Below are 57,407 nucleotides of genomic sequence, written 5' to 3' on the forward strand. Positions count from 1 at the left end.
GCAAGAAGCAGTTCGGCTCCGAGCCTGCCGATTTCATCCGAGCTCTTGGCTGAGGTCCCCGCACAGCCCGTCAGCACCCCAATATGCGGCGAGGACGTATAGCCGATCATCGGATAGCGGCTCTTCGTATAGGAGACGACGCAGGATGCGGAGGAAATGGACTGCGCCTCAAGCTCCGGCACAATACGATCAACGATATCAGTCAGATGCTCGCGCGCAACCTCGCGTCCCTCCGTGCGGAACCAGGCGCGCATGTCCGTATCGTTGCTCAGCACCAGATTGTCGGGATCCCCGCCGATCTTCAGATAGAGCTTGCCGTCGGGATAGCGGATCGGCGGCAATAGATAGATGTCGATGCCGGGCGCTTCGAGGATGAGCGACGGCATGCCGGCAAGGCGCGGAGCATCCTCGTCCGTCACCTCGAACAGGGTCACGGTGCGTCCGTAAACCGTCATGTCAACGGATTGCGGCAAGAGATTCTGCGAAATGGAAAAACCACCGGCCGCCAGCAGCACCTTCTCGGCGCGATAAACCTTGCCGCTCGCCGTGGTGACGACGGCCACCCCACCCTCCTCGCGGATGGAGGCGGCACGATCGCGGATCACGGTCGCACCCGCCTTTTCGGCAAGCAGCGACTGCGCCTTCACGAGCTTTCGCGGGCTGATATGCCCTGCTCCCTTCGCTTCGAAGATGCCGGCACTGCGGGCGGGAAAAGCGAAATAGGGAAACCGTCGTTTCAGCCCAGCCTCATCGAAAGATGTCGTTTCGACGCCGAGCGAAACCGCGGCCTGCCTTGTGCCGGCAAGGTAGGCACTCTCGGGAGGCGCGACAACGACGCAGCCCGCTTCCGTATAGAAGTCGATGCCGCTTTCGCTTGCGATCTCGCCATAGCGTGCGATCGAGCGATTGGCGAGCAAGGCCCAGTCGCAATCGGGATCGATGGTCCGCGTGATGCGGCCTTCGTCGTAATGGCTGGCGAAAACGCCCTCATGCGCCCTGCGATCAGCCGGCTCGTCCGGACCGATGACGGCAACGCCGTCCGTCTGGCGTGCCAGGTATTTAGCGGCCGCGGCACCCATCATGCCGCGACCGATGACGATGAACCTGAAATCGACTGCCATATCGCACCTCGCTAAAGGCTAGCGATAACACGGCAATTGCGCTGAATCATCCGACGTTTGTCAGAGAAAAGCGCTTCCGGTTCAGAGCATTGCAAGAACCTTGCCGCAATAGGACTTGGAGACCGGGTTCATGCGCTTCGCGCCATGGCCGGCATTGTATTTGAGGATGGTATTGCAGGTCTGCCCGCCACCGAGATCGTGGGCAGTTGCCAGGTACTTCATGCCATACTTGATATTGGTTTCCGGATCGAACAGGCCCTTGGCACTGCCGGAATAGCCCATCATGCGGGCTGTGGCCGGCTTGATCTGCATCAGGCCGATTTCGCCATGGCTGCCGCGCGCCATCGGATTGAAATTGCTTTCGATGCGGATGACAGCAGTCGCAAGAGCCACCGGCACATCATATTGATTGGCATATTTGCTGATCAGTGCGGAATAGGAATTGCCGGAAACATCGGCGACGGGATAGCCACTCTGGCGCTCGACCGTCTTCAGCGGACGCTCCGTTTTCTTCTGCACACGCTGCGCCGTCCTCTGCGGGCGTTCTTTTTGATGCGCGCGCTCCGCAGTCTTCTGCCGACGCTCCACTTTCTTCACGGGCGCATCGGCCCGCACACCCCAGTCATTCGCAAAGGCAAAGCTATTTCCTGCCAGCATCATGCCAACGCATGCTGCAGCAACAACAATCATTTTTCTCATGTAGTCTTGATCACTCCGACCCAAAGAATTACCGGACCGCGCGCCTCGCCGTCACGATGTATTCCCGACCAAGAACCGATCAGGTTACGCAGCAATTCTTATCGTTTCACATGACGCCTTCGATTTAGCTTGGGAACAACCATCGGCGCCGCTTAGCGGAAGTTCTTAGACCATCGCAATGAGGAGATAATAGGGAAATGATGTGGCAGTCCGAATTTCGCATTCAGACATGGAAAATCGGTAATGCCAGAAACCATTAGAGATCAGGAATATCGCGGCAGCGCCGAAAGCAGGCGGTGCAGCGTGTCGATCGTCGAGAAATCGGCGATCCCGTCCACTCGCTCGGTACGAAAATGCCGCTGGAAGGCTTCGACGTCACCGGCCGTTTTATCGGTGAATTCGCCTGTGATCTCAGTGCTGTATCCATAAAGCGACAGCATGGATTGCAGCGCCTCTATCGGCTGTCCACGGTCACCGCGCTGGAAGAAGCGCCCGCCCGTGATAGCGGCCGGTTCCACCCAGTGGCCGACGCCGGCCCGATACAGCGCGCCCCAGGGGAATTTTTCGCCCGGATCGACCTTGCGCACAGGGGCCACATCAGAGTGGCCGAGCACCCTTTCAGGCGCGATTGACCAGCGATTGCCGCAATCGCGACATAATTCGATCACCGCCGCGATCTGCTCTTTCGGATAGTCCGGAAGCCCGCCCGGATGGCCAGCATTGGCGATCTCGATGCCGATTGACAGCGAGTTGATATCCGTCTCGCCGTGCCAGTAGCTCTTGCCCGCATGCCATGCGCGGCGGCTCTCCGGCACGAGCTGCACGACTTCGCCGTCTGGATGCACGAAATAATGGCTGGAGACCTGGCTTTCGTCCCGACAGAGCCAGTCGAGAGCCCCTTCCGGGCTCGGCATGCCGGTATAATGCAGCAGGATAATATCAGGCTTGCGTCCGTCAGCGCGTTCGCCATGGTTCGGCGAGGGCTGGACGCGCGCCTTGCTGTAGTCGGCCTCGAATGAGGTCATGCGGCGCGGCGTTCCTTTTCAATCGCCGCATAGGCGTCGTTCAGGGCTGCCATGCGTTCATTGGCGATCACATAGAACTCTTTCGGCACGCCGCGCGAGATCAGCCTATCCGGATGATGCTCGCTGACGAGCACATGATAATGGCGGCGGATCGTCGGGAAGTCATCTGCCGGCGAAACCCCGAGAACCTTGTAAGGGTCGCGTCCATCGGAGACGTGGCGTGCAGCGATCTGATCGAAGCGGACCTCGCTCATCTGGAAAATCTCGGCGATATGGTGCAGGAAATTCATTTCCTTCTCGTGGATCAGCCCATCTGCCTTGGCAATATGGAACAGGCCGTCGAGCACATCTTCCAGGATCGGGCAATTGGCAGCACAAGTCGAGCAGAGCGTGGAGAGCTTCGCGGCATAGGCTTCGTAACCGGCAACGTCCTGGCGAGCGAGATTATAGAGACGCGCGACATTCTTCGCCTCGCTCGGAGGAAAGTCGAATATATCGCGGAAGGCCTGCACTTCCTTCTCGCTGACGATGCCGTCAGCCTTCGCCATCTTGGCAGACAGCGCAATGACGGCCACCGAGAAAGCAACCTTGCGGCGCGTCTCCGGATCGCCTTCGAAAACCGTGCGAATAGCCTCGACCACCGCGGAGAGCGCATTGCCCGCGGTATTGCCAATGGCATTCACCAGTTTTTCCCAGAAAGACATCGTCATCTTCTCGCAATGCAGCAAGTTTTGGAAGAAACACCTTGACCAAATAATCGCCCGCATTGCAAGGCGGCTATTGGTCGTAGGTTTGAAAACAGTTTTCACAATTCGGTAATGGTCGCAGGCGCCGCTACCATCCGCTGTGTCCGCCATTTCGTGCATTATTCGCACAACGGCCGGCGATTTCCACAACACTTATGGATAGGTGGACCGGCATTGAACCGATTATATCGCCACTTCCGGCACCTGCTCTGCAGAAAGGGGCGTTTTTCGTAAATTCTTTACTTTACAGGCCACTTTCCCTGCCGCATCCATGCGTTACCTGAAGCATGTCGCGCAAAAGTACGCAGCGGTTTTGCGATAACGACAGCGTAAAACAAAGACTTGAGCTGCACGCAGTCGCGCATCGGGCGCCAAAGGAGGGACTATGGCCAAACAGAAAGTCGCAATGCTGACCGCCGGAGGCCTGGCGCCCTGCCTCTCATCCGCCGTCGGCGGCCTCATCGAGCGCTATAGCGATGTTGCACCCGATATCGAACTCATCGCTTACAAGTCCGGCTATCAGGGCGTGCTGCTCGGCGACAGCGTCCAGATCAATGCGCAAATGCGCGAGAAGGCGCCGCTCTTGCACCGTTATGGCGGCTCGCCGATCGGCAACAGCCGCGTGAAGCTTACCAATGCCGCCGACTGCGTGAAGCGCGGCCTCGTCAAGGAAGGCGAAAATCCGCTGCGGGCTGCCGCCGAACGTCTTGCCAATGACGGCGTCACCATCCTCCACACGATCGGCGGCGACGACACGAATACGACGGCCGCGGATCTCGCCGCCTATCTCGCGGCAAACGGCTATGATCTGACCGTCGTCGGCCTGCCGAAGACTGTTGATAACGACGTCGTGCCGATCCGCCAGTCGCTCGGCGCCTGGACGGCTGCCGAGGTCGGCGCGCATTTCTTCGACAATGTCAGCAACGAACAGACCGCCGCCCCGCGCACGCTCGTCATCCATGAGGTCATGGGTCGCCACTGCGGCTGGCTGACGGCTGCCACCGCCCACGCCTATCTCCAGCGCACCAAAGGCAATGAATATGTCGATGGCCTGATGATGAACGCGCATATGAAGAGCATCGACGCCGTATACCTGCCGGAAATGGCTTTTGACCTCGATGCCGAAGCCGCGCGCCTGAAGGAGATCATGGACCGCACCGGCCATGCCACGGTCTTCGTGTCGGAAGGTGCCTGCCTCGACGCCATCGTCGCCGAGCGCGAAGCCGCGGGCGAGACGGTCAAGCGCGACGCCTTCGGCCATGTGAAGATCGACACGATCAATGTCGGCGCCTGGTTCCAGAAGCAGTTCGCAAGCCTGCTCGATGCAGAGCGCTCGCTCGTCCAGAAATCCGGCTATTTTGCCCGCTCTGCACCGGCAAACGGCGAAGATCTGCGCCTGATCCAAAGCATGGTCGATCTCGCCGTCGAGAGCGCCCTCAACAAGGTTTCGGGCGTAACCGGCCATGACGAAGCGCAGAATGGCAAATTGCGCACAATAGAATTTCCCCGCATCAAGGGTGGCAAGCCGTTTGATCTATCAACCGGATGGTTTGGCGAAGTAATGAACCAGATCGGGCAAAAATACAGGGCGGCATGATTGACGGATGGCTAATATGGTGTCTTTGCTTGTTCTCTGGGAATAGGAGGAGATTCCATGTCGCTTGAAGCTTGGCTCGCTTTTGCGGCCGCATCCGCCATCATGCTCGCCATACCGGGACCGACCATTCTTCTGGTTGTCTCCTATGCGCTTGGGCATGGCCGGAAGACGGCGCTTGCGACCGTTTCGGGCGTGGCACTCGGCGATTTCACTGCCATGACCGCCTCGCTTTTCGGCCTTGGCGCCCTGCTCGCCACATCGGCAACGCTGTTCACCGTGCTGAAGTGGATCGGCGGCGCCTATCTGATCTGGCTTGGAATCAAGCTCTGGCGAGCCCCGATCGTCGGCGAACACATCGCCGACAACGATAATCTGCCCGAAGAAAAGTCGCTGCGAATCTTCCTGCATGCCTATGTCGTGACGGCGCTGAACCCGAAGAGCATCGTCTTCTTCGTCGCCTTCGTGCCGCAGTTTTTGAACCCTGCCCTTCCCTTCTTCGATCAGATGCTGATCATGGAGGCGACCTTCCTCGTGCTCGCCACCATCAATGCCTCCTGCTACGCGCTCGCCGCCCACGCCGCCCGCGGCCTGATTCGCAAGGCGAGCGTGCAGCGCGCGGTCAACCGCACCGGGGGCACTCTGCTCATCGCAGCAGGCGCCGTAACAGCCGGGTATCGCCGTATTGCAGCTTAGTAATATTCCGTGGTTGCCGGAAAGCCACGAATAAGTTAATGGCTATCCTCGGGCTTAAGGTATTTGATAACTTTTAAGACGCTGCCGGGGCGGCGCGATTCACGAAAGTGAGAGAATGGTAGCGATCGGATTTTCCGGCCTGAAACGCAGTCTCGTGGCCTCTACCATGCTCTGCGGTGTCATTTCCGGATGCGCGAGCGTCGAATATACCTCTCAGGCAGAACTGACCGCCGTACAGACCGTGATTCCGATGCCGAAGCCGGGTGAAGACGCAACGCTGGCTGCTGTCCCGACCGCTGAAGGCGCAAACGGCCCGACCATCGCCACTCTCAATCCCCAGGCAGCAACCGCCGCACCTGTTCTCACCGCAGCCGCCATGCCGAATGTCGTCTCTCCCGTGCAGCAGCAGGCCGGCGATTTCGCCATGCAGGGCGGTGTCCAGCAGGTTGCCGTCAATGGCTATGCCCCCATTCCGCTGACGCCCGAGATGACGGCGATACAATCCGTCATTCCCACGCCGCGGCCGGGCTCGCCCGCTAGCCCCTCGACGCAGCTCGCCTTCGCAGCCACGACGCCGCAGAACGGGGCGCTCGCAGCGCTCGCCGCCGTCGATACCACGCCGCGCTTCACGATGGATTACGGCTTCGATGAATCCGGCCCGATCGATCCACCGGCAGCCCCGCCGATGTTCAGCGATAACGACAGCGACGATGCGCCGACCGTCGAAAAGAGCCTCGTCAGCAAGCTCATCAGCAAATATTCCAAGCTTTACGAAATCCCGGAATCGCTGCTCCACCGAGTCGTTCATCGCGAGAGCCGTTATAATTCCAAGGCCTACAACAAGCGCGGCTACTTCGGCCTCATGCAGATCAAGTACAACACTGCAAAATCGATGGGTTATGACGGCAGTGCCGCCGGCCTCTTCGACGCTGAAACCAATATCAAATATGCCGGAAAATACCTGCAGGGCGCCTGGCAGGTTGCCGACAAGAAGGAAGACGACGCCGTTCGTCTCTATGCCCGCGGCTACTATTACGACGCCAAGCGCAAGGGCATGACCGATATCGCCCAGGGCAACTACTGATACCAAGACATCGTCGCTGACGAACGTCAGCCGGCCTTTGCCGACTGAAGCGTATTGAGAATTTCCTTCAGCATTACCTGCGGCCTGTAGCGCAGCCAGCTCGGCGTCAGTCCCATGCGGACGAAGACGAGATTGGCCGAAGGAACGATCGCGATCGACTGTCCGTCATGGCCCTGCAGCCAGAACGTATCCTGCGGCAGCCCGAACTCCGCGCTCGCCCCGCCGCCCGGCCCTGCAAGCCAGGCCTGGCCTTGCGTATAGCTGCCGCCCGAACTCGCCGTTGGCGTGCGCATCATCGCAACAAAGCCTTCCGGCAAAAGTCTCTGCCCGTTCCATACCCCATCCTGCAACAGGAACTGTCCGAATCGCGCCCAGTCATGCGCCGTGGCATAGAGATAGGAACTGCCAACAAATGTGCCGCGCTCGTCCGCTTCGAAGACCGCACTTGTCATGCCAAGCGGACCAAAGAGCGCATCGCGGGGGTAATCGAAGGCGGTCCGCGGATCGCCGGCCTTGTTCATCCAGATGCGCGAGAGAAGCAGGGCGGTTCCGCTGGAATAATGGAAATCGCTGCCCGGCGCGGCCACGAGAGGCGCGCTCGCCGGCAGGGAAACCATGTCGGGGTCGAGATAGAGCATCCGCGTCACATCGGCGACAGCGCCATAGTCTTCGTTGAAAGCAAGCCCGCTTTCCATGCCCATCAGATCGGAGAGTTTGATGTCGCCGCGCGGATCGTTCCCCCATTGCGGCAAGAGATGTGTGTCATCATAGGAAATCTTGCCTGACAGCATCAGCCGGCCGATCAGCGCCGCATTGACCGTCTTCGTCATCGACCAGCCCACCAGCGGTGTGCTGGCGCTGAATCCCGGCCCATAGTTCTCGGCAATGATGCGGCCGTCCTGCACGACCACCATCGCCCGCATCGCCGGCCCGGCAAGCTTGGCGTCCGAAAGAAGGGCAGAGACCCTGCTATTGACCGCCGCCGGATCGATGCTCTCGCCGTCCGGCCAGACTGCGTCGTTTTCGCCCACCCGCGATGCCGGCAAGAGCGGCGTGGCCTTGGCACCGGCATCGAAATCGCCATCCGGTACGCTCGTGCACCCAAGCGCGCCGCGATAAAGCGCGTAGTTCGGCGCAAACAGACCCATGAAGCGCGAGGTCACCCGCCCGCTGTCATGATCGACCTCGACGCGCATCAGACGCAGCAGCGGGTTTCCAGGCGCCTGAACATCGTCGTAAAGCACGGCATCTGGATCGCGGCCGGCAATGAAGACGTTGGAGCAGACGATCTTGGCGGCATAGCCGTTGCCCACCTTCAGGAGCTCCGGCGGGCTTACGGAGAGCCACGCGCCTCCACTAATGACAACGAGAATGACGAGCAGGGCCAAACCCTTGACGATACGCAGGACAACTCGCATGCAATCCTCCATGGAGCGGAGACAAGCAGGAAACTTGGCTCACGAAAAGAGAGAAGCGAAAAGAAGCCCTTCAATCGGCTTCAATTTTCGCTGAAGTCCTCGCCTGCTTACGCGGAAGCTCTGGCCCACAGGGCTCGTCATCAAACTGTAGCAGAGGCGCGTTACACGCCCTGAACGCTAAAAAGGTGACAGACTCATGTCGGAATTTGCACCGGATACCGGCTTCCGCAAGAACCGGAAACTCAAGGCAGCGCTTCTCCGCCACAAGGCTTTTTCAAAGGACGGTTTCTCCGAACGCCTCTTCGGCCTTCTCTTTTCCGGCCTCGTCTATCCGCAGATCTGGGAAGACCCGGATCTAGATATGCAGGCGATGGAGCTGAAGCCCAATCACCGCATCGTCACGATCGGCTCCGGCGGCTGTAATATGCTCGCCTACCTTTCCAAGGCGCCGGCTTCGATTGATGTGGTCGACCTCAATCCGCACCACATCGCGCTGAACAGGCTGAAGCTTGCCGCTTTCAAGAACCTGCCAAGCCATTCCAATCTCGTACGTTTCCTGGCGATGCCGAACGAGAAGTCGAACAGCCGGGTTTTCGACAGTGTGCTGTCGTCCAACCTCGACGAGACCACTCGCGCCTACTGGAACACCCGCAAGTTCGGCCGTCGTCGCGTCACCGTCTTCAACCGCAATATCTATGAAACCGGCCTGCTCGGCCGCTTCATAGGTGCCGCCCACCTGCTCGCCCGCCTGCATGGCGTGAAGCTGCAGGAAATGACCAAGACCCGGTCGATCCGCGAACAGCGCCAGTTTTTCGACGATCAGATCGCTCCCCTGTTCGAAAAGCCCGTCGTTCGCTGGATCACCAACCGCAAGAGCTCGCTCTTCGGTCTCGGCATCCCGCCGCAGCAATATGACGAGCTGGCAAGCCTTGCCGCCGACAATTCCATCGCGCCGGTTCTGAAACACCGCCTGGAAAAGCTCGCATGTCATTTCCCGATGCGCGACAACTACTTCGCCTGGCAGGCTTTCGCACGCCGTTATGCCGATGGCGAGGAAGGCCCGCTGCCGACCTATCTGAAGCCGGAGCACTACGACGTGATCCGCGCCAATGTCGACCGCGTCAACGTCCACCATGCGAGCTTCACCGAGCTTCTGGCTGGCGAGCCCGCCGCCTCGCGCGATCGCTACATTCTGCTCGACGCACAGGACTGGATGACCGATCAGCAACTCAACGATGTCTGGCGCGAAATCACCCGCACTGCCCGCGAAGGCGCCCGCGTGATCTTCCGCACGGCGGCCGAAAAGAGCATCATCGAAGGCCGCCTCGCCCCTGAAATCCGCGATCAGTGGCACTATTTCGAAGAGCAGTCGCGTGAGATGACCACCCAGGACCGCTCGGCAATCTACGGCGGCTTCCACATCTACGGGAAGAAGGCGTGAGCAAAGTCGACGAGATGACCGTCAAGAGCGAGGAACATGCCGACCTGATGGACGGCATGTACCGCTACCAGCGCCATTTCTATGATCTCACCCGCAAATATTATCTTCTCGGCCGCGACAGCACGATCCGCAATCTCGACGTTCCCGAGGGCGGCACGCTGCTCGAAGTCGGCTGCGGCACGGGCCGTAACATGGCGCTCGCGCACAAGCACTTCCCGACCGCCAAGCTCTACGGCCTCGACATTTCCCAGGAAATGCTGATTTCCGCCCACAAGACCTTTGCCACCAAGGCGACGGTCCCGGATTTCCGGGTGGCGGACGCCACCGCCTATACGCCGCGCGAATTTGGCGTCACCGGATTCGACCGCATCCTCATTTCGTACGCACTGTCGATGATCCCGGATTGGGAACGCGCGGTGGATGCATCGATTGCCGCACTCAATCCCGACGGCCAGCTCCACATCGTCGATTTCGGCCAACAGGAAGGCCTGCCCGCCTGGTTCCGTAAACTTCTGCAGGCCTGGCTCGCCAAATTCCACGTCACGCCCCGCGCCAATCTGCGCGAGGTTCTGGAAGCGCAAGCCATTGAAAACAATGCGCGATTGTCGTTTGATCCGATCGGCGGCGGTTACGCCTGGCGGGCGGCGATCATCAGCAAGCGCTCATAATTCGCTTGAAAATAACGTTTTTTTTACGTTGATATCAGAAAAGAGGGGCATTCCCTCTGCAGGGCGCGTGTTTTCGAAGGTCAGGCTGTGGGGCAGATCCATCATCACGACGGAATATTTATGCGTCGGCTTCTGATTTGCGTCCTGCCGCTTGCCCTGATGCTGGCCGGTTGCAGCTCCACGGGTTACGATTATCTCGAAACGGCTTCCATAAAACCGAAGACCCGCTTCAAGGATACCGATCCCCAGGATTTCGGCCCCAAGCATCCGCAGCAAAACGCGGTCCATGGCATCGATATCTCCAAATGGCAGGGTGATATTGACTGGCAAACGGTGCGCAAATCCGGCGTCGCCTTCGCCTTCATCAAGGCGACCGAAGGCAAGGATAGGGTCGATTCGCGCTTTGACGAATATTGGCGCGAGGCAGCCGCGTCAGGCATTCCGCATGCGCCCTATCACTTCTATTATTTCTGCTCCTCCGCCGACGACCAGGCCGACTGGTTCATCCGCAACGTTCCCAGAGAATCCATGCGTCTGCCGCCGGTGCTGGATGTCGAGTGGAATGCCGAATCGAAGACCTGTCGCTTCCGCCCCGACCCGGCCACGGTGCGTTCTGAAATGCAGCGCTTCATGGATCGCCTGGAGACCTATTACGGCAAGCGGCCGATCATCTACACCTCTGTCGATTTCCACCGCGAGAACCTCGAGGGCTATTTCCAGGATTATCACTTCTGGGTCCGCTCGACTGCCAAACACCCCGAAGTGACATATGCCGACCGCCGCTGGGCCTTCTGGCAATATACGTCGACAGGCGTCATTCCGGGCATCAAGGGGCCGACCGACATCAATGTCTTCGCAGGTACCACGAAAAACTGGAACAACTGGGTAGCTGACGTTTCCAAGGACAGAAATTCTTAGTAACGTGCCCCAATCTTTCTTGCTTCCGTCACATTCATCTGTGAAATCGGCGGCATTCTATGTCATTTTACGAGGATCGTTTCATGCACCGCTCGCTCAAAAGCTGCTCTGCACTTGCCCTTCTGTTTGCCTGCGTCCTAGCAACAGGCGCTGCTGCGCAGCAGGCTCCGGATGCGGCAGCTTCGGCCCCGGCAGCACCCTGCGGCGGCGATCTCTTAACCTTCCTTGAGGGCGTCAAGAAGGACGCGATCGCAGCAGGCGCCAGCGCCGAAGCAGCAGACCAGGCCTTGGCCGGCGCTGAGATCGATCCCAAGGTCCTGAGCCGCGACCGCGCCCAGGGCGTCTTCCGCCAGACCTTTTTGGAATTCTCGCAGCGCACCGTCAGCCAGGCCCGCCTCGACATCGGCCGCCAGAAAATGAAACAATATGCCGATGTCTTCGCCCGCGCCGAGCAGGAATTCGGCGTTCCCGCCGGCGTCATCACCGCCTTCTGGGCGATGGAAACGGATTTCGGCGCCGTACAGGGCGATTTCAACACGCGCAACGCGCTGGTCACGCTGTCGCACGACTGCCGCCGCCCGGAACTCTTCCGCCCGCAGCTGATCGCCCTCATCGAGATGGTGCAGCATGGCGACCTCGACCCGCAGACCAATACCGGCGCATGGGCAGGCGAGATCGGCCAGGTGCAGATGCTGCCGCGCGATATCATCGCCTATGGCATGGACGGCGACGGCGACGGCCATGTGCGCCTCAAGCAGAGCAGTCCGGATGCGATCCTGACGGCCGCCAAGTTCATCCAGCATCTCGGCTTCGAGCGCGGCCAGCCCTGGCTGCAGGAAGTCACCGTGCCAGATAACCTGCCCTGGGAAAAGTCGGGTCTCGGCGGCACGATGACGGCAGGCGAATGGTTCAACCTCAGCGTCAAGCCGCGCGACGGCAACATGGCCTTCGCCAATCTCGAAGGCGATCTCGTCCTGCCGCAGGGCCGCCTGGGACCGGCCTTCATCGCCTATCCCAACTTCAAGATCTATCTGGAATGGAACAAGTCGTTCATCTACACGACCTCGGCGGCCTATTTCGCGACCCGCCTCTCCGGTGCCCCGACCTACCAGAAGGGCACGCCTGAACAGGGCCTTTCCAACGACCAGATGAAACAGCTGCAGACGAAGCTCGATTCGCTCGGCCACGATGTCGGCGAGATCGACGGCATCCTCGGCTCCGGCACCCGCGTCGCGATTCAGAAAGAACAGCTCCGCCTCGGCATACCGGCTGACGGCTGGGCAACGCCTGCGCTGCTGAACGCTCTCTGATCCCTCACAATTGCCCTTTCACCACCCGGCCGCATGAATCGGGTGGCGCCTCCCCGCCGATCGGTTAAGCCTGCCAGCAAATGGAGGATCGGCATGGAACAGAGAATAAGCGCATTGACCTGGGGGCTTCTAGCCCTCCTTGGTCTGATCTGGGGCGGCTCCTTCTTCTTCGCGCGTATCGCCGTTGCCGAGGTGCCGCCGCTTACCCTCGTCTTCCTGCGCCTCTCCATTGCGGCCCTTGCGCTGCATATCTACATCGGCGGGCGCTTCGGCATCTATCCGCTGCTGAAGAGCCGCTGGCGCGAATTCCTCATTCTCGGCATCCTCAACAATGCCCTGCCCCATGCGCTGATCTTCTTCGGCCAGACGCGCATCGGCGCCGGCCTTGCATCCATCCTCAACGCCACAACGCCGATCTGGACGGTGCTGATCGCCAATTCCCTGACATCGGACGAAAAACTCTCCTCGGCCAAGATCATCGGCTGTCTCACCGGCCTTCTCGGCACAGTCGTTCTCATCGGGCCGAGTCTCAATAGTAGTCGCGACCTGCCCCTCTGGGCGCTCCTCCTACCCGTCATCGCCGCAGGCTGCTACGGATTTGCGGCCACCTACGGCAAGCGCTTCAAGGGCGTGGCGCCGCCCGTTATCGCTGCCGGCCAAATGACGGCGTCCTCGCTCGTGGCCCTGCCGCTGTCGCTCGTCATGGATCACCCCTGGGCACTTGCCATGCCGTCAATCAACGCCATCGCGGCCGTTCTGGCGATTGCGTTGCTGTCCACCGCCGTCGGCTATATCATCTACTTCCGCATCATGGCCGCGGCGGGCGCGACCAACACCTCTCTGGTGACGCTGCTCGTGCCGCCGAGCGCGATCCTGCTTGGCTTCCTGTTCCTGGATGAGCGTCTGGAGATGACCGAGATGGCCGGCATGGCGCTGATCGGCGCGGGACTTGTCATACTGGATGGCCGCATCTACCGCCGCTCTGACGCCATAGCCTGAAATGATTATGCTGCAGTGCGCCATTCTTCCGCCAAAAGCATGAATCGTGACTACCGGATTGTAACGGATCGTTAAATTTTGAGAGCGGATTTTTCTGATTATATTTCAGTGGCTTATAGGATTTCTGTTAGACTTATCCACTATCCTCTTCGGCAGCGCAGCACAAGAAGCGCTTCCCAACCAACACATTTCCGACATATTATGAGCCGGTTAGCGCGAGGAGGCAGACATGGGACTTACGCAATCCTTGAATGTCCTGTTGGTCAGTGCAGCGTTCGCATTCGTCGTGTCCATGCTCTTCATTTGAGCCGATGCGAGGCGTCAAAAACTGAGATACCTACACTCCTGAATAACAAATAACCCCGAAAACTGAAAAGCGCATGCCCCGCCCGGCCATGCGCTTTTCCTTTGCCCGCAGCAACAGTGTGTATCGGTTTAAGCTGCCGCGCCGGCGCTTCTGGCCGTCTGGCGCGAGAGGCCGAGATTGTCGAGGACCGCAGAAACCAGCGGCGCACGGTTCATCGTATAAAGATGGAACTCGTGCAGGCCTCGGCGAATAAGATCCTCGATCTGCTCGGCTGCAACCTCGGCTGCGACCTTGGCGCGCTCTTCCGGCTTGTCGTCATATCCGGCAAAACGCGCGTCGAGGAAGGTCGGGATGACCGTGCCGCAGGCGCCGGCAAAGCGCTTCAGCTGCGTCAGGTTCTGGATCGGCATGATACCAGGCACGACAGGGATTTTGACGCCGGCCGCACGCACCTTCTCGAGATAACGCTCGAAATTGTCGTTATCGAAGAAGAACTGCGTCAGCGCGCGGTTGGCGCCGTTCTCGGCCTTCTGCTTCAGCATGTCGATATCAGCCGCCTGATCGCGGCTTTCCGGATGCTTTTCCGGATAGGCCGAGACGGAGATCTCGAAATCACCGATCTGCTTGAGGCCGGCCACCAGTTCCGCCGCATTGGCATAACCGCCCGGATGGGGCTGGTAGGCCGCACCGACGCCACCCGGCGCATCGCCGCGCAACGCCACGAAATGCGTAACACCCGCCTTGCGGAAACTGTCGACCACCTGATGCGTCTCTTCCTTCGTGGCGCTGACACAGGTGAGATGCGAGGCGGTCGCAAGCGGCGTGTCGGTGAGGAAGCGCGTGACCGTGGAGAGCGTCGGCGCCTTGGTGGTGCCACCGGCACCGTAGGTCACGGAGACGAATTCCGGGTTCCAATCCTGCAGGTCGCGGACGGTGTTCCAGAGCTGGCCCTCCATCTCCTCGGACTTCGGCGGGAAGAACTCGAAGGAGATCGCAATATCGCGGCGGCGGGCGTCGTTTTTCTGGGTCATTTATTCTCTCCCGGCAAATGTAAGTACCGCGCCTTCGCTCTCCAGCGAGGCCATAAGGCGCCTCGGGTCGCGCGCGAGCCAGATCGTGACCGTAAGGCCCTTCTCCCCCTGCTGACCCGGATGAAGATCGACGACCTGCTCGACATCCAGCCCCGCCTTGCGCACCCAGTCCGACATGGCCTGATGCGAGAAGCCGAGACGGACGTGGGCATGTTCGTCGCGAAGATATTCGAGGTTATGCGGCGCGAGATCGATGATGACGAGGCGCCCGCCCGGCCGCAGCATGCGCGCGGCTTCCGCGATTGCGATATCGGGCCGATCAAAGAAGTGCAGCACCTGATGGATCGTTACCAGATCGAAATCCTGCCCCTCGAACGGCAGGTTCAGGATATCGGCGTGGCGCACCGAAGCCGTCGTGATCCGCGACTTGTCGAGATTGGCGCGCGCCACGCTCAGCATGTCGCGGCTGGCGTCGACGCCGATTGCACGGCGATAGCGACCGGCCAGAAGCTCCAGCATGCGACCGGTGCCGGTGCCGAGGTCGAGCAGGGAATCGATCGGGTTGGCGCCGAGCAGCTTGATGACGGCTGCATCCACCTCTTCGTCAGCGGCGTGCAGACGGCGAAGTTCGTCCCATTCGGCGGCGTTGCGGCTGAAATAGGCCTGTGCCCGCTCGGCGCGCTGCCGCTTGACGGTGGCAAGGCGCTCACCGTCACGCTGGACGACGGGGTCGTTTTCGGAGACATGCTTCAGCAGCGCTCGCACCAGCGCGGCTGCCTTGCCTTCGTGCGCCAGGCGGAAGTAGGCCCAGGCACCTTCCTGATAGCGGTCGATCAGTTCCGCCTCGCCAAGCAGCTTCAGGTGCCGGGAGATGCGGGGTTGGGATTGACCGAGAATTTCCGTAAGATCTGTGACGGTAAGATCCCCCGCCGCCAGTAGCGCGAGGAGCCGCAGGCGCGTCGGTTCGCCGGCCGCCTTCAAGACGTCCACCAGCGCATCCAGTCCAAGCCTTAAGGGTTCGCTCATATCCTACCCAATCAAGATATAAAGATATCTTTATGTGATTTGGATAGCGGAGGCAAGCGGCATTTCACCGATTTGCGAAATTGCCTGTATCGATAACGACAGCAGACATTAAAAAAGCCCCGGACCAACCGGGGCTTCGAAATGCACGAAAAACCGATTAGCGGGTCAGACGCTTGTGAGCCTGGCTGCCGGGATTGAGGGCGTCGGGGCCAAGACGGCGGATCTTGTCCTGTTCATAATCCTCGAAGTTGCCTTCGAACCACTCGACATGGCCGTCGCCTTCAAACGCGAGAATATGCGTGGCCAGACGGTCGAGGAACATGCGATCGTGGCTGATGATAATGGCGCAGCCGGCAAATGCTTCCAGCGCGCTTTCCAGAGCACCAAGCGTTTCCGTATCGAGGTCGTTGGTCGGTTCGTCGAGCAGCAGAACGTTGCCGCCGGCCTTCAACATCTTGGCAAGGTGAACGCGGTTGCGCTGACCACCCGAAAGATTGCCGACCTTCTGCTGCTGATCGCCGCCCTTGAAGTTGAAGGCGCCGCAATAGGCGCGCGAGTTCATGTCGAACTTGCCAAGCTTGATGACTTCGGCGCCGCCGGAGATTTCTTCCCAGACGGTCTTGTTGCCATCAAGCGCATCGCGGCTCTGGTCGACATAACCGAGATGCACGGTCTCGCCGATGCGGATCGAACCACTGTCGGGCTTTTCCTGGCCGGTGATCATCTTGAACAGCGTCGTCTTGCCGGCGCCGTTCGGGCCGATAATGCCGACGATGCCGCCCGGCGGCAGCTTGATCGACAGATCGTTGATCAGCGTGCGGCCCTCGAAGCCCTTGGTGATACCGTCCATCTCGATGACCACCTGACCGAGGCGCTCGCTGACCGGGATAATGATCTGCGCGTCGCCCGGACGCTGTTTCTCGGCGGCCTCGACCAGTTGCTCGTAAGACTTGATACGCGCCTTGGACTTGGCCTGACGGGCCTTCGGGCTGGAGGCGATCCATTCCTGTTCGCGGCTGATGGCCTTCTGGCGACCCGCCTCTTCGCGGTTTTCCTGCAGCATGCGCTTGGCCTTCGCCTGCAGGTAGGCCGAGTAGTTGCCTTCGTAAGGAATGCCGCGGCCGCGGTCGAGTTCGAGGATCCAGCCGGTGACGTTATCCAGGAAGTAGCGATCGTGGGTGATCATCATTACGGCGCCCGGATAGTCGCGCAGATGCTTTTCGAGCCAGGCGATGGTTTCGGCGTCAAGATGGTTGGTCGGTTCGTCGAGCAGCAGCAGGTCCGGCTGCGACAGAAGCAGGCGGCAGAGCGCGATACGGCGGCGCTCACCGCCCGACAGCGTCGTGACATCCGCGTCGCGCGGCGGGCAGCGCAGGGCTTCCATCGCCATCTCGACCTGGCTTTCCAGATCCCAGAGGTTCTGGCTGTCAATGATATCCTGGAGCTTCGCACCCTCTTCCGCCGTCTCGTCGGAATAGTTCATCATCAATTCGTTGTAGCGATCGACGATCGCCGTCTTGGAGGCAACACCTTCCATGACGTTCTCGAACACCGTCTTGCTGGGGTCGAGTTTCGGTTCCTGCTCCAGATAGCCGACCGTCGCGCCTTCGGCGAGCCAGGCTTCCCCGGTGTATTCCTTGTCCTGGCCGGCAATGATGCGCAGCACGGTGGACTTACCGGCACCGTTCGGACCCAGGATACCGATCTTGGCATCGGGATAAAAGGAAAGATGGATATTCTCGAGGATCTTCTTATTGCCATAGGCCTTGTTGAGGCCGGACATATGATAGATGAACTGGCGTGCCATGCTGGGATGCTCCGGGCGGAAACTTGAAATCGTGGCCGCTATGTAGGCGAAACCACGCCCGCGGGCAACGCCGAAACCCTGTTTCGTCAGGATTTCGGCATGTTTCCATCAGAAGCCGGCGGCATCCACAAGGCCTTCATCGCAGCCGAAGGACGTCTGCCCTGCCCCTTGGATGAGGCCGCCGAGGCCCTTCTCCTTCGCTTGCGCCGAAACGGCATCCTGCGAAAGCCCGATCGTCAGCTCGCTGATCACTCTGATATTGCCGACGCGGCGGCAGCTCATTTTCACGCGGTCGCTGGCACCGGCCCCAAAGCTCTTGTCGAAAGCCGCCTTGATCGCATCGGATTTCAGCGTCTTGCCGACGTTGGCGGCGAAGAGATCGCGCACGGCCGAAGCATTGAGATCGCCCATCAGGTGAATGGCGGTGGCGAAATATTCGTCGGCGCTCATCTTCGTGCAAGTGCCGTGCTTGATCCACTCATGCCGCTCGAGCCCCGATTGCGTGCCGGGCATCGCCTTGTCGAGCGCGCTCTTCGTCTCGGCCGAAAGGCTCACTGTCGGCAGGTTCGTCCACTGGCCGTCCTTGTCGGCGGCTTTCTGGTCGGCGGGTACGCCGCAATAGTCCTTCCGCATCGGCCACAGACCGTGGAGAGAAAAGTTGGTGGCGTCATAACGCTCGCCGCCCTGGCTGGCGCATTCGGCCTTCTTCTGGTTGGTCTGGCAGAATGCCGGTTGCCAGCTTGCCGCAAGGATGAAACGCGTGCGCCCGCTTTCTTGCGCGGATACGGGTCCGACTGACGACAGCGAAAGGAAGAGAATGGAAACCGAAAGGAAAAACTTACCCATTGATAGCCCCGACAAAGAACAATACAGGAACAAACAAGCATGAAGCCGAAAATTGCGCAACCCTGAATCGCAGCAAAATCGCGCTTTCTCATGTATGAGGAGAACCGCAATATTGCATTTGTCCTGCGATCTGGTCTTTTGGGCGCGGGAGGAATGCATGTTTTCCGAGACATTGCCGGCTTCAGAATGCCGGGGCTTCGCTTGCGTGCCATCACCAGCCTGCAGAGGGCCAGGCGCACGCTATCCTGATGATTTCACACGGGCTTGCCGAACATTCCCGCCGTTACCGGCGCCTTGCCGAGGCCATGGCGGCAAGAGGTTATCATGTCTATGCGCATGACCATCGCGGCCACGGCGAGACAAGCGCGCCCGATGCACCGCTCGGCCGCTTCGCGAGACGGGGCGGCATAGAGCGCGTCATCAACGATATCGCCGCCGTGCATGACTTTGCCACGCCCCGCCACCCCGGCCTGCCCGTCATCCTCCTCGGCCATTCGATGGGCGGCCTGATCGCCCTCAATGCCGCCGCCGATCTCCCCGGCCGTTTCGCAGCCCTTGCCGTCTGGAATTCGAATTTTGCGGTTGGACTTTCCGGCCGCGTTGCGCAGGCGATCCTGCTTGCCGAACGCATGCTCAAAGGCTCGGATGTGCCAAGCGACATGCTGCCGAGGCTGACATTTTCCGCCTGGGGCAAATCCATTCCCAACCACCGAACGGAATTCGACTGGCTGTCGCACGATCCGGCCGAGGTCAATGCCTATATCGCCGATCCGCTCTGCGGCTTCGGCCCCTCGGTATCGCTCTGGCTCGATATCTTCGCCCTCACCTTCCGCGGCATCGAGAAGGAGCGGCTCGAGAGGCTGCCGAAAGACCTGCCGATCCATCTGGTCGGCGGCGGTCAGGACCCGGCAACCATCAATGGAAAAGCCGTCCTCTCGCTGTCAAAGCGTTTAAGAAGTCAGGGCTTTTCCCGTATCAGGACGGAGATATATCAGGACATGCGACATGAAACGCTGAACGAGATCGGCGCGCAAACGGCAATTGCGGATTTCGCCGGCTGGTGCGACGCGGCGATCCGCGCGGTCCCGAGCGAAAGGATCTGAGATGACGAGCACGAGTTCCATACGCCATCCCGCCGCCTCCGAGGTGACGTTTGGCCTGCTTTTTATGTTCTTGTCGGTGATGATCTCGCCGCTGATCGACATCTTCTCGAAGCTCGCGACCGCGACGATCTCGTCCACCGAAGTCGCTGGCTTCCGCTTCGTCATCCAGTCGCTCACCATGCTGCCTTTCGTCTTCCTGCGCGGCGCGAAAATCCAGTTTTCGCTGAAGCAGAGCTGGTATCATGCCATCCGTGGCGCCATGGTCACTATTTCGATGATCTGCTTCGTCACGACGCTGAAGGTCATGGCAGTTGCCGATGCCATCGCCATCTTCTTCGTCGAGCCGATCATTCTGACGATCCTCGGCAGCATTTTCCTGAAGGAAACGATCGGCTGGCGGCGCTACAGCGCCTGCGCCGTCGGCTTCCTGGGCGCCCTGCTGATCATCCAGCCGAGCTTCGAACAGGTCGGCTATATCGCTCTGCTGCCCGTCGTCAGCGCCTTCTGCATCGCCGTCTTCGCGCTGATGACACGGGTACTATCGCACCGCGAAGATCCCTGGGCCATGCAGTTCCAGACCGGCCTCTTGGGCATTTTCTTCTGCGCCGTTATCCTCTTCATCGGCTATGGCAGCGGCTCTGACATCATCGATACGGCCATACCCGATCTTCCCGCTTTCGGCTACCTGCTGGGTACGGGCATTGCCGCGGCGATAACCGGCATTCTCGCGGCTTACGCCTATCGGGCCGCACCGGCCTCCACGCTGGCGCCGCTGCAATATCTGGAAATCGTCTCGGCCACCGTCTTTGCCTGGCTGGTCTTCGCCGATTTCCCTGACGCGTTGAAATGGCTCGGCATCCTCATCGTCATCGCGTCCGGCCTCTACATCATCTGGCGCGAGCAGCGCTTTGCTTCCAAACCCGTATCCGATACATCTGAGGTGACGCGGGCGCCCTGAAATCCGCCGCTCATGAGAGGAGTTTGGGAGGAATTTGGGGAGGAACATGACGCAAGACGTGAAGAAGAAACCGCCGCTTGCGGGCATCAGGGTCATCGAGCTTGCGCGCGTGCTGGCCGGACCCTGGGCGGGGCAGATGCTGGCCGATCTCGGCGCCGATGTCATCAAGGTGGAAAATCCCGATGGCGGCGACGACACGAGGCATTGGGGGCCGCCCTTCATTGAAGGCGCGGACGGAGAAAACCTCTCGGCTGCCTATTACCATTCCGCCAATCGCGGCAAGCGCTCCATCACCGCAGACCTGAAGAGCGAGGAAGGCCAGTCGCTGGTGCGCCGCCTCGTTGCGACAGCCGATGTGCTGATCGAGAATTTCAAACTTGGAGGTCTCGTCAAATACGGGCTCGATTACGAGAGCCTGAAGGCGATCAATCCGCGCCTCGTCTATTGCTCCATCACCGGCTTCGGCCAGACCCGGCCCCTATGCCAATCTTCCCGGCTACGATTACATCGTCCAGGGCATGTCTGGCTTCATGTCGATCACAGGCGAGCCGGATGGTCAGCCGATGAAGGCAGGTGTGGCGATCGCCGATGTCTTCACCGGCATCTACGCGGTCTCGGCCATCGAGGCCGCCCTCATCCATGCGCTGAAATCAGGCGAAGGCCAGTTCATCGACATGGCGCTGCTCGATGTGCAATCGGCCGTGCTCGCCAACCAGAATATGAACTATCTGGTCTCCGGCCGCGCCCCGGTTCGCCTTGGCAATGCCCATCCCAACATCTCGCCCTATGAAGTCGTGCCGACGGCTGACGGTTATCTCATCCTTGCCATTGGCAACGACGGCCAGTTTCGCCGTCTTTGCACGATCCTCGCCCTTTCTATCGCCGATGACGAGCGTTTTGCGACCAACAAGGCGCGCGTCGCCATCCGCGGCGAGGTGCGCCGGCTTGTCTCGACTGAAACGCTGAAATGGCGGAAGGCCGATCTCCTGAAAGCCTGCGAGGACAATGCCGTGCCGGCGGGCGCCATCAATACGATCGAGGAAATGTTTGCCGATCCGCAGATCAAGGCGCGTGGCCTGCGCGTCGACCTGCCGGATGCCGCGGGCACGATGATACCGGGCGTGCGCACGCCGGTGGTTCTGTCGGAAACGCCGCTGCGCTACGAACGGCCGAGCCCGCGCCTGGGCGAACACAATGCCGAAGTTCTGGCCGAACTTGAGGAATGGGAGAGGAAAACGTCACCATGAGAAGGAAGGGGCCATGAAAAGGACAGGCGGACAGTTGATCGTCGAAGCGCTGAAGGCGAACGGGGTGAAGCGCCTCTCCTGCGTGCCGGGAGAGAGCTTCCTTGCGGTGCTCGACGCCCTGTATGACAGCGATATCGACGTCATCGTCTGCCGTCAGGAAGGTGGCGCGGCGATGATGGCAGATTGCTGGGGCCGGCTGACCGGCGAGCCCGGTATCTGCATGGTCACCCGCGGCCCCGGCGCCACCAATGCCTCCGCCGGCCTGCACATCGCCAGGCAGGATTCGATCCCGATGATCCTCTTCATCGGCCAGGTGCAGCGGGAGGCGCGGCGAGCGCGAAGCTTTCCAGGAGGTCGAATTCCGCCGCGCCTTCACCGAATTCGCCAAATGGGTCGGCGAGATCGATGATGCCGCCCGCATCCCGGAATTCGTCACCCGCGCCTTCGCGATCGCCACATCGGGCCGTCCGGGTCCGGTCGTGCTGACGCTTCCTGAAGATATGTTGCGCGACGAGGTCGAGGCCCCGAAAGCAAGGCGCTACGCGCGCGTCGAAGCCCATCCCGGCCGCAGCCAGATCGACGATCTCTATCTGCGCCTGCTGAAGGCCGAGCGGCCGATAGTCATCCTTGGCGGCACCCGCTGGGATGCTGATGCGGTCGCCGATTTCCAGACCTTTGCCGAGCGCTTCCGCCTGCCGGTCGGCTGTTCCTTCCGCCGGCAGATGCTGTTCGACCATCTTCATCCGTGCTACGCCGGCGATGTCGGCATCGGCATCAATCCTGCGCTGGCGAAAGAGATCAAGGAAAGCGACCTGGTGATCCTGCTCGGCAGCCGCATGTCGGAAATGCCCTCCTCGGGCTATACACTGCTCGATATTCCCTACCCGGCCCAGTCGCTCATCCACATCCATTCCGGACCCGTCGGAACTCGGCCGCGTCTATCGTCCCGATCTCGCCATCTGCGCCAGCCCCGACGATTTCGTCGAAGCGCTCGCCGATCTGGAAGCGCCGGCCGAGCCGCGCTGGGCGAAGCGGACCGAACGCATGCATCAGTCCTATCTCGCCTGGTCGAAGCCGTCGGCCACGGGTCCAGGCGCCGTCCATATGGGGCCGATCATGGAATGGCTGGAGGCCAATACCAGGCCGGACACGATCTTCACCAATGGCGCCGGCAACTACGCCACCTGGGTCCATCGCTTCCACCGCTTCCGCCGCTTCAACACACAGGCCGCCCCAACCTCAGGTTCCATGGGCTATGGCCTGCCGGCTGCTGTCGCTGCCAAGCAGCTCTTTCCAGACAGGGACATCATCTGCTTTGCCGGCGACGGCTGCTTCCTGATGCACGGACAGGAATTTGTCACTGCCGTGCGCTACGGCCTGCCGATCATCGCGGTCGTCGTCAACAACGGCATCTACGGAACGATCCGCATGGCATCAGGAACGCGAATATCCGGGCCGCGTCAGCGCCACGGATCTCACCAATCCGGATTTTGCAGCCCTTGCCCGTGCCTATGGCGGCCATGGCGAGACGGTGGAAAAAACCGAGGATTTCGCGCCGGCATTCGAACGCGCGCGCGACAGCGGCAAGCCGGCGATCATTGAAATCAAGCTCGATCCTGAAGCGATTACGCCGACAAGGACGCTCTCGGAAATCGCGCAACAAAAAGCCGGTGAGTCCGTGAACTAATCCAGTTCAACCTCGCCGGCTTTGATTGGTCTCTGTAGGACGCTCTTAGTCGAGAGCGGCCGTAACGATGAACTCGACCTTGTACTTCGGCGCAGCGAGCTTGGCTTCGCTGGTGGCACGGGCCGGCGGGTTCTTCGGGTCGATCCAGCCTTCCCAGACGGCGTTCATCTCTGCGAAATAGGCGATGTCAGAGAGATAGATGATCGTCTGCAGGATCTTCGATTTGTTGCTGCCGGCGGCAGCCAGCAGACGGTCGACTTCGCCAAGCGCGGACTTGCACTGATCGGTGACGCTCTCGCCTTCGCCGACCTGGCCTGCGAGATAAACGGTGTTGCCGTGGATGACGGCGCCGCTCATGCGGGCGCCGATATCGATACGCTTGATGCTCATCGTGTTCTCCTGTTCATTAAATGAAAGACGCCGCGTTCAGGCGGCGTCGGATTGTGTCCGGATGGGACCGGATCAGGTGCGGATATGATGCGTCTTCTGATAGATCGCCGTGGAGCGTGCGCCGGAGCGGCAGTAGCCGAGCATCGGGCGTTCGAATTCGTCGAGCGCATCGACCATGCCCTGCACGGCTTCCTCGGTCACCCCCATCGGGCCGACAGGCACATGGGTAATCTCGAGGCCGATCTCCTTGGCACGGGCTTCGATGACCGCAAAGGGCGGCTGGTCCGGGCTTTCGTCGTCCGGACGATGGCAGACGATGGACTTGAAGCCGAGGGCCTTGATCTTGTCGAGATCCTCAACTGTGATCTGGCCGGAAACGGAGTATTCATCGTCGATCTGGCGGATATCCATCGTCTCAATCTCCTCGAAAATGGTGGGCTGAAGGTCTACGACGCGTGCTGTCAAGCGTCAACACGTCTTCAGCCAATCATCCTGCATTAGACGACGGCGAAACGCAGGCCATAGCTGCGGCTTTCACCAGGCTTCAGCCAGTTGAACTCCCCGGCCGCTTCCAGTTCATCGCGCAGCACCCAGCGGTGCGAAACTGGCTCGATACCGATGATATGCGCCGGCGCCTTCTGGTTCCGCCAGATCTGCAGATGCGGCAGCGTATCGGCGCGAAACCGCACTCTGAGCGTCCTGCCGCCAATCGCCGCGATCGGCCCGAGCCGGACTTCGGCAAAGCTCTCCTCGGTCGCCGGAGCCTCGACGCAGAAGATTCCGCCTGGCTCCTCGCCGAAAGTCCAGGGAAAACCGCCGCCCTCCAGCATCCGGCCTTCGAGCCGCGTTCCCGCGTCCAGCCATTTGCCACCGATGTTCATATGATACATCAGGAAGGTCGGCACGGTCTCATTGCTCCTATTGACGATGCGATCCTCCAGCGAAACCTCGCCGGTGGCCCCGTCGATCCGCCACAGCCGCTCGATGCGCTGCGGCAGCCCCTCCACCGTGATGATATCGATATCGGCGCGGCATTCGGCATTGCCATTCTCGAACGTCGTCCAGAGCACCTTGGCCTGATGGCCGGAGGCCGAACCGTGCAGCGGATAGATCTTGCCGTCCGTGCCGGGAATTGGCTGGCGGTGACGGATATGATCGGGACCGCAGGTAAAAAGGAAGCCTTCCAGCGAATGATCGATTCGCGGATCGCCATCATCAGGGATGGCCCGCTTGGGCGCGATGTCGACGCCCTCGACGATGCAGCCGCCGATATCCAGCACCGATGTTTCGTCCAGCATCAGGCGCGGCCCGCTTGCGGCGGTAAATTCTATCATCGGCTGTCCTCCCGGGGAATCTTGGTTGCGGTAGGGTTAGGTCGTGCGGCCACCCTCGTCAATCGGGACCGATGAGATGGCCAGGGAGTACCGTAACCGACGACTTCACAGGAACGTCATCTTCGCGCAAGCGTTTATGAGTAAACGCAAAACACCGTTGTTTTTATGTTTTGTTCAGCACGGCTTAAGAAATTCCACACTAGCGTCAAAATTCGCAGGTGTGTGTCTGCCGAGCCACTGATCGAGGTGTGAGACGTGAATCGCTTTATGAAATCGGCCCTTTCCCTTTCGGCCATGCTTTTGGCGCTCGCCGCCTTCACACCGCAGCAGGCCGGTGCGCAGCAATATGGGCGCAACAGAAGCGACATCGTGCTGGTGACGCCGAGCGGCGAAATCCTCGATTACGTCCCGCCCGGCCGCGGCTTCGTCTATGCCCACGATTATCGTGGCAATCGCGTGCTGATCGACCGCTACGGCAATATCGTCGCTACGGAAATGCGCGCCCGTGGCTACTACTCGCCAAGCACCAATCGAGAAGTCTATAACGACGTCTACAACAACGATCCCTATTATCCCGACGGTAACCGCCATGGCGATACGCGCTATTCCGAGCGCGGCCCGGTCACCGGTTCCATTCCGCAGGACGCTGCCATCGAGCGCGGCCCGCTCGAGGATCAGCTCTACCCCGGCGACCAGCAGGGTCAGGATGACTATGCAGCAATTGAGCCCGATCAGCAGGTTCCGCCGGCCGACGAGCCGCGCCCGGCGCCGCAGGAACCTGTGATCACGCTCAAGGGCAAGTCCAAGCCCGAAATCGTCGCCCTTCAGGTCTTTCTGGATCGCTCCGGCGTTTCCCCCGGTGTCATCGACGGCCACATGGGCTCCAATGTCACCAAGGCGATCTACGCCTATGAACAGATGACTGGCACCAAGCTCGATCCAAACAATACGGATGCGATCCTCGAAGAGCTGCGCATGAATGGTGGCCTGCCGGTCGTCAGCTACACGATCACGGATGCGGATGCGGCCGGTCCCTATGTCGCGCAGATCCCCGAAGACTATTCGCAGAAAGCCCTCCTGCCGTCCCTCGCCTACACCTCGGTCACCGAAGCGCTTGCCGAACGTTTCCACATGGACGAAAATTTCCTGAAGGAAATGAACCCCGGCGCGGATTTCACGATTCCAGGTACCGTCATCAAGGTCGTCAATCCCGGCCAGAACAAGAAGGGCGCTGTTGCAAAGATCCTCGCCGACAAGGGTCGCAAGCAGGTCTTCGCCTATGACGACGCAGGCAACCTCGTTGCCGCCTACCCCGCCTCGATCGGCTCCACGGACACGCCCTCGCCTTCTGGCATTGTCACGGTCGAGCGCGTCGCCTTCAATCCTGGCTACACCTACAATCCGAAGATCAATTTCCAGCAGGGCACAAACGACAAGATCCTCGACATCCCGCCAGGCCCGAACGGCCCGGTTGGTACGGTCTGGATGGCGCTTTCCAAGCCGACCTACGGCATCCACGGCACGCCAGACCCCTCCAGGATCGGCCGCACCCAGAGCCACGGCTGCATCCGGCTGACGAACTGGGATGCGACGGAGCTTGCCAAGATGGTCAAGCCCGGCGTGACTGTCGAATTCGTCGACTGAGGAAATCTACTCGCCCGGTGTCTGTGCGGGACGCTCGCCAAACTGGATGAGACGCAGGAGCTCCACCTGCTTTCTGGCACCGGTCTTCATGTAGACGGACCGCACCTGCGAGCGGATCGTCTCCCGCGAACGGCTGGTTTCGGCAGCCAGGCCCGAAACCGAGCCTCCCGAAACAAGCGCCCTCACGACCTTGATTTCAGCCTGCGTGAGACCGAAATCACTGCGCAGTTTCTCATCGCTCAGCCCTATGGAGCCTTGTTTCGGCTCGATAAGGATGGCGACGACAGGCCGTTCGAAGAAGCGTGGATGGTGGCTCTTCTCAAGCTTGAGCAAGGTGATCTTCCGGCCATCGGCCAGAGCCGTATGCTGACGCTCTGCCTCCTCCTCATGCCTGAGCATCAGTGTGAGACGGTCGTCGGCATCCTTGTCGGCAAGATGCAGCATTCCGAGCGGTGAAAGCCAGACACCCGCTCCCTGTTCAAGCACCGCCTCTCCAAAGACAGACGTGGAGATCAGCCGCCGCTCTGAATTTAACAGGAGCACGCCGACGCCGATGGCATCGAACAGCCGCCCATTGATCTCCGAAGCGTTCTTTTGACGGCCGCCGGATTCGACCGCGATGAAGGCGCGCCTCAGATGAGGCCCGATCCGCGTCAGAAGCGCAGCGCAGGCCCGACTCTGATCCGGACCGGTCCAACGGGTCGTGGTGATCGAAAGATTGAACGACCGGCCGCCCTCCCGCAGGATCGCCATGCCGACGGCGCCGTGACCTTCATGCCGATGCCAGAAGTCGTTGAAGAACTCGGTCCTGGAAAGCTCTGCATAGGATATGAAATCCTCGCCGATTGCTCCCTGCCCGGTGGGCGTTCTGTTCAGGCCCGATATCCAGGGGTTCAGCCGGCAGTAATAGCGTGTGTAGGTGTCGATCCACGCCTGATCCATATTGATGTGGAATTGCGACGAACCTTCCGCCCGCACAGCGTCATGATAGAAAAGGCTGGTTCCGGCCCCCGGCAGCAGCCCGTTCAACTCCGTCAGAAACGTATCCCATCGTGCTTCACCAAAAACGACCCCGTAGATGGAATCGATAAGCTTGTCGTCGACTTGCCGGGTGATGCTCATGCGTTGCTTCGCGCGTGAATATATTTTTACAGCCTGTCGATCATTACAGCAGTGAGCAAATGTAATTTCAAATAGAAAATGCCCCAGCCGAAGCCGAGGCATCCAATTTCTTGCTCCGATATTCTGATCAGGCGGCGCTTCGCATCGCGTTGGCCAGCCGAACAGCAACCGGCAGCCGTCCCGGTACCTTGCGTATGATTTCCTCTGCGAAACAGAGGGCATTTTCACGGGCCTTGTCGAGATTGCTGACGCGCGCCGGATCCATCGTATGCAGCGTGCCGCCGCAATCGAAAATGTCGCGAAAGGCCGAGCGTTCGATGATGGCCGTATCCAGAACCGACACATGGCGTTCGTTCAACAGGGCCTTGACGAGCTGCAGTGCGCGGGTGGTGACCATGGAGTTGACGCGGGTCAGCACGACCGAATGGTCGATCTTGATGCCTGCCTTCTCCTCCAGATACTGGAGCAGCTCGAGAACCTGGGCACCGCCGCGGGCATCCATGGCGCAGCCCTGGATCGGGATCAGCACGTGGTCGGAGAGACCGACGGCCGTTGCCAGCAGCGGATTGCGCGCACCCGGCAGATCGATGATGAAATAATCGGTATTGTGCTTGTTTTCGCTGATGTGCTGCGGCAGCGAGGCAGTCGTCACGAAATCGATGACGCTGATGTTGGGCACATGGCCGGAGATTTCGTGCCAGCGCGAAATCCAGTGCTGCGGGTCGGCATCGAGGATGGTGACACGGTAGCCCTGACGGGCCAGCTCGGTGGCAAGCAGCAACACGGCCGTGGTCTTGCCGGCGCCGCCCTTGGTATTTGCGAATGTGATGACTGGCATATTCTTAAGTCCTCGAAGGGAAATGGCGCGAGCCGGCATCGCTCGTTGTTAATCGCACAGTCGGAGCATCGTGCGGTTAACCCATCCTTTCCAATCGTGGTTAACAAACTCTAAACACGCCCGCCGAAATTGCGGTCCGCATTTTTCGCATCATCAAAAATCAGGATGGCCTGAAGCGCGAAAAACAACAAAAAAGCCCGGAAAACCAAGGTTCTCCGGGCCAGTTTAGAGGTCCGCCTTTATCTGTTCAGAAGCAATCCCTAAACAGGGTCTTCGTATTTTCGAGCGTCAATGCAACCGGATTACCGCCGGCGCTCGGATCTTCGATCGCCATTGCGGACAGTTCATCGATCCGGTCGGGGGTGATTCCCATCGCGGTGAGATTTTCGGGAACGCCGAGTTCGGAGCGCAGCTTCAGCACGTAGTCGTAGAAGCCGTCGAAACCGCCGGATATGCCGAGATAGGCAGCCGCGCGCGCAACCTTCTCTTCGATGGCCGAGCGGTTGAAGCGCAGCACCGCGGGCATCACGACGGCATTGGTCATGCCGTGATGGGTATTGTAGACCGCGCCGATCGGGTGCGAGAGCGCATGGATGGCGCCAAGCCCCTTCTGGAAGGCGACAGCGCCCATGGCGGCTGCCGACATCATGTTAGCGCGCGCTTCCAGATCCGTGCCTTCCTTATAGGCGCGCGGCAGGAATTCCTTGACGAGCCGCATGCCTTCCAGCGCGATGCCGGCCGACATCGGATGGTAGAACGGTGAAGAGTAAGCCTCCAGGCAATGGGCGAAGGCATCCATGCCGGTGCCGGCAGTGATGATCTTCGGCATGCCGACCGTCAGTTCCGGATCGGCGATCACGACGCCCGGCAGGAACTTCGGGTGGAAGATGATCTTCTTCACATGCGTCGCGGAGTTGGTGATGACGCTGGCGCGACCGACTTCCGAGCCGGTGCCGGCCGTCGTCGGCACGGCAACGATCGGGGCAATGCCTTCGATGCTCGCGCGTGTCCACCAGTCTCCGATATCCTCGAAATCCCAGACCGGGCGCGTCTGGCCGACCATGAAAGCCACGCACTTGCCGAGATCGAGGCCCGAACCGCCGCCGAAGGCGACGACACCATCATGGCCGCCATCGCGGAAGGCCTTGATTCCGGCTTCGAGGTTCTTTTCGTTCGGGTTCGGATCGACATCGGCGAAGATCGCTCGGCCGAGGCCGGCATCTTCGAGAATGTCGAGAGCGTTCTTGGTGATCGCCATCGCGGCGAGGCCGCGGTCGGTGATGAGCAGCGGCTTCTTCATGCCGAGGCTCTTGCAGGCGTCTGCCAGTTCCTTGATGCGGCCGCGGCCGAGCTTGACTGATGTCGGATAGCTCCAGTTGGCGGTGATGTTGGCGCTGCTCATGCTGTAACTTTCTTCAGGTGGTAGGATTTCGGGCGCGTCAGGTTGTGGAAGCCGATGATCGACAGCGAGCCGCCGCGGCCGGTTTCCTTGACACCGGTCCAGCACAGAGCCGGATCGAGATAATCGGCGCGGTTCATGAAGACGGTGCCGGTTTCGATGTCGCGGCCGAGCCGCCCTGCCCGCTCGGCGTCCTTTGTCCACAGAGAGGCGGTGAGCCCGTATTGGCTGTCGTTCATCAGCGCCAGGGCCTCATCGTCACTCTTGACCTTCATGATGCCGACGGCCGGGCCGAAGGTTTCTTCGCGCATGAAAGCCATGGAATGATCGACGTTGACGAGAATCTGCGGAGCGAGATAGGCACCCCCGTCATCGGCCGGAAAAAGCTTGGGATCGACGAGCGCCTTGGCGCCCTTGGCGACCGCGTCCGCGATCTGCTCGCGTACCACCCTGGCGAAGCGCTTGTGGGCCATCGGACCAAGCGTTGTCTCCGGATCGAGCGGATTGCCGAGCTTGTAGTTCGAAACCCAGGCGACCGACTTCTCGACGAAGGCGTCATAGAGCGATTCATGCACATAGATGCGCTCAATGCCGCAGCAGCACTGGCCGGAATTATAGGTGGCGCCATCCATCAACGTATCGACGGCGGCATCGAGATCGGCATCCTCCATCACATAGCCCGGATCCTTGCCGCCGAGCTCGAGGCCGAGCCCAGTGAAAGTGCCGGCCGCAGCCCGCTCCATCGAGCGGCCTCCTTCGACCGAGCCAGTGAAATTGATGAAGTTGAAGCTGCCGGCCGCAATCAGCGCCGAAGTCGTCTCGTGATCGAGAAAGACATTCTGGAACACATCCTCGGGCACACCGGCCTCGACAAAGGCCTGCACCAGCCGCTCGCCGACGAGCAGCGTCTGCGAGGCGTGCTTCAGCACGACGGTATTGCCCGCCATCAGCGCAGGCGCGATCGTGTTGATCGCCGTCATGTAAGGATAGTTCCAGGGAGCGATGACGAAGACGACGCCATGCGCTTCGCGCTCGATGCGGCGCTCGAACTTGTCGCTCTCTTCGACGACGAGCGGCGCGAGAGCGTCCGCAGCGATCGAGGCGACATAGTTGGAGCGTTCGTTGAAGCCGCGATATTCGCCGCCATACTTGATCGGCCGGCCCATCTGCCAGGCAAGTTCCGGCACGACGACATCGGACATCTCGTTGAGACGGGCGACACCCTTCAGCACAAGCTGGACGCGATCTTCGAGCGGGCGCCTGGCCCAGGCCTTCTGCGCCTTGCGGGCACGCGCGACGGCTTCCTTTGCCGCTTCGAGCGAAAGCGCCGGACGCTCCGCATAAACGGAGCCGTCAACCGGCGAAATGCATTGGATCATTGTCATGATCTGAATCCTGTTTTCTTCTGAGCCGCAGGGAAAGACGCCTCGATTGATCCTCCGCAGGAGAACCCGGTCGGGCGACTTTCCGCTTCGGATATGTTCTTAAGCTCTCTCGAAGCCGCGCGCCACTTCCCAATCCGTGATGCGGCGGTCGTATTCTTCCTGCTCCCATTCGGCAGCGCGGGTATAGTGGTCGATGACATCGTCGCCGAAGGCTGTGCGCAGCATCTCCGATTCCGTCATGGCCTTGGTGGCAGCCCGCAGCGTGCGCGGGATTTCGCGGATATCCTTGCCGAAATAGGCGTCACCCACATAGGGCGCCTCCAGCTCCAGCTTCTTTTCGATGCCGTCGATGCCTGCAGCAAGCAGCGCTGCGAAGGCAAGGTAAGGATTGAGATCGGAGCCGCCGACGCGGCATTCGATGCGGATCGCCTTGGTTTCCTCGCCGCAGAGGCGATAGCCGGCCGTGCGGTTATCCTTGCTCCAGACGGCCTTGGTCGGCGCGAAGGTGCCGGCCATGAAGCGCTTGTAGGAGTTAATATAAGGCGCCAGGAAATAAGTGATCTCGCTCGCGTGGCTGAGCAGCCCGGCAATATAGTTCTGCATCAGCGGCGTCATACCATGATGGCCGGCATGATCGAAGAAGAGCGGTTTTTCTTCCAGGCTCCAGAGCGACTGGTGGATATGCGAGGAACTGCCGGCGGCATTGTAATGCCACTTGGCGAGGAAGGTGATCGCCTTGCCCTTCGACCAGGCGATTTCCTTGCAGCCGTTCTTGATGATCGCATGCCGGTCGGCCATGGTGAGCGCATCGGCATAACGCACATTAATTTCTTCCTGACCGGCCGACGCCTCACCCTTGGAATTTTCGACCGGGATGCCGGCGCCCTGCAGGCCCTTGCGGATCGCCCGCATCACCTCTTCTTCCTTGGTTGTCTGGAAGATATGGTAATCCTCATTATAGACACTGGCGAGTTTCAGGTTGCGGTAGCCGGACGCCTGGGCCGCCTCGTAACTCTGGTCGAAGAGGAAGAATTCAAGCTCGGAGGCCATGTAGGCCTTCATGCCCATGTCCTCCAGCCGCTTGACCTGCTTCTTCAGGATCGCGCGCGGCGAATGCGCCACTTCCTCGTGCGTATGATGGTCCAGCACGTCGCAAAGTACGAGCGCCGTGCCTTCGAGCCAGGGGATGAGCCGCAGCGTCGAAAGGTCCGGCTTCATCGTATAGTCGCCGTAACCCTTTTCCCAGCTTGTTGCCTTGTAGCCGGAGACGGTTTCCATCTCCATGTCGGTCGCCTGCAGATAATTGCAGCTGTGCGTTTCCTTCCAGGCGCTTTCGAGGAAAAATTCCGCCTGGAAACGCTTGCCCATCAGGCGCCCCTGCATGTCCACCTGGCAGGCGAGCACCGTATCGATGCGCCCGTCGGCAACGTCCTGTCTGAGATCGTCGAGAGTATAGCTGCTCATGATTCATCCGCCTGAAATTGAAACCGGGAAATCGGGACAACGAAACGGCATGCGACCGCCGGGATCAACACGTTCGATGCCTTTTCGTTGAACCGTGATGGGGCCGCCGGAGCGGCCCCATCGTGTAAGGGGGAAGCTCCTTTTCAGACTTCGCCAACCGCCGCCTCCGCGGCCGCGATTTCAGCCTGGCGTTTAGCAATCGCCTCGCCGATCGGCGGCCCCTTGAAGCGGCGGTTCTCGAATGCGAACCAGACGATAGCGGTCAAGACGAGGAAGCCTACAGTGATTTCCAGCGCCCAGTCGTTCGGCGGCTGAATGCCGATGTAGAAAATCAAAGCCATCGACAGGATGGCGAGAACGGCAACCACTTTATACAGCCCGATTCCCATATTCCAGGGTCCCATCTTCGGCCATTTCGCTGTTCCTATCGAGATGAGGCCGAGAGCGATCGGCACAACGAAGGACAGGAACAGGAAGATGACCGTGCACGATACGACGATCGAATAAGCAGGGGTACCGGCAATGGTAATCGCCGAGGTAAACCAGACAAAGAGCACGGAAAGGATCGAGCCCGTCCAGATGGCTGCGACCGGCGTGCGGAAGCTCGGGCTGACCTTGGCGAGGACCGAGGACGCCGGAAGCCCCTTGTCACGCGAGAAGGCAAAGATCATTCGCGAAAGCGAGGTGACCGTCGCAAGTCCACACAGGAACTGCGAGACGAATATCAGCACGTAAAGAATGGTTTTGATCGTCGGGTTGACCTGCGCGTCCATCGCCCAGAAGAACACGTTCCAGCCCTGTTTTGCTGCATCGTCCATGTTCGGGATCATCAGCACGAAGGCACACAGCATGAGATAGCCGAAAAGCGCCGACCAGAGAACCGAGGAAACCATGCCACGCGGCACGGAGACGGCGGCCTTGACGGTCTCCTCCGAGGTATGCGCAGAGGCGTCATAGCCGGTGATGGTGTAGACCGGCAACAGCAGGCCGAGCAGGAACGCCATGCCGGTCGAGACGGTGGCCGGCCAGACGAGCGATGCACCTTCGGTGCCCGTATAGTTGGCGAAGGTGAAAAGCCGAGAAACATCCCAGCTCGAGGCAGCAGCCAAGCAGACGATCGTCAACAGAATAGCTGTTGCAAAGATCAGATATCCCGAAAAATCGGTCAGCTTGGCGGTCAAGCCGATGCCGAAATGGTTGATGCCGGCCTGCAGCGCAGTGATGATCGCCACGAAGACGACACGATGAAGGAGCGTGTCCTCTATGCCGAACTGCGGCCCGAAGGCCCCGAAGAAGAAGTAGAAAGTGCCGACATTGATGGCACCGAGCACGGTGACGAGCCCGAGAAGGTTGAGCCAGGCCGACAACCAGCCAGTGAAACGGTTGCCGAGGATCGAGCCCCAATGATAGAGACCGCCGGCTGTCGGATAGGCGGAGCCGATTTGCGCGAGGCCGAGGGCGAAGATGAACGATATCAGGCAGCCGAGCGGCCAGCCGAGGCCGATCGCCGCTCCTCCCGCACCCGCTGTCGCCTGCCCGAGCGAATTGATGCCGCCGGAGAGAATGCAGATGATCGAAAACGAGATTGCAAAGTTCGAAAACGAGCTCATCCGCCGTTCGAGTTCCTGGGCATAGCCCATGGAATGCAGGATATGTATATCCTGCTTCTTGTCACTTTCAGTATAGTCCGACATGACTTCCCCCTGTTGACAATCGCCCGCGGGATTGCGACCGATCCTATGCCAATAGTGCCCGTGGCTTTTCGCCTTGCGGGCTGTTCGCAGTTAAACTGCTCCCCGGGGTCTTCTTTTTATTCAGGCATCCAGACTCTGCTGGAGAAGCCTTGTGAGATAGTCGGCCACGACCCCTTGGCCGGTATCGTCTGCGATGAGGTCGTTGCGGACCTCGATCATGACATTGCGGAGCCCATTGGAAATGCCATGCAGGATCAGCGTGTGCGTCACGCCGTCCTCAGGCCCGTAGGGTTCGTTGCGTTCGGTACGGTAGAGCGGCGCCTCGGCCGCAAAATCCAGCATGCGGTCGGCAAGGCGGCTGTCCTCGTCGTGGAGGATGCCGAGTTCGACAGCGCGCTGCCGGCCATTATAGATCGGCGTAAAACTGTGGATCGTCACGATCACGCTGTCTTGCCCGCTTGCCTGACGGTCGCGGATCAGGGCGCGAACGGCATCGTGAAACGGCAGGTAGAGAGCTTCCGTGCGGGCGTTGCGCTCGCCCTCGGTCAAATCCTTGTTGCCGGGAATCGTATAGATCTCGCTGACCTCGGGCATGGCGCCGGGCGAACTCGGCGGCCGGTTGCAGTCATAAATCAGCCGCGAGAAGCGCTGGTAGATGAGTGTCGCATCCAGCGCTGCCGAAATGGCGCGGGCAACGGCAAGCGCACCCGGATCCCAGGCGATGTGGCTCGAAAGCGCTTCCTCGGAAAGGCCGAGATCGCCGAAATGTTCAGGAAGCGTGCGGGATGCGTGCTCGCAGATGACGAGCACCGGACTCTTGCCGTGAGCACGTTCGATTGCCACGCATTCGCCGTCGGCATCGCTGAGAATTTTGGCCCGAGCCAGCACCAAAGGCGCTTCCCCCATCGCTTAATAAATTCTTTATAAGAAAAGAATTCTTCAGGTTCGCAGCAGTGTCAAGCGCACTCTGAAAATTTCTTTTCATGACAGTCATTGACATGGATTGTGACAGCGTTGTTAACTTTCAGTGGGAAAGTGGCGCCAGACCATCCCGGGGAGCAAAATCACGTGAGTGTCGCGGCCAAGACCGTTTCGGACGTCATTCATTCGTATTTCGGCGTGCTTACGCGCGCCGAGAAGCAATTGGCTGAAAGCCTGCTCGACAACTACCCCGTCTCCGGTCTCGGCAGCATCACCACCATCGCCGAAAATGCCGGCGTCTCCACGCCGACGGTCGTGCGCATGGTCCAGAAGCTCGGCTACAAGGGCTATCCGGACTTCCAGCAGCATCTGCACCAGGAAGTCGAGGCAACGATTTCCAACCCGATCGCCAAACACGATCGCTGGGCTCAGAACGCGCCGGGCACCCATATATTGAACCGCTTCGCCGATGCCATCATGGGCAATCTGCGCCAGACGCTCTCCGATCTCGATACGGCAACCTTCGACAGCGTCGCCGCCCTGCTCTCGGATCGCAAGCGCACGCTCTATTTCGTCGGCGGACGTATCACCGGCGCGCTTGCCGAATACTTCTTTACCCATATGCAGGTCATTCGCCCGAACACGGCGCTGCTCTCCTCCAACTCGTCGAGCTGGCCGCAATATGTCCTCAATATGAATCCGGGCGATCTGCTCATCATCTTCGATATCCGCCGCTACGAGCAGGAAATGGTGAGCCTTGCCACTGCCGCCCGCAAGCGCGGAGCCGAAATCATCGTCTTCACCGACCAGTGGGCTTCGCCCGCCGCCAAGCTCGCCCGTCACGCCTTTCGTGTACAGATCGAGGCGCCATCGGCATGGGATTCCTCCGTCGTCACGCTCTTCATCGTCGAGGCACTCATCGAAGCGGTGCAGAACTCGACATGGGACGAGACGAAGGAGCGCATGAAAACGCTGGAAGGCCTGTTCGAACAGACTCGGCTTTTCCGCAAACCCGGTTAGGAGGGACAGCTAGAAAAAGGGCAAAACAAAGACGCATTTCGCGGAATCAGGATAGCCTGTCGCAAATGAAACATTGCCGCAAGCATCTGCTATTCATGACGAAATTTACGTCACGCAACTGTCATACAAGCTTCATCTAACGCCAGTAACAGCACATCGGACACTGAAAACCCGAAGGAGAACAACAGTGATCTCTAACATTTCTCGACTGCTCTCGCTTTCTACTGCGATGATCGTTGCTTCGACTGCGATCGCAGCAGCTGAGCCGAGCGCTGATCTTATCGCTGCCGCCAAGAAGGAAGGCACGCTGACCACGATCGCTCTCCCGCATAGCTGGTGCGGCTACGGCGACGTCATTGCCGGTTTCAAGGCCAAGTACGGCATTGAGGTCAACGAGCTGAACCCTGACGCAAGCTCGGGCGACGAAATCGAAGCCATCAAGGCCAACAAGGGCAACACCGGCCCACAGGCTCCCGATGTCATCGACGTCGGCCTCTCCTTCGGCCCGTCCGCCAAGAAGGACGGCCTGATCCAGCCTTACAAGGTCTCCACCTGGGATTCGATCCCAGATTCCGCCAAGGATGCAGAAGGTTACTGGTACGGCGACTATTACGGTGTTCTTTCGTTCCTCGTGAACAAGGATCTCGTGAAGGAATCGCCCGCCGATTGGGCCGATCTGAAGAAGAGCGACTACGCAAATAGCGTTGCTCTCGCAGGCGATCCGCGCAGCGCCAACCAGGCCGTCCAAGGCGTCTATGCCGCTGGTCTTTCGGCCGCTGGCGGTGACGCCGCCAAGGCAGGCGAAGAAGGCCTGAAGTTCTTCGCCGAACTGAACAAGGCCGGCAACTTCGTACCTGTTGTCGGCAAGGCTGCTCCCTTCGCGCAGGGCTCCACGCCGATCATCATCGCTTGGGACTACAACGCGCTTTCCTGGGGTGAAAGCCTGAAAGGCAATCCTCCGTTCGAAGTCGTTGTTCCGAAGACCGGCGTCGTTGCCGGCGTCTACGTTCAGGCCATCTCCGCCTTCGCTCCGCACCCGAACGCTGCCAAGCTCTGGATGGAATACCTCTATTCCGACGAAGGTCAGCTCGGCTGGCTGAAGGGCTATTGCCACCCGATCCGCTTCAACGATCTTGCCAAGAACAACAAGATCCCGAAGGAGCTGCTCGACAAGCTGCCGCCGGCAGCGGCCTATGAAAAGGCCGTCTTCCCGACACTCGAAGAACAGGCAGCAGGCAAGGAAACCATCACCAAGAACTGGGATTCCGTCGTCGGCGCTAACGTTCAGTAAACTTTGATCCTACCTCCCCGCCCCGAGGGCGGGGAGGTTTTCTCACTCCGACGCCCAGGATGAGCTTTTCATGAGTACCGTTTCAACGCCGATGGTGGGCAGCACCCCCTTGATCAATAAAGACCGTGTGATCGATTGGCTGGGTATCGCACCCTTCATTATTTTCTCGCTGCTGTTTCTGATCATCCCCACGCTTTATCTTGTGGCGGGCGCGTTTCTGACACCCGAGGGCGATTTCACGCTGAAGAATATCGGCGATCTCTTTACTCCATCGATCATGAGCGCTTACTGGATCAGTATCCGCGTCTCGCTGGCGTCCGCTCTCGGCGGCGCACTGGTCGGCTTCTTTCTCGCCTGGGCCGTCGTGCTCGGCGGTCTGCCCGCCTCGGTACGCTCGACGCTGCTGACCTTCTCCGGCGTCGCCTCGAATTTCGCCGGCGTGCCGCTTGCCTTCGCCTTCCTCGCTACGCTCGGCCGCACCGGCCTCGTGACCGTTTTCTTGCGGGAATGGTTCGGCTTCAATCTCTATGGCACCGGCTTCAACCTGCTCTCCTTTTTCGGGCTCACCATCACTTACATGTATTTTCAGATCCCCCTGATGGTGCTGATCCTGACGCCGGCGCTCGACGGCATGAAGAAGGAATGGCGCGAAGCCTCTGAGATTCTCGGCGCCACCAACCGCCAATATTGGACGATGGTTGCCCTGCCGATCCTCTGGCCGAGCCTGCTCGGTACCACGCTGCTGCTCTTTGCCAACGCTTTCGGCGCCATCGCCACCGCCTTCGCGCTGACCGGCAGTTCGCTGAACATCGTGCCGATCCTGCTCTATGCGCAGATCCGCGGCGACGTCCTGCACAATGCCAACCTCGGTTACGCGATCGCGCTCGGCATGATCGTCATAACCGGCGTATCCAACGTCCTTTATCTCATGCTGCGCATGCGCGCCGAACGGTGGCAGAAATGAAAGCTCAACGTCTCGGAGCCTGGATCGCCATCTTTCTGGGCGCATCCTATTTCATCATCCCGCTGATCGGAACCGTCGAATTTTCGCTGCGCATGCGCCGCGGCACCTATAGCTTCGATGCCTATCAGTCAGTCTTCTCGGACGCTCAGTTCCGCGAGACCTTCGGCTACTCCATGGGAATGGCGCTTCTGACCATAATCTTCGGCACGTTGCTCGTCGTACCGACAGCCTACTGGGTGCGGCTGAGGCTGCCGCAGATGCGTCCGGTTGTCGAATTCATCACGCTGCTGCCGCTCGTCATTCCGGCGATCGTCATCGTTTTCGGCTACCTGAGGATGTACAACTCGTCGTCCTATCTGCCGTTGACGAATTCGTCGATAGGCACCGACGCCCTGCTGGTCTTCTCTTACGTCACCCTGTCGCTGCCCTACATGTACCGCGCCGTCGATACAGCCATGCGCGCCATCGACGTCCGCACGCTGACGGAGGCGGCCGAAAGCCTCGGCGCGCGCTGGACGACCATAATGTTCAAATGCATTTTTCCGAATGTCATGAGCGGCGTGCTCTCGGGCGCCTTCATCACGCTCGCGATCGTCATGGGCGAATTCACCTTCGCAGCACTTCTGAACCGTCCAGCCTTCGGTCCCTACCTGCAACTCGTCGGTGCAAACAAGGCCTATGAACCTTCCGCGCTTGCGGTCATCGCATTCTCGATCACCTGGCTCAGCATGGGCCTGCTCAACCTCGTTTCTCGCTTTGGCAAAGCCCGCCCGGCTAAAGCATAAGGTATTTGGCTCATGTCCTTTCTTACACTGACCAATATTCAGAAATCCTTCGGCCAGACTCAGGTCGTCAAGAACTTCAACATGAACATCGAGAAAGGGGAATTCGTCTCTTTCCTCGGACCGTCAGGCTGCGGCAAGACGACCGTTTTGCGCATGATCGCCGGCTTCGAAACGCCGACCGGTGGCACGCTGACGATCAATGGCAAAGACCAGAGCTCGCTGAAACCGAACCAGCGCAATATCGGCATGGTTTTTCAGGCCTATGCGCTGTTCCCCAACATGTCCGTACATGACAACGTCGCCTTCGGCCTCAAGGTCGCAGGTGCTCCGAAGCCTGCGATCGACGCCCGCGTCAAGGAAATGCTCGGCCTGATCAAGCTCGACCACCTGGCAGACCGCTTCCCTTACCAGATGTCGGGCGGCCAGCAGCAGCGCGTAGCACTTGCCCGCGCCCTTGCCGTCAAGCCGCAGGTCCTGCTGCTCGACGAGCCGCTGTCCGCTCTCGACGCCAAGATCCGCGTTTCGCTGCGCGAGGAAATCCGCCAGATCCAGCAGTCGCTCGGCATCACCACGGTATTCGTCACGCACGACCAGGAAGAAGCGCTTTCGATCTCCGACCGCATTGTCGTCATGAACGCTGGCAAGGCAGACCAGATCGGCACGCCCTTCGAGATCTACAACACGCCGGCAACGCGCTTCGTCGCATCCTTCGTCGGCACGTTGAATCTCATCGAAGCCAAGGTTGTCGATCCCGACAGCAACCGGATCCAGATCGGTGATCAGGCTGTGACGCTGAAACAATCTGTCCAGACCTACAAGGCCGGCGATACCGTTCAGCTCGCACTCCGTCCCGAAGCCGGTTCGCTTGCCGAAAGCACACACAGCGATACGGCTCTGACCGGTCAGGTCGTCTCCGCCCACTTCCTGGGTTCTGTCATCCGAACCCGAATGAATGTCGGCGGCAACGTCATCTCCTTCGACATGTTCAACAGCCCCGGCGTCACCCCGCCGGCTGCTGGCGAAACCGTGACGCTCCGCTTCATGGCCGCCGATCTGCTCGTCATCCGCGATTGACTGCAAGAAAACCGGTCTAGATGAGGGCGCCGCCGATGCGGCGCCTTTTTTTCGTTTTGACGAGAACATTGTCAGCAAACGTGATGAAGCCATCACGATAAAGGGCTTGAAGTGATGGGAGCCATGCCGCATGGAGCAACCATACCGATCCACGAAGTGCTCCATCATGTCATCAATCACAGCCTCCGCTCCCCGCAGCCTGACCCCCCAGGATTTTCGCACGCTTGGCCTTTCCGCCCTTGGCGGCGCGCTGGAATTCTACGATTTCATCATCTTCGTCTTCTTCGCAGCCGTGATCGGCAAGCTTTTCTTCCCGCCGGAAATGCCGGACTGGCTGGTGACGCTGCAGACCTTCGGCATCTTCGCCGCCGGATATCTGGTGAGGCCGCTCGGCGGCATCGTACTGGCCCATTTCGGCGACCTCTTCGGCCGCAAGAAGGTCTTCGCCTTCTCGATCCTGCTGATGGCGCTCTCGACGCTCGGCATGGCCGCAATGCCGACCTATGCCTCGATCGGCATTGCGGCACCCATGCTTCTCATCCTGATGCGCGTCCTCCAGGGTGCGGCGATCGGCGGCGAGGTTCCGGGCGCCTGGACCTTCGTCGCCGAGCATGTACCCTTCCGCCGCGTCGGTTTTGCCTGCGGCTTCCTCTGCTCGGGCCTGACGCTCGGCATCCTCTTCGGCTCTTTTATCGCGACGATCATCAATACGGTCTTCACGCCCGACGATATCGCTGCCTATGCATGGCGCCTGCCATTCTTCATCGGCGGCATCTTTGGCCTCATCGCCGTCTATCTGCGCCGCTGGCTGCAGGAGACGCCGATCTTCTCCGAGATGAAGCAGAGCCGCTCACTGGTGCCGGAACTGCCGCTGAAGGCCGTGCTGCGCGACTATCCCCGCGGTATCGTGATCTCCATTCTGCTGACCTGGATCCTGTCCGCCGGCATCGTGGTGACAACCTTGATGACGGCGACGTTTCTGCAGAAGCAGTATGGCTATACCGCCCAGCAATCGCTAGCTGCCACGAGCTTCGGCACGCTGTTCCTGATCTTCGGCACGGCGGCAGCGGGTGCAATCGTCGATCGTGTCGGCTCAGGCCGGTTCTTCCTGGTCTCGAGCATCTTCTTCGCCATCGCCACCTTCGCCTTCTACAGCTATGCCGCAGTTTCGCTGACGGTGCTCTTCATGCTCTATGCCATCATGGGCCTCGCCGTCGGCATGGTCGGCGCAGTGCCTTATGTGATGGTGCGCGCCTTCCCGGCCCGCGTCCGCTTCAGCGGCCTCTCCTTCTCCTACAATGTTTCCTATGCGATCTTCGGCGGACTGACACCGCTTGCCGTCGCCGCCCTGCTCCCGATCAACCCGATGGCACATGCCTATTATCTGCTGTTCATCGCCGCCCTTACCTTCGGCCTCGGCCTCTACCTTCTGGCCAAGGGAGATAGCATCGAGGCCGAAGTCGGCATCGAGGAACTGACAGACCGGCTGACCTCCCGAACCTGAACGGGCAACACAGGCCGGACGGCCATTCGCCCGGCTTTTTCCACAATGGGATATTTCAATGATTACCTGCTATCTGCGATACGTCATCGATCCATACAAGGTCGCCGAATTCGAGGAATACTCCCGGCTCTGGATTCCGATCGTCAACAGGATGGGCGGTACCCATCACGGCTATTTCCTGCCGTCAGAAGGCGCCAACAACATTGCGGTTGCGCTGTTTTCCTTCCCGAGCCTCGCCGCCTATGAGGACTATCGCACCCGGATGGCAAGCGACCCAGAATGCCAGGCCGCCTTCGATCTCGACAAGCGTAACCGCAGCATCATCAGCTATGAGCGCAGCTTCATGCGTCCGGTTCTCCGGTGAAGACGGCTCTATCAATTGTCTGAAATGAAAGCCCAGCTTGGCGGGGCTTTTCATACGTAGACACAGTTACCGGATCGCTTGATCGTTCGCGTCGAAGCGGTGGATATGGCTTCCGTCCGGCGTCGCATAGACGATCTCGTCGGGCTCGTATTTGTGCTCACCGAAGAGACGCGCGGTCAACAGGCCGCACTGCTCGGATTCCAGATAGACGATGGTGTCAGCGCCAAGATGCTCGACATGCACAGTCTTCGCCTTCCAGGTGCCGCTGTCGCGCGAGAGCGTCAGATGCTCGGGGCGGATACCGACGGTTTTTGCATCGGCATCCCCCACCTTGTCGCCGGAAATAAAGTTCATCTGCGGCGAGCCAATGAAGCCTGCGACAAAGACATTGGCCGGGCGGTTATACAGCTCCATCGGCGAGCCGATCTGCTCGATCGCACCGGCATTCAACACCACGATCTTGTCGGCAAGCGTCATGGCTTCGACCTGATCGTGGGTGACATAGATCATCGTCGCCTTGAGGCTGCGATGCAGGCGGGCGATCTCGAGGCGCGTCTGCACGCGCAGCGCCGCATCGAGGTTGGAAAGCGGTTCATCGAACAGGAAGAGCTCCGGCTCGCGCACGATCGCACGGCCGATCGCAACGCGCTGGCGCTGGCCACCCGAAAGTTCGGCCGGGCGGCGGGCGAGATATTGTTCCAGCGACAGCATCGAGGACGCCTCGGAGACGCGCTTTTCGATCTCGTCCTTCGCAGTACCCGCCTGCTTGAGGCCGAGGCCCATATTGTCCTTGACCGTCAGGTGCGGATAGAGCGCGTAGGACTGGAACACCATGGCGATGCCGCGCTTGGCCGGTGGCGTCAGCGTCTCGTCGCGGCCATTGATGATGACGGCACCCGATGTCACGTCTTCCAGGCCGGCGATGCTGCGCAGCAGGGTCGATTTCCCGCAGCCGGAGGGGCCGACGAAGATGACGAATTCGCCGTCCTTGACCTCGAGGTCGATGCCCTTCAGCACGTCATGCTTGCCGTAGGCCTTGCGGATGGATTTGAGTTGAAGCGATCCCACTAGTCTTTCCTTATAGTCTAACCGGTCGGCCGGTGCGCACGCTCTCGTCGGCGGCAAGACAGATGCGCAGCGAGGCTACGGCATCATCCATATGGCGGGTAAGGTCCAGATCCTCGTTGATAGCGCGCGCCACGAATGCCTGTTCCAGGTCGCAAAGCGCCTGATGACCCGGCTCGCCTTCCATGGTCATGTCCTGATCGGGACGGATGAATTTGCCGTCAGGCCCGGTCTCTGCCGTATGCAGGCGGATGACGGAAGTCTTGGTATGCGTGTCGATGTCGTCGGACTTCGCCTTCGGGTCCATGACGATCGAAACGGCGCCGTTCGGCGACATGACGTCCTTCACGAAGAAGGCCGTCTCGGAAATCATCGGCCCCCAGCCGGCCTCGTACCAGCCGACGGAACCGTCCTCGTAAAGAACCTGCAGGTGACCGTAATTGTACATATCCGGCGCGATCTCGTTCGACAGGCGCAGGCCCATGCCACGCACCTCGACCGCCCTAGCATCGGTGATCTGGCACATGACATCGACATAATGGACGCCGCAATCAACGATCGGCGAGGTCGTCTGCATCAGTGACTTATGCGTTGCCCAGGTCGGCCCGCTGGATTGCTGATTGAGGTTCATGCGGAAGACATAGGGACCACCGAGCTTCCGCGCTTCCTCGATAAGCTTGATCCAAGAGGGGTGATGGCGAAGGATATAGCCGATCACCAGCTTCTTCTTCGCTTTCTTCGCCACTGCCACGACACGCTCCGCATCGGCAACGGTCGTTGCCAGCGGCTTTTCAACGAAGACGTCGCAGCCGGCCTCGAAGGCGGCCACAGCATAATCGGCATGGCTGTCGGAATAGGTGTTGATCGAGCAGAGATCCGGCTTCAATTCGGCAAGTGCGGCCATGAAATCCGGATGGATCGTGTACTGCTCCAGCTCCGGTGCCAGTTGCGACGGCTTGGAGCGGTTGACGAGGCCGACGATCTCGTAGTTCGGATTGTTGTGATAGGCGAGCGCATGGCTGCGGCCCATATTGCCGAGGCCGGCGACGAGGACGCGGATCGGCTTTTCGGATTGGCTCACTTGACGGCTCCCGAGGTAATGCCGCGGATCAGCTGCCGCGAGAAGATGACGTAGAGAACGAGGATCGGCAGGATCGCGAGCGACAGTGCTGCCAGAACCGCATTCCAGTTGGTGACGAACTGGCCGATGAAGATCTGCGAGCCGAGCGTCACGGTCTTGGTGGCTTCCGACGGCGCCAGGATCAGCGGAAACCATAGGTCGTTCCAGATCGGGATCATCGTGAAGACGGCGACCGTCGCCATTGCCGGCCGCACCAGCGGCAGCACGAGGCGGAAGAAGATCGCATATTCCGAAAGCCCGTCGATGCGCCCGGCATTCTTCAGGTCGTCGGACACGGTGCGCATGAATTCCGACAGGATGAAGATTGCCAGCGGTATGCCCTGCGCCGTATAGACCAGGATCAGCGCCGTCAGCGTATTGACGAGGCCGGTCGCGACCATGCCCTGCAGGATGGCGACCGTGCCGAGGCGGATCGGGATCATGATGCCGATCGCCATGTAGAGGCCAACAAGCGTATTGCCCCTGAAGCGATATTCCGACAGTGCGAAGGCGGCCATGGCCCCGAACAGCAGCACGAGGAAGATCGCCACGATCGTCACGATGAAGCTGTTCTGGAAATAGGTGGCGAAGTCACCCTGCCCCAGCACCGTCTGGTAACCAACGAGGCTGAAGGTGGACGGCGTCGGCACCTGCAGCGGCGACCGGAAGATCGAGTTGCGATCCTTGAACGAATTGATGATCGTCAGGAACACCGGGAAGATGGCAATTAGCGTGTAGCCAACCAGCGCCAGATGCACGAGGCCGGTGCGGATCGGGGATGTGCGCGCTCTGTTCGACATGGGCTCACATTCCTCAGAACTGGTAGCGGCGCATGCGCCGCTGGATGGCGAAAAGATAGAAGGAGACGCCGGCAAGGATGATCAGGAACATGACCGTTGCGATCGTCGCGCCCATGGAGCGGTCGCCGAGCTGCAGCTGGAAGCCGAAGAAGGTACGATAGAGCAGCGTGCCCAGAATATCCGTCGACATGTCGGGGCCGGCAAGCGCGCCCTGCACCGTGTAGATCAGATCGAAGGCGTTGAAATTGCCGACGAAGGTGAGGATCGAGATTATGCCGATTGCCGGCAGGACCAGCGGCAGCTTGATCTTCCAGAACTGCGCCCAGCCGGTAATGCCGTCGCATTCGGCAGCCTCGATGACTTCCTCGGGAATGCTGAGAAGGGCCGCATAGATTAGCATCATCGGGATGCCGATATATTGCCAGTTGGAGATCAGCGACACTGCGATCAGCGCAGGGCCGGACTGGCCGAGCCAGGGCGCAAAGGCCCACTTCAGGCCGACGAGGCTCATCAGCCAGGGTGCGACGCCCCAGATCGGAGAGAGGATCAGCTTCCAGATGAAACCGACGATAACGAAGGAGAGCAGCGTCGGCAGGAAGATCGCCGTCCGATAGAAGGCAACAAAGCGCAGTCGAGGCGTCGACAGCAGGGCCGCAAGCGCAATCCCGATCGGGTTCTGAACGCACATATGGATGATGAAGAAGATGACGTTGTTGCGGAGCGCATTCCAGAAGTCATGCACCCAGCGGGCATCGCCGAAAAGAACCTTGTAATTGGCGAAACCGACAAACGCCGGGGCGCCGTCGACCGTATTGTAGAAAGAAAGCCGGAGCGTTTCGATCAGCGGCAGGATCATGATCGCCGAATAGACGACGAAGGCCGGCAGAAGGAAAATTCCGATATGCCAGCGGATGGGACGCTTGATCGGTTCAGGAATTGCCGATGTCTGATCGGTCATTACTTGGCTCGCTTTTGGCTTCGTTCTCTCCCTCATCCCTGTTCACGACGGGGATCGAGCAGCGCCGGTTCAGCGGTGCGGGAGACTCTTTCACGCGAAAGACTTCGCGTGGCTAGGTTCCTGTGACATCCCCAGCCGGGCCGAGGATACGGGAACGAGGGCGGCAACCCGATTGCCGCCCTCCTCTCATGCTTTCAGCTTACTTCGCCGGCTTGTACCAGCTGTCGAGGCCCTTCTGGAGCTTTTCGGCAGCAACGGCAGGCGTATCCGTGCCATTGATGACGTTTGCCGATTCAACCCAGGTCTCGTTTTCGAGATTCGGCGTACCGCGCGACAGGATCTGATAGGTCGAGCGGACGGTCGACTTGTACGGGCCGCGCCAGGAAACGAATTCCTGAGCCAACGGATCGCTCATCTTGACCGGGTTGGAGTTCAGGCTGAAGAAGCCCGGCAGGGAGTTGGCATAGATATCGGCAAACTCAGGCGAAGCAACCCAGCTGAGAAACTTCTTGGCTTCTTCCTGGTGCGTGCTCTTGGCGTTCAGTGCAACGCCGATATCCGGATGATCGGAGATGTAGCCTTGGTCGCCAGCCTTCGGAACCGGCGGCGGGAAGGCCCCCATCTTGAACTGCGCCTGCGTGTTGAACAGCGCGATTTCCCACGAACCGGCCGGATAGATGGCGGCGCGGCCGAGCGTGAAGAGGTTCTGGCTGTCCGAATAGGTCTGGGCTTCGAAACCGTCGCCCAGATAGGGCTTCCACTTGGCAAGCTCTTCATAGGGCTTGACCCATTCGGGATCGGTCAGTTTCTGCTTGCCGGCGATCAGGGCTTCGCGGCCCTCTTCACCCTTCCAGTAGTTCGGGCCGATGTTCTGGTAGCCCATGGTTGCGGCTTCCCAGAGGTCCTTCGTGCCCATGGCGAGCGGGATGTAGGTACCGTCGGCCTTGATCTTGTCGAGGGCAGCGAAGAACTCGTCTTCCGTCTTCGGAACAGCGATACCGAGCTTGTCGAAGGCATCCTTGTTGTAGATGAAACCGTGGATGACCGAAGCCATCGGTACGCAGAAGGTCGACTTGCCATCGTCTGTCGACCATGCAGCCTTGGCGACCGGCGAGAAGTTTTCCATGCCGGACAGGCTGGTGATGTCGACGAGCTGCTTCTTGTTGAAGAGCTCGAGCGATGCGTCGAACGGACGGCAGGTAATGATGTCGCCTGCGGAACCGGCGTCGAGCTTGGCGTTCAGCGAAGCATTGTATTCAGTCGGAGCGGTCGGCGAGAAGACGATCTTGATGCCCGGGTTCTTGGCTTCGAAAGCCGGGATGATCTTTTCCTGCCAGATCTGCAGGTCGTCGTTACGCCAGCTTTCGACCGTGAGCGTCACGTCGGCGGCATGAACGAGGCCAGCCGACGACAGCAGGCTGGAGGCAAGCAGCAGGCTTTTCAGAGCAGTGTTTTTCATTTCCCTCTCCTGTTTTTAAGCGCCGCAAGGCGCTGTTTTCGATCTGGAACAAGCGGTTGGCGTGCCTGAGGAAACACCCAACGCCCCTTTTAGAGCCGCCAAGATTGCCGGCCCCGAAGCTCTGTCGACACGGAAGACGATTGCTTCCGGCCGGATGGTGCGCCCTCCCGATACGCTGAACCGGGCGCCTGAAAAAGTAAGCGAAAAGCTTGAAAGATGCCTCACACATCCGCGAGCCTTGCCGGCCCTTCGGATCACTGTCTGCACCTTTCTCGAAACCTGGCCGGCGCTGTTTTTCTTTGCCGGTTTTCACATGCCTCGATACGCTGTTCCCTTTTCCGGAATTAAGGCCAAAAAAATACCAATTGTCCAGCCGAAATTAACTTCTGAGCCAGAGAAAATTGATTAAAAAATTTTATCATATAAAATCAATAGGATAAAAACGGACAATTTCCTGATCATTTCCGCTTGGTAAATGGTATTTTTTTGGTATTGTATTAAAAAACACAAGGGAACGGCGTATCCGGAGGTCCGATGACGGAACTTGCAATCGGCATAGATGGCGGTGGAACAAGCTGCCGGGCCGCAGTTGCGGACAGAATGGGCAATGTCATCGGCCACGGCAGGGCTGGCCCTGCCAATATCCTTTCCGACCTGGAAACCTCTCGCGTCAATATCGTCGAAGCCGCTCGGGCTGCCCTTCGCGATGCGGGGCTCGAAAGTGAAACCGCTTCCACCGCCTCCGCAGTCGTCGGTGTCGCCGGCGCCAACGTCGGCGACTACGGCAAGCGCATCGAAAAGGCCCTGCCCTTCAGGAATGCACGAGTCGTCACTGATGCGCTGATTTCGCTGCAGGGCGCACTCGGCGACGCCGATGGCATTGTCGGCGCTTTCGGAACCGGCTCCGTCTATAATGCGCGCCGGAACGGCAAGCTGCATGGCATCGGCGGCTGGGGCTCCATCGTCGGCGATCAGGCAAGCGGCGCCCGTCTTGGCCGCGATCTCTTGGAAAGATCCTTGCTTGCTTATGACAAGGTCCGCACTGCCTCGTCGCTGACCGATAGGCTCCTGGCCGAATACGACAACGATCCGGAACGCGTCGTCGAATTCGCCCATACGGCCCGGCCAACGGATTTTGCGCGTTACGCGCCCATGGTCTTCGAAGGCGCGCTGGCCGGCGATGCCACGGCAATCGAGATCATCAAGGATGCGGCGCGCGCCATCGACGAAAGCCTCGACGCGCTGTCCTGGCCGGAGTGCCCGTCCATCTGTCTGCTTGGCGGACTGGCGAAAGCCTATCACCCCTGGATTGCCGACCGACACAAGGCGCTGCTGTCGGAGCCGAAAGCCGACGCGCTGCGGGGCGCGGTCGATCTCGCCGTCAAACTCCTGAATCAACGGCAGAGAGGTGCGGCATGACTGACGATCTCGCCACCATCCTCTCACCTGCACGCCTTCAGGCCGGCGGCACCGGCCCGCTCTATGTGAAGCTGCGCCGCACACTGGAAGATGCCGTCCGCACCGGCACCCTCGCCCATGGCGACGCCCTGCCGCCGGAACGCGACATCGCCGAATTTGCCGCCGTCAGCCGCGTCACCGTGCGCAAGGCGATCGACGAGCTTGTGGCCGACGGCCTGCTGGTGCGCCGCCACGGCTCCGGCACCTTCGTCGCCAAGCCGGTTTCGAAGGTCGAACAGCGCCTGTCGCAGCTCACCTCCTTCACCGAGGATATGGCCCGGCGCGGCATGACCGCCCGCTCCGAATGGCTGCACAAGGGCGTCCACACGCCCTCGCCCGACGAGATGATGATCCTCGGCCTCGGCACCGACATCAAGGTCTCGCGGCTGTCGCGCCTGCGTATCGCCGACGACCAGCCCTTGGCGATCGAACATGCGAGCGTCTCGGGCGAATTCCTGCCCGACCCCTCCTCCGTGACCAACTCGCTTTATGCCGAACTGGAGCGCCGCGGCGTGCGCCCCGTCCGCGCCGTCCAGCGCATATCCGCGACCAACATGAAGGAAGCCGACGCCCAACTGCTCGGCGTGCCCGTCGGTCAGGCCGGGCTTTCGATCGAGCGCATCTCCTATCTCGGCTCCGGCCGCGCGGTGGAATTCACCCGCTCCCTCTATCGCGGCGATGCCTATGACTTCGTCGCCGAACTGACGATCGGGGCAACGTAAGCCTTACCAGAAGCGGGCGATCCAAAGCTCATTGCCGCCAAGTTCGTCGAAGACGACGTCGGCGGAGATGATGGGTATTCCATTCTGCATGGCAGTGGCCGCAAGCAGCCGATCGAAGGGATCGCGATGGTGCCAGTCCATAACGGCGGCTGTCAGACATATGTCCGGCGTCAACGCGGCAATGATACCGCCCTGCTCCTGCAAAAGATCTGCGAGCCGCTCGATGAAAGGTTCCATCTCTGGCCACTTGCCGAGACGAACCTTCTGGCCGATCTCAAACAGAGATATGGGGCTGACGAAAATAGTCTCGGCCTTTTCGATCATGGCAATCGCCTTGGTCGAGAGACGATCGTCGCCGGTCAGCGACCATGCCCAGGCATGCGTATCGAGCAGAAGCGTATTCACTCAGCCCCTTCCCAGGATGCGAGTTCTTCTTCATCCAATGGCTCGAAGAAGTCAGGCCCCTTACCACCGACTTGCCCCTTCAACAGGCCGATCTTGAAGGGTGCCTGGCCAATCGGAACGATCTTCACGACAGGCTTGCTCCCCTTTGCGATCACCACTTCCTCACCGGAAAGGGCGGCATCGATCAACTTCGACAGATTAGTCTTCGCAGCATGGATGGTAACTTGCATGACAACTCTCATTAGCTAACTTAGCTAAGCATACCATCTCGGCGTCAAAGCCGAAAGGCCGTGAAGGCAGGGAATTATGAGGCACATCAAAAAGATAAAGCCGGAACGTGAATCACGTCCCGACTTTTCGTTGAATCAGTCGCTCAGCCAGCCACCTCAAGCAACTGGAACGATTCGACAATCAAGCCGCGTCTTCGATGTCCTCATCGACCTTGCGCGGGACATAGTTGAGTACCGGTCCGAGCCAGCGCTCGACCTCGGATATCTCCATGCCCTTGCGCTTGGCATAGTCTTCCACCTGATCGCGCTCCACCTTGGCGACGCCGAAATAGTATGAGTCCGGGTGGCCGATATAGATGCCGGAGACCGACGAGCCGGGCCACATCGCATAGCTCTCCGTCAGTTTAACGCCGGCAGTATTTTCTGCGTCGAGAAGGCCAAACAGAGTCTTCTTCTCGGTATGGTCTGGTTGCGCCGGATAGCCGGGCGCCGGGCGGATACCCGCATAGGCCTCGGTGATGAGGTCCTCGTTGGAGAGGTGCTCGTCCTTGGCATAGCCCCAATATTCGCGGCGCACCCGCTCATGCATGCATTCGGCGAAGGCTTCGGCGAAGCGGTCGGCAAGCGCCTTCACGAGGATCGAGGAATAATCGTCGTTCGAACGCTCGAAACGTTCGGCGATGGCGATCTCCTCGAAGCCGGCCGTTACCACGAAGCCGCCGACATAGTCCTGCACACCGCTATCAACAGGTGCCACGAAGTCCGACAACGCCACGTTCGGGCGGCCGTCGCGCTTCGAAAGCTGCTGGCGCAGCGTGTAGAACGTCGCCAACTCCTCCTTGCGCGCATCGTCCTTGAAGAGGCGGATATCGTCGCCAACGGTGCCAGCCGGCCAGAAGCCGATGACGGCGCGCGGACGGAACCACTTCTCGTCGATGATCTTCTTCAGCATCGCCTGGGCGTCGTTCCAGAGCGCCCGTGCAGCTTCACCCTGCTTCTCGTCCTCGAGGATCGCAGGATAACGGCCACGCAACTCCCAAGTCTGGAAGAACGGTGTCCAGTCGATGTACTCTGCAAGCTTGGCCAGATCGTAGTCTTCGAATACCTTGGTGCCGAGGAAGCTCGGCTTGGTCGGCTTATAGGCCGCCCAGTCTACCTTCTGCGCATTTTCGCGGGCACGCGAAAGCGGCAGGCGCACCTTCTCCGCTTCGCTGCGCGCATGCGCGGCAGCGACCTTGGCATATTCGGCCCTGATATCATCGATATAGGACTGACGACCTTCCGGCGACAGCAGCGAGGAGACGACGCCGACGGCACGGCTCGCGTCGGTCACATAGATCGACTGGCCCTTGTTGTAACCCGGATGGATCTTGACGGCCGTATGCACGCGGCTGGTCGTTGCCCCGCCGATCAGTAGCGGAATGTCGAAGCCCTGCCGTTCCATTTCGGCCGCCACATGCACCATCTCATCAAGCGACGGGGTGATGAGGCCTGAAAGACCGATGACATCGACATTCTCGGCAACAGCCGTTTCGAGGATCTTCGTTGCCGGCACCATGACGCCGAGGTCGATGATCTCGTAATTGTTGCAGGCGAGCACGACGCCGACGATGTTCTTGCCGATATCGTGCACGTCGCCCTTGACGGTCGCCATCAGGATCTTACCGGCAGACTTGCGTTCCTCACCGCCATTCTGGCGCTTCTCCTCCTCCATGTAAGGAAGGAGAACGGCAACGGCCTGCTTCATGACGCGTGCGGACTTCACCACCTGCGGCAGGAACATCTTGCCCGAGCCGAAGAGGTCGCCGACCACGTTCATGCCAGCCATCAGCGGGCCTTCGATGACATGCAGCGGGCGCGCGGCCTGCTGGCGGGCTTCCTCGGTATCGGCCTCGATATATTCGGTAATGCCGTTGACCAGCGCATGCTCGAGACGCTTCTCGACGCTCCATTCCCGCCAGGAGAGATCCTGCGCCTTGGCTTCCTTGCCGGCAGCACCCCGGAAACGTTCGGCCACATCGAGCAGCCGCTCGGTCGCATCGGCGCGGCGGTTCAGCACCACGTCTTCGCAGGCCTCGCGCAGTTCCGGGTCGATCTGGTCATAGACGGCCAGCTGGCCGGCATTGACGATGCCCATGTCCATACCCGCCTGGATGGCGTGGTAGAGGAACACGGCATGCATCGCCTCACGCACCGGCTCGTTGCCGCGGAAGGAGAAGGAGAGGTTCGAGACGCCGCCGGAGATATGGACGAGTGGCATGGTCTTGCGGATCGTGCGCGTCGCCTCGATGAAGTCGACGCCGTAGTTGTTGTGCTCCTCGATCCCCGTCGCGACCGCGAAGATATTCGGGTCGAAGATGATATCTTCGGGCGGGAAGCCGACCTTTTCCGTCAAAAGCTTGTAGGCGCGTGTGCAGATCTCGACCTTGCGGTCATAGCTGTCGGCCTGTCCCGTCTCGTCGAAAGCCATGACGACGACGGCAGCGCCGTAATTATGCACCAACCGCGCCTGGGCGAGAAAATTCTCCTCGCCTTCCTTCAGCGAGATCGAGTTGACGATCGCCTTGCCCTGCACCCGCTTCAGGCCGGATTCGATAATCGAGAATTTCGACGAGTCGATCATCACGGGCACACGGGCGATATCCGGCTCGGCAGCGATCAGGTTCAGGAACTCGACCATCGCCTTTTCGGAATCGATCAGGCCTTCGTCCATGTTGATGTCGATCACCTGGGCGCCGTTCTCGACCTGGTCGCGGGCAACGTCGAGGGCTGCCGTGAAATCGGCATTGGTGATCAGCTTGCGGAACTTGGCCGAACCGGTGACGTTGGTGCGCTCGCCGACATTGACGAAGGGAATGTCCTTGGTCAGTTCGAAGGGTTCGAGGCCGGAGAGCGACATGAAGGGGCGATGCTCGGGGATCGGCCGCGGCTTGTATTTGGCAACCGTCTCGGCAATGACACGGATATGCTCGGGCGTGGAGCCGCAGCAGCCGCCGACGATGTTCACCAAACCTTCGCGGGCAAAACTGTCGATCTGCGCCGCCATCAGTTCCGGCGTCTCGTCATACTGGCCGAATTCGTTCGGCAGACCGGCATTCGGATAGGCGCAGATGAAGGTATCGGCAACGCCCGAAAGCTCCTGCAGATGCGGACGCATCGCATTGGCGCCGAGCGCGCAGTTGAGGCCGATCGTGAAGGGATTGGCATGACGCACCGAATTCCAGAAGGCAGTCGGCGTCTGGCCGGAGAGCGTACGGCCAGAGAGGTCAGTGATCGTGCCCGAGATCATCACCGGCAGGCGAATGCCCTTGGCTGCAAAGCGCTCCTCGCAGGCGAAGATCGCAGCCTTCGCATTCAGCGTGTCGAAGATCGTCTCGATGAGGATGATATCGGCGCCGCCATCGATCAGGCCGTCGATCTGCTCGGCATAGGCATCACGCAGGTCATCGAAGGTAACGGCGCGGAAGCCAGGATTGTTGACGTCGGGCGAGATGGAGGCCGTGCGGTTGGTCGGGCCGATGGCACCGGCCACGAAGCGGCGCCTGCCGTCTTCACGCTCGGCGCGCTGCGCGGCGCGGCGCACGATTTCGGCACCTTCCTTGTTCAGCGCATAGACCTCACCTTCCATCTGGTAATCGGCCTGCGCGATGCGGGTCGAAGAAAAGGTGTTGGTCTCGAGGATATCGGCGCCGGCCTTGGCGTATTTATAATGGATTTCCTCGATCGCATCAGGCTGCGACAGGATCAAGAGGTCGTTATTGCCCTTCTGATGGCAGGCGCAGCCGATAAAACGCGAGCCGCGGAAATGGTCCTCATCGAAGCCCAGACCCTGGATCTGCGTACCCATGGCGCCGTCAAGAACGAGGATGCGTTCGCTGGCGGCTTTCTTAAGCGCCGCGAATACTTCACTGCCGTCACGCTTGCCCCCTTCGGGACCAAAAAGACTATCAAACACGGGAAGGCTCCTTGACGTCATAAGATCAGAAACGACAAATCACATAAAGATATCTTTATGTCAACATATGCCTATCGCTTTAGGCCGTTGCAGGCCTTGGCGGATGACAGACTCGCCCAGCCCCTATATAGGCGTTTTCCTAAAGGCATTGTGCACGAATTCGGAGGAGTATCATGGCACCTGCACTCGGCAACTGGTCCACCCGCGCCTATCATCGCGGCTGGCTGCTCTCGCAGGCCAACGGCCTCTTCGATTTCTTCCAACACAATTCCATCAATCCCAAGGGTGGTTTCTACGACCTCGACGACGCCGGCAAGCCGCTGAACGCCGCAGGCCAGGTGCGCCCGCTCCATATCGCCTCGCGCGCCGTGCACTGCTTCTCGATCGGCACGCTTCTCGGCCGCCCGGGTGCCGCCGATGTGGTCGACCACGGCATGAACTACATCTGGAACCACCATCGCGACCGGAACAACGGCGGTTACTTCTGGTCGCTGGATAACGACGGTCCTGTCGATTCCAACAAGCAGGGTTACGGCCACGCCTTCGTGCTACTCGCCGCCTCCTCGGCAAAAACGATCGGCCATCCGCTCGCTGACGGCATGCTCGCCGATATTACCGAGGTCCTGAACACGAAGTTCTGGGAAAACAAACATGGTGCCATCGCAGAGGAATTCACCGCGGACTGGCAACCGCTCGACGGCGGTACCTATCGCGGCCAGAATTCCAACATGCATCTGACCGAAGCGCTGATGGCCGCCTTCGAGGCAACCGGCGATCGCGACTATCTCACGAAGGCCGAAAGCATTGCCGATCTCGTCATCCGCCGTTCCGCTGGCTCGGTCGGCTGGCGCGTCGCCGAACATTTCGATGCCGAATGGAACCTCGATAAGGATTACTATCATCCGAACGAAATGTTCCGCCCGGCCGGCACGACGCCGGGCCACTGGCTGGAATGGACCCGCCTGATCCTGCAACTCTGGGCGCTCGGCGGCAAGAAGATCGACTGGATGCCGGATGCGGCAAAAGCCCTCTTCGAACAATCCATGGTACTCGGCTGGGACAACGACAAGGGCGGCTTCTTCTATACGCTCGACTGGGCAGACAAGCCGGCCAAGCGCAACAAGCTCTGGTGGCCGGCCTGCGAGGGTGCTGCTGCTGCGCACTTCCTCAACGAACACCTGCCGAGCGATTATCACGAAGAATGCTACCGCAAGATCTGGAACGTGATCGAGCGCAGCTTCATCGACCACAAAAACGGCGGCTGGCACGAAGAACTGACGGAAGATCTCGTGCCCTCACACTCGCTCTTCCCCGGCAAGGGCGACATCTACCACGCCCTGCAGGCCTGCCTTATCCCGCTCTTCCCGGCAACGGGCAGTCTTACCAAGGGCATCGTGGAAGCCGGCGGCAAGCTCTGAGACAAAAGCCTCAGTAGCCAGGCATGACCGGCGGCGGTGCATTCGGATTCTGCTGGAACCACTGCACCTCAGCGCTCGCGTCATCAAGTTCGTCCTCAACGTCGCGCTGCTCTCTACGAATGCGGCGCATATCGTCTTCGAGATCGTCCATCCGCCGGCGGATATCATGCCGGTCCGCATCGGGCGCATCCTTGAGCTTGCGCGACAGGTCGTCGATCTCGGCTTCCTTCGATCCGTAATCGCTCTGCAGCGAGCTTAGCCGTGATTGCAGCGAATGCTGGCGGTTCCCGAGCGTATAGCCGCGCAGGAAGCCTGCAGCCGTCGCCGGTGGGCAGACATTGGAGTAGCCGTGGCCCGCCTGCCCGTGCATCAGGCCGCTCATCGGCGTGCAATAGCGCACGAGACCGGCCTGATAGCCCTGATACCAGATGGTCTGGTCGGGCACGATCTTCACCCGCTCGCAGGATTTGGCATGCGCGGCAAAACGCTCCTGCGGCTCGTATCCGGCAGCGCCGTCGGATTCACCAATCACCCGCCAGTCGGCGGCGACGCATTCTTCCTTTGAAAGCGTATTGCAGGAAACAAGGAGAAGGCTGAAACCAATGGCAGCAAAGGCAAAGAGCAAACGTAACATGATGTCCCGCAAGTCACAAAACAGGGCGCACCTTATCGTCACGAAATAAAGCCGTCACCGGGAACGGATCGCGATCTTGCGCTTTTCGTGGCTTTTATTTGTCAGAAATGCGGCAGAATTCACGCCAGCCGCAGCATATCGAGATCCTTCGCCAGGATAAGCGCCAAGGCTTCGACTGCGAGGTTGTGATCGTCCCGCTGCGGCAGGCCTGATACGGTGACGGCGCCGATGCAGCCGGTGCCCCTGACATTGATTGGGA

General features: G+C 60.0%; 51 protein-coding genes and 3 pseudogenes (2 of these 54 only partly in view). 24 read left to right on the plus strand and 30 right to left on the minus strand.

Annotation, left to right across the window (positions count from 1 at the left end):
- From ACK9YZ_RS13770 to ACK9YZ_RS13785, 4 genes are all read right to left on the minus strand, one after another.
- Positions 1–1,121: the 5' portion of an NAD(P)/FAD-dependent oxidoreductase gene (locus ACK9YZ_RS13770; RefSeq protein ID WP_416064195.1), read on the minus strand. It extends 55 nt beyond the left edge of the window; only the first 1,121 of its 1,176 coding nucleotides appear in the window; the start codon lies at positions 1,119–1,121; its stop codon lies off the left edge, out of view.
- 81 nt (positions 1,122–1,202) lie between these two features.
- Positions 1,203–1,820 (minus strand): lytic transglycosylase domain-containing protein, encoded by a 618-nt coding sequence (locus ACK9YZ_RS13775; protein ID WP_416064196.1) that lies wholly within the window; start codon positions 1,818–1,820, stop codon positions 1,203–1,205.
- A gap of 263 nt (positions 1,821–2,083) precedes the next feature.
- Entirely contained in the window at positions 2,084–2,845 is a 762-nt protein-coding gene (locus ACK9YZ_RS13780; protein WP_416064197.1) for an N-acetylmuramoyl-L-alanine amidase, read from the minus strand.
- A complete protein-coding gene (locus ACK9YZ_RS13785; RefSeq protein WP_416064198.1) occupies positions 2,842–3,549 on the minus strand; it encodes a TerB family tellurite resistance protein in 708 nt (235 codons plus the stop codon). Before ACK9YZ_RS13785 ends, ACK9YZ_RS13780 begins: the two co-directional genes overlap by 4 nt.
- Positions 3,550–3,976: 427 nt before the next feature.
- Between ACK9YZ_RS13785 and ACK9YZ_RS13790 the strand changes: the two genes are divergently transcribed.
- From ACK9YZ_RS13790 to ACK9YZ_RS13800, 3 genes are all read left to right on the plus strand, one after another.
- Entirely contained in the window at positions 3,977–5,188 is a 1,212-nt protein-coding gene (locus ACK9YZ_RS13790; protein ID WP_416064199.1) for a pyrophosphate--fructose-6-phosphate 1-phosphotransferase, read from the plus strand.
- A 57-nt stretch (positions 5,189–5,245) separates the two neighbouring features.
- On the plus strand, positions 5,246–5,881 hold the full coding sequence (locus tag ACK9YZ_RS13795; RefSeq protein WP_216755227.1) for a LysE family translocator: 636 nt from the start codon (positions 5,246–5,248) through the stop codon (positions 5,879–5,881).
- 115 nt (positions 5,882–5,996) lie between these two features.
- On the plus strand, positions 5,997–6,965 hold the full coding sequence (locus ACK9YZ_RS13800; RefSeq protein ID WP_416064200.1) for a transglycosylase SLT domain-containing protein: 969 nt from the start codon (positions 5,997–5,999) through the stop codon (positions 6,963–6,965).
- Positions 6,966–6,991: 26 nt separating this feature from the next.
- On the opposite strand, the gene ACK9YZ_RS13805 is transcribed toward ACK9YZ_RS13800, so the two are convergent.
- On the minus strand, positions 6,992–8,383 hold the full coding sequence (locus tag ACK9YZ_RS13805) for a serine hydrolase domain-containing protein (protein WP_416064201.1): 1,392 nt from the start codon (positions 8,381–8,383) through the stop codon (positions 6,992–6,994).
- 196 nt (positions 8,384–8,579) lie between these two features.
- Here ACK9YZ_RS13805 and ACK9YZ_RS13810 point away from each other — a divergent pair, with 196 nt between their 5' ends.
- From ACK9YZ_RS13810 to ACK9YZ_RS13830, 5 genes are all read left to right on the plus strand, one after another.
- Positions 8,580–9,824, plus strand: coding sequence for a DUF3419 family protein (locus tag ACK9YZ_RS13810; protein WP_416064202.1), 1,245 nt, complete (start codon positions 8,580–8,582; stop codon positions 9,822–9,824).
- A 14-nt stretch (positions 9,825–9,838) separates the two neighbouring features.
- Positions 9,839–10,492: a class I SAM-dependent methyltransferase gene (locus ACK9YZ_RS13815; RefSeq protein ID WP_416066740.1), complete on the plus strand. Its 654-nt coding sequence runs from the start codon at positions 9,839–9,841 to the stop codon at positions 10,490–10,492.
- A 120-nt stretch (positions 10,493–10,612) separates the two neighbouring features.
- On the plus strand, positions 10,613–11,410 hold the full coding sequence (locus ACK9YZ_RS13820; RefSeq protein ID WP_416064203.1) for a GH25 family lysozyme: 798 nt from the start codon (positions 10,613–10,615) through the stop codon (positions 11,408–11,410).
- 83 nt (positions 11,411–11,493) lie between these two features.
- Positions 11,494–12,720, plus strand: coding sequence for a lytic murein transglycosylase (locus tag ACK9YZ_RS13825; protein WP_416064204.1), 1,227 nt, complete (start codon positions 11,494–11,496; stop codon positions 12,718–12,720).
- Between the two features lie 93 nt (positions 12,721–12,813).
- A complete protein-coding gene (locus ACK9YZ_RS13830) occupies positions 12,814–13,719 on the plus strand; it encodes a DMT family transporter (protein WP_416064205.1) in 906 nt (301 codons plus the stop codon).
- A 435-nt stretch (positions 13,720–14,154) separates the two neighbouring features.
- On the opposite strand, the gene metF is transcribed toward ACK9YZ_RS13830, so the two are convergent.
- From metF to ACK9YZ_RS13850, 4 genes are all read right to left on the minus strand, one after another.
- Complete coding sequence (metF, locus tag ACK9YZ_RS13835) at positions 14,155–15,057, minus strand: methylenetetrahydrofolate reductase [NAD(P)H] (RefSeq protein WP_216755235.1); 903 nt, start codon at positions 15,055–15,057, stop codon at positions 14,155–14,157.
- Positions 15,058–16,083 carry an ArsR/SmtB family transcription factor gene (locus tag ACK9YZ_RS13840; RefSeq protein WP_416064206.1) on the minus strand — a complete coding sequence of 342 codons (1,026 nt, stop codon included), beginning with the start codon at positions 16,081–16,083 and terminating at the stop codon, positions 15,058–15,060. It abuts the gene before it with no gap.
- Positions 16,084–16,240: 157 nt separating this feature from the next.
- Complete coding sequence (gene ettA / locus ACK9YZ_RS13845; protein ID WP_216755237.1) at positions 16,241–17,890, minus strand: energy-dependent translational throttle protein EttA; 1,650 nt, start codon at positions 17,888–17,890, stop codon at positions 16,241–16,243.
- 108 nt (positions 17,891–17,998) lie between these two features.
- Complete coding sequence (locus tag ACK9YZ_RS13850; RefSeq protein ID WP_416064207.1) at positions 17,999–18,736, minus strand: ribonuclease T2 family protein; 738 nt, start codon at positions 18,734–18,736, stop codon at positions 17,999–18,001.
- A 157-nt stretch (positions 18,737–18,893) separates the two neighbouring features.
- Between ACK9YZ_RS13850 and ACK9YZ_RS13855 the strand changes: the two are divergent.
- Together ACK9YZ_RS13855 and ACK9YZ_RS13860 are read left to right on the plus strand one after the other, a co-directional pair.
- Positions 18,894–19,839, plus strand: a pseudogene (locus ACK9YZ_RS13855) (alpha/beta fold hydrolase).
- Between the two features lies 1 nt (position 19,840).
- Positions 19,841–20,797: a DMT family transporter gene (locus ACK9YZ_RS13860; protein ID WP_416064208.1), complete on the plus strand. Its 957-nt coding sequence runs from the start codon at positions 19,841–19,843 to the stop codon at positions 20,795–20,797.
- A gap of 10 nt (positions 20,798–20,807) precedes the next feature.
- Here ACK9YZ_RS13860 and ACK9YZ_RS13865 read toward each other — a convergent pair whose 3' ends face one another.
- Positions 20,808–21,002 (minus strand): hypothetical protein, encoded by a 195-nt coding sequence (locus ACK9YZ_RS13865; RefSeq protein ID WP_416066834.1) that lies wholly within the window; start codon positions 21,000–21,002, stop codon positions 20,808–20,810.
- On the opposite strand from ACK9YZ_RS13865, the pseudogene ACK9YZ_RS13870 reads away from it, so the two are divergent.
- Positions 20,910–22,044: pseudogene (locus ACK9YZ_RS13870) on the plus strand (CaiB/BaiF CoA transferase family protein). The gene ACK9YZ_RS13865 and the pseudogene ACK9YZ_RS13870 sit on opposite strands and share 93 nt — an antisense overlap.
- Positions 22,045–22,057: 13 nt before the next feature.
- A pseudogene (locus tag ACK9YZ_RS13875) lies at positions 22,058–23,731 on the plus strand (thiamine pyrophosphate-binding protein).
- A 45-nt stretch (positions 23,732–23,776) separates the two neighbouring features.
- Here the strand turns inward: ACK9YZ_RS13875 and ACK9YZ_RS13880 are convergent.
- The 3 genes from ACK9YZ_RS13880 to ACK9YZ_RS13890 form a co-directional block, all read right to left on the minus strand.
- Positions 23,777–24,121, minus strand: coding sequence for a RidA family protein (locus ACK9YZ_RS13880; RefSeq protein WP_416064209.1), 345 nt, complete (start codon positions 24,119–24,121; stop codon positions 23,777–23,779).
- A gap of 72 nt (positions 24,122–24,193) precedes the next feature.
- Complete coding sequence (locus ACK9YZ_RS13885; protein WP_416064210.1) at positions 24,194–24,532, minus strand: TIGR01244 family sulfur transferase; 339 nt, start codon at positions 24,530–24,532, stop codon at positions 24,194–24,196.
- Positions 24,533–24,618: 86 nt separating this feature from the next.
- Positions 24,619–25,455, minus strand: coding sequence for a DUF4432 family protein (locus tag ACK9YZ_RS13890; protein ID WP_416064211.1), 837 nt, complete (start codon positions 25,453–25,455; stop codon positions 24,619–24,621).
- Positions 25,456–25,710: 255 nt separating this feature from the next.
- Between ACK9YZ_RS13890 and ACK9YZ_RS13895 the strand changes: the two genes are divergently transcribed.
- On the plus strand, positions 25,711–27,099 hold the full coding sequence (locus ACK9YZ_RS13895) for a L,D-transpeptidase (RefSeq protein WP_416064212.1): 1,389 nt from the start codon (positions 25,711–25,713) through the stop codon (positions 27,097–27,099).
- 6 nt (positions 27,100–27,105) lie between these two features.
- On the opposite strand, the gene ACK9YZ_RS13900 is transcribed toward ACK9YZ_RS13895, so the two are convergent.
- The 7 genes from ACK9YZ_RS13900 to ACK9YZ_RS13930 form a co-directional block, all read right to left on the minus strand.
- Positions 27,106–28,221, minus strand: coding sequence for a helix-turn-helix transcriptional regulator (locus tag ACK9YZ_RS13900; protein ID WP_416064213.1), 1,116 nt, complete (start codon positions 28,219–28,221; stop codon positions 27,106–27,108).
- A 127-nt stretch (positions 28,222–28,348) separates the two neighbouring features.
- The gene (locus ACK9YZ_RS13905) at positions 28,349–29,059 is read right to left on the minus strand and encodes a ParA family protein (protein WP_216755247.1); all 711 of its coding nucleotides are present in this window, start codon (positions 29,057–29,059) and stop codon (positions 28,349–28,351) included.
- Positions 29,060–29,306: 247 nt separating this feature from the next.
- Positions 29,307–30,461, minus strand: a complete 1,155-nt coding sequence (locus ACK9YZ_RS13910) for an iron-containing alcohol dehydrogenase (protein WP_416064214.1) — start codon at positions 30,459–30,461, stop codon at positions 29,307–29,309.
- Positions 30,458–31,843, minus strand: a complete 1,386-nt coding sequence (locus tag ACK9YZ_RS13915) for an aldehyde dehydrogenase family protein (RefSeq protein WP_216755249.1) — start codon at positions 31,841–31,843, stop codon at positions 30,458–30,460. Before ACK9YZ_RS13915 ends, ACK9YZ_RS13910 begins: the two co-directional genes overlap by 4 nt.
- Positions 31,844–31,942: 99 nt before the next feature.
- Positions 31,943–33,307 carry a glutamine synthetase family protein gene (locus tag ACK9YZ_RS13920; protein WP_416064215.1) on the minus strand — a complete coding sequence of 455 codons (1,365 nt, stop codon included), beginning with the start codon at positions 33,305–33,307 and terminating at the stop codon, positions 31,943–31,945.
- Positions 33,308–33,450: 143 nt separating this feature from the next.
- Positions 33,451–35,001 (minus strand): amino acid permease, encoded by a 1,551-nt coding sequence (locus tag ACK9YZ_RS13925; RefSeq protein ID WP_216755251.1) that lies wholly within the window; start codon positions 34,999–35,001, stop codon positions 33,451–33,453.
- A gap of 120 nt (positions 35,002–35,121) precedes the next feature.
- Positions 35,122–35,892 (minus strand): N-formylglutamate amidohydrolase, encoded by a 771-nt coding sequence (locus ACK9YZ_RS13930; RefSeq protein ID WP_416064216.1) that lies wholly within the window; start codon positions 35,890–35,892, stop codon positions 35,122–35,124.
- A 177-nt stretch (positions 35,893–36,069) separates the two neighbouring features.
- On the opposite strand from ACK9YZ_RS13930, the gene ACK9YZ_RS13935 reads away from it, so the two are divergent.
- From ACK9YZ_RS13935 to ACK9YZ_RS13965, 7 genes are all read left to right on the plus strand, one after another.
- The gene (locus ACK9YZ_RS13935; RefSeq protein ID WP_216755253.1) at positions 36,070–36,942 is read left to right on the plus strand and encodes a MurR/RpiR family transcriptional regulator; all 873 of its coding nucleotides are present in this window, start codon (positions 36,070–36,072) and stop codon (positions 36,940–36,942) included.
- Positions 36,943–37,129: 187 nt separating this feature from the next.
- A complete protein-coding gene (locus ACK9YZ_RS13940) occupies positions 37,130–38,233 on the plus strand; it encodes an ABC transporter substrate-binding protein (protein WP_416064217.1) in 1,104 nt (367 codons plus the stop codon).
- Positions 38,234–38,303: 70 nt separating this feature from the next.
- Positions 38,304–39,197, plus strand: coding sequence for an ABC transporter permease (locus ACK9YZ_RS13945; RefSeq protein WP_416064218.1), 894 nt, complete (start codon positions 38,304–38,306; stop codon positions 39,195–39,197).
- Positions 39,194–39,982: an ABC transporter permease gene (locus tag ACK9YZ_RS13950; protein WP_416064219.1), complete on the plus strand. Its 789-nt coding sequence runs from the start codon at positions 39,194–39,196 to the stop codon at positions 39,980–39,982. The genes ACK9YZ_RS13945 and ACK9YZ_RS13950 overlap by 4 nt, the downstream gene beginning before the upstream one ends.
- Before the next feature lie 12 nt (positions 39,983–39,994).
- Positions 39,995–41,056, plus strand: a complete 1,062-nt coding sequence (locus tag ACK9YZ_RS13955) for an ABC transporter ATP-binding protein (RefSeq protein ID WP_216755257.1) — start codon at positions 39,995–39,997, stop codon at positions 41,054–41,056.
- Positions 41,057–41,222: 166 nt separating this feature from the next.
- Positions 41,223–42,560: an MFS transporter gene (locus ACK9YZ_RS13960; protein WP_416064220.1), complete on the plus strand. Its 1,338-nt coding sequence runs from the start codon at positions 41,223–41,225 to the stop codon at positions 42,558–42,560.
- A 58-nt stretch (positions 42,561–42,618) separates the two neighbouring features.
- The gene (locus tag ACK9YZ_RS13965; RefSeq protein WP_416064221.1) at positions 42,619–42,924 is read left to right on the plus strand and encodes an NIPSNAP family protein; all 306 of its coding nucleotides are present in this window, start codon (positions 42,619–42,621) and stop codon (positions 42,922–42,924) included.
- 66 nt (positions 42,925–42,990) lie between these two features.
- On the opposite strand, the gene ACK9YZ_RS13970 is transcribed toward ACK9YZ_RS13965, so the two are convergent.
- From ACK9YZ_RS13970 to ACK9YZ_RS13990, 5 genes are all read right to left on the minus strand, one after another.
- Complete coding sequence (locus tag ACK9YZ_RS13970) at positions 42,991–43,992, minus strand: ABC transporter ATP-binding protein (RefSeq protein WP_416064222.1); 1,002 nt, start codon at positions 43,990–43,992, stop codon at positions 42,991–42,993.
- 10 nt (positions 43,993–44,002) lie between these two features.
- Positions 44,003–45,019: a Gfo/Idh/MocA family protein gene (locus tag ACK9YZ_RS13975; RefSeq protein ID WP_416066741.1), complete on the minus strand. Its 1,017-nt coding sequence runs from the start codon at positions 45,017–45,019 to the stop codon at positions 44,003–44,005.
- Between the two features lie 47 nt (positions 45,020–45,066).
- On the minus strand, positions 45,067–45,909 hold the full coding sequence (locus ACK9YZ_RS13980) for a carbohydrate ABC transporter permease (protein WP_183731225.1): 843 nt from the start codon (positions 45,907–45,909) through the stop codon (positions 45,067–45,069).
- Positions 45,910–45,922: 13 nt separating this feature from the next.
- The gene (locus ACK9YZ_RS13985; RefSeq protein ID WP_416064223.1) at positions 45,923–46,867 is read right to left on the minus strand and encodes a carbohydrate ABC transporter permease; all 945 of its coding nucleotides are present in this window, start codon (positions 46,865–46,867) and stop codon (positions 45,923–45,925) included.
- Between the two features lie 199 nt (positions 46,868–47,066).
- Complete coding sequence (locus ACK9YZ_RS13990; protein WP_216755263.1) at positions 47,067–48,326, minus strand: ABC transporter substrate-binding protein; 1,260 nt, start codon at positions 48,324–48,326, stop codon at positions 47,067–47,069.
- A gap of 61 nt (positions 48,327–48,387) precedes the next feature.
- On the opposite strand from ACK9YZ_RS13990, the gene ACK9YZ_RS13995 reads away from it, so the two are divergent.
- From ACK9YZ_RS13995 to ACK9YZ_RS14005, 3 genes are all read left to right on the plus strand, one after another.
- Positions 48,388–48,735: a hypothetical protein gene (locus tag ACK9YZ_RS13995; protein WP_416064224.1), complete on the plus strand. Its 348-nt coding sequence runs from the start codon at positions 48,388–48,390 to the stop codon at positions 48,733–48,735.
- 125 nt (positions 48,736–48,860) lie between these two features.
- Entirely contained in the window at positions 48,861–49,745 is an 885-nt protein-coding gene (locus tag ACK9YZ_RS14000) for an N-acetylglucosamine kinase (protein ID WP_216755264.1), read from the plus strand.
- Entirely contained in the window at positions 49,742–50,506 is a 765-nt protein-coding gene (locus tag ACK9YZ_RS14005) for a GntR family transcriptional regulator (protein WP_216755265.1), read from the plus strand. The genes ACK9YZ_RS14000 and ACK9YZ_RS14005 overlap by 4 nt, the downstream gene beginning before the upstream one ends.
- A gap of 3 nt (positions 50,507–50,509) precedes the next feature.
- Here ACK9YZ_RS14005 and ACK9YZ_RS14010 read toward each other — a convergent pair whose 3' ends face one another.
- From ACK9YZ_RS14010 to metH, 3 genes are all read right to left on the minus strand, one after another.
- A complete protein-coding gene (locus tag ACK9YZ_RS14010) occupies positions 50,510–50,911 on the minus strand; it encodes a type II toxin-antitoxin system VapC family toxin (RefSeq protein WP_416064225.1) in 402 nt (133 codons plus the stop codon).
- Positions 50,908–51,141: a type II toxin-antitoxin system Phd/YefM family antitoxin gene (locus tag ACK9YZ_RS14015; RefSeq protein ID WP_416064226.1), complete on the minus strand. Its 234-nt coding sequence runs from the start codon at positions 51,139–51,141 to the stop codon at positions 50,908–50,910. The genes ACK9YZ_RS14010 and ACK9YZ_RS14015 overlap by 4 nt, the downstream gene beginning before the upstream one ends.
- A 181-nt stretch (positions 51,142–51,322) precedes the next feature.
- Positions 51,323–55,096, minus strand: coding sequence for a methionine synthase (gene metH / locus ACK9YZ_RS14020; protein ID WP_416064227.1), 3,774 nt, complete (start codon positions 55,094–55,096; stop codon positions 51,323–51,325).
- Positions 55,097–55,269: 173 nt separating this feature from the next.
- Here metH and ACK9YZ_RS14025 point away from each other — a divergent pair, with 173 nt between their 5' ends.
- Positions 55,270–56,514, plus strand: a complete 1,245-nt coding sequence (locus ACK9YZ_RS14025) for an AGE family epimerase/isomerase (RefSeq protein ID WP_416064228.1) — start codon at positions 55,270–55,272, stop codon at positions 56,512–56,514.
- 10 nt (positions 56,515–56,524) lie between these two features.
- On the opposite strand, the gene ACK9YZ_RS14030 is transcribed toward ACK9YZ_RS14025, so the two are convergent.
- Positions 56,525–57,148, minus strand: coding sequence for a DUF2799 domain-containing protein (locus ACK9YZ_RS14030; RefSeq protein WP_416064229.1), 624 nt, complete (start codon positions 57,146–57,148; stop codon positions 56,525–56,527).
- 119 nt (positions 57,149–57,267) lie between these two features.
- Positions 57,268–57,407 carry the 3' end of a heme-degrading domain-containing protein gene (locus ACK9YZ_RS14035; RefSeq protein ID WP_216755271.1) on the minus strand. The gene runs 349 nt beyond the window's last position, so 140 of the gene's 489 nt are visible here — the last part of the coding sequence; the start codon falls outside the window, past its right edge; its stop codon occupies positions 57,268–57,270.

It is taken from the genome of Rhizobium sp. ZK1, assembly GCF_047782645.1.
Lineage (GTDB): Bacteria > Pseudomonadota > Alphaproteobacteria > Rhizobiales > Rhizobiaceae > Rhizobium.

Bases quoted from the DNA above. Each gene is read 5' to 3' on its own strand.
- ACK9YZ_RS13775 (WP_416064196.1), bottom strand. From the start codon at position 1,820: ATGAGAAAAATGATTGTTGTTGCTGCAGCATGCGTTGGCATGATGCTG.
- ACK9YZ_RS13780 (WP_416064197.1), bottom strand. From the start codon at position 2,845: ATGACCTCATTCGAGGCCGACTACAGCAAGGCGCGCGTCCAGCCCTCG.
- ACK9YZ_RS13785 (WP_416064198.1), bottom strand. From the start codon at position 3,549: ATGTCTTTCTGGGAAAAACTGGTGAATGCCATTGGCAATACCGCGGGC.
- ACK9YZ_RS13790 (WP_416064199.1), top strand. From the start codon at position 3,977: ATGGCCAAACAGAAAGTCGCAATGCTGACCGCCGGAGGCCTGGCGCCC.
- ACK9YZ_RS13795 (WP_216755227.1), top strand. From the start codon at position 5,246: ATGTCGCTTGAAGCTTGGCTCGCTTTTGCGGCCGCATCCGCCATCATG.
- ACK9YZ_RS13800 (WP_416064200.1), top strand. From the start codon at position 5,997: ATGGTAGCGATCGGATTTTCCGGCCTGAAACGCAGTCTCGTGGCCTCT.
- ACK9YZ_RS13805 (WP_416064201.1), bottom strand. From the start codon at position 8,383: ATGCGAGTTGTCCTGCGTATCGTCAAGGGTTTGGCCCTGCTCGTCATT.
- ACK9YZ_RS13810 (WP_416064202.1), top strand. From the start codon at position 8,580: ATGTCGGAATTTGCACCGGATACCGGCTTCCGCAAGAACCGGAAACTC.
- ACK9YZ_RS13815 (WP_416066740.1), top strand. From the start codon at position 9,839: ATGACCGTCAAGAGCGAGGAACATGCCGACCTGATGGACGGCATGTAC.
- ACK9YZ_RS13820 (WP_416064203.1), top strand. From the start codon at position 10,613: ATGCGTCGGCTTCTGATTTGCGTCCTGCCGCTTGCCCTGATGCTGGCC.
- ACK9YZ_RS13825 (WP_416064204.1), top strand. From the start codon at position 11,494: ATGCACCGCTCGCTCAAAAGCTGCTCTGCACTTGCCCTTCTGTTTGCC.
- ACK9YZ_RS13830 (WP_416064205.1), top strand. From the start codon at position 12,814: ATGGAACAGAGAATAAGCGCATTGACCTGGGGGCTTCTAGCCCTCCTT.
- metF (WP_216755235.1), bottom strand. From the start codon at position 15,057: ATGACCCAGAAAAACGACGCCCGCCGCCGCGATATTGCGATCTCCTTC.
- ACK9YZ_RS13840 (WP_416064206.1), bottom strand. From the start codon at position 16,083: ATGAGCGAACCCTTAAGGCTTGGACTGGATGCGCTGGTGGACGTCTTG.
- ettA (WP_216755237.1), bottom strand. From the start codon at position 17,890: ATGGCACGCCAGTTCATCTATCATATGTCCGGCCTCAACAAGGCCTAT.
- ACK9YZ_RS13850 (WP_416064207.1), bottom strand. From the start codon at position 18,736: ATGGGTAAGTTTTTCCTTTCGGTTTCCATTCTCTTCCTTTCGCTGTCG.
- ACK9YZ_RS13860 (WP_416064208.1), top strand. From the start codon at position 19,841: ATGACGAGCACGAGTTCCATACGCCATCCCGCCGCCTCCGAGGTGACG.
- ACK9YZ_RS13865 (WP_416066834.1), bottom strand. From the start codon at position 21,002: ATGCCTCGTGTCGTCGCCGCCATCGGGATTTTCCACCTTGATGACATC.
- ACK9YZ_RS13880 (WP_416064209.1), bottom strand. From the start codon at position 24,121: ATGAGCATCAAGCGTATCGATATCGGCGCCCGCATGAGCGGCGCCGTC.
- ACK9YZ_RS13885 (WP_416064210.1), bottom strand. From the start codon at position 24,532: ATGGATATCCGCCAGATCGACGATGAATACTCCGTTTCCGGCCAGATC.
- ACK9YZ_RS13890 (WP_416064211.1), bottom strand. From the start codon at position 25,455: ATGATAGAATTTACCGCCGCAAGCGGGCCGCGCCTGATGCTGGACGAA.
- ACK9YZ_RS13900 (WP_416064213.1), bottom strand. From the start codon at position 28,221: ATGAGCATCACCCGGCAAGTCGACGACAAGCTTATCGATTCCATCTAC.
- ACK9YZ_RS13905 (WP_216755247.1), bottom strand. From the start codon at position 29,059: ATGCCAGTCATCACATTCGCAAATACCAAGGGCGGCGCCGGCAAGACC.
- ACK9YZ_RS13910 (WP_416064214.1), bottom strand. From the start codon at position 30,461: ATGAGCAGCGCCAACATCACCGCCAACTGGAGCTATCCGACATCAGTC.
- ACK9YZ_RS13915 (WP_216755249.1), bottom strand. From the start codon at position 31,843: ATGACAATGATCCAATGCATTTCGCCGGTTGACGGCTCCGTTTATGCG.
- ACK9YZ_RS13920 (WP_416064215.1), bottom strand. From the start codon at position 33,307: ATGAGCAGCTATACTCTCGACGATCTCAGACAGGACGTTGCCGACGGG.
- ACK9YZ_RS13925 (WP_216755251.1), bottom strand. From the start codon at position 35,001: ATGTCGGACTATACTGAAAGTGACAAGAAGCAGGATATACATATCCTG.
- ACK9YZ_RS13945 (WP_416064218.1), top strand. From the start codon at position 38,304: ATGAGTACCGTTTCAACGCCGATGGTGGGCAGCACCCCCTTGATCAAT.
- ACK9YZ_RS13950 (WP_416064219.1), top strand. From the start codon at position 39,194: ATGAAAGCTCAACGTCTCGGAGCCTGGATCGCCATCTTTCTGGGCGCA.
- ACK9YZ_RS13955 (WP_216755257.1), top strand. From the start codon at position 39,995: ATGTCCTTTCTTACACTGACCAATATTCAGAAATCCTTCGGCCAGACT.
- ACK9YZ_RS13960 (WP_416064220.1), top strand. From the start codon at position 41,223: ATGTCATCAATCACAGCCTCCGCTCCCCGCAGCCTGACCCCCCAGGAT.
- ACK9YZ_RS13965 (WP_416064221.1), top strand. From the start codon at position 42,619: ATGATTACCTGCTATCTGCGATACGTCATCGATCCATACAAGGTCGCC.
- ACK9YZ_RS13975 (WP_416066741.1), bottom strand. From the start codon at position 45,019: ATGGGCCGCAGCCATGCGCTCGCCTATCACAACAATCCGAACTACGAG.
- ACK9YZ_RS13980 (WP_183731225.1), bottom strand. From the start codon at position 45,909: ATGTCGAACAGAGCGCGCACATCCCCGATCCGCACCGGCCTCGTGCAT.
- ACK9YZ_RS13985 (WP_416064223.1), bottom strand. From the start codon at position 46,867: ATGACCGATCAGACATCGGCAATTCCTGAACCGATCAAGCGTCCCATC.
- ACK9YZ_RS13990 (WP_216755263.1), bottom strand. From the start codon at position 48,326: ATGAAAAACACTGCTCTGAAAAGCCTGCTGCTTGCCTCCAGCCTGCTG.
- ACK9YZ_RS14000 (WP_216755264.1), top strand. From the start codon at position 48,861: ATGACGGAACTTGCAATCGGCATAGATGGCGGTGGAACAAGCTGCCGG.
- ACK9YZ_RS14005 (WP_216755265.1), top strand. From the start codon at position 49,742: ATGACTGACGATCTCGCCACCATCCTCTCACCTGCACGCCTTCAGGCC.
- ACK9YZ_RS14015 (WP_416064226.1), bottom strand. From the start codon at position 51,141: ATGCAAGTTACCATCCATGCTGCGAAGACTAATCTGTCGAAGTTGATC.
- ACK9YZ_RS14025 (WP_416064228.1), top strand. From the start codon at position 55,270: ATGGCACCTGCACTCGGCAACTGGTCCACCCGCGCCTATCATCGCGGC.
- ACK9YZ_RS14030 (WP_416064229.1), bottom strand. From the start codon at position 57,148: ATGTTACGTTTGCTCTTTGCCTTTGCTGCCATTGGTTTCAGCCTTCTC.